At 64.2% G+C, this 57671-nt stretch carries 46 protein-coding genes and 4 tRNA genes (1 of these 50 running past the window's edge); 28 read left to right on the top strand and 22 right to left on the bottom strand.

What is annotated here, in order from left to right; translation table 11 throughout:
- Positions 1–723, top strand: partial view of an acyl-CoA thioesterase II gene (locus ASU23_RS24490; RefSeq protein ID WP_007733332.1) — the 3' portion only. The gene continues 99 nt to the left of window position 1, outside the view; 723 of the gene's 822 nt are visible here — the last part of the coding sequence; its start codon lies beyond the left edge, outside the window; it ends in the stop codon at positions 721–723.
- Here ASU23_RS24490 and ASU23_RS24485 read toward each other — a convergent pair.
- The gene (locus ASU23_RS24485) at positions 713–2074 is read right to left on the bottom strand and encodes an MFS transporter (RefSeq protein ID WP_058038879.1); all 1362 of its coding nucleotides are present in this window, start codon (positions 2072–2074) and stop codon (positions 713–715) included. The genes ASU23_RS24490 and ASU23_RS24485 overlap by 11 nt on opposite strands.
- 128 nt (positions 2075–2202) lie before the next feature.
- Between ASU23_RS24485 and ASU23_RS24480 the strand changes: the two genes are divergently transcribed.
- From ASU23_RS24480 to lysA, 5 genes are all read left to right on the top strand, one after another.
- Positions 2203–2817, top strand: coding sequence for a PadR family transcriptional regulator (locus tag ASU23_RS24480; RefSeq protein ID WP_042923881.1), 615 nt, complete (start codon positions 2203–2205; stop codon positions 2815–2817).
- On the top strand, positions 2814–4844 hold the full coding sequence (locus ASU23_RS24475) for an NADPH-dependent 2,4-dienoyl-CoA reductase (RefSeq protein WP_007733329.1): 2031 nt from the start codon (positions 2814–2816) through the stop codon (positions 4842–4844). Before ASU23_RS24480 ends, ASU23_RS24475 begins: the two co-directional genes overlap by 4 nt.
- Positions 4845–4863: 19 nt before the next feature.
- The gene (gene cmrA / locus ASU23_RS24470; protein WP_019749133.1) at positions 4864–5667 is read left to right on the top strand and encodes a mycolate reductase; all 804 of its coding nucleotides are present in this window, start codon (positions 4864–4866) and stop codon (positions 5665–5667) included.
- A gap of 172 nt (positions 5668–5839) precedes the next feature.
- On the top strand, positions 5840–6379 hold the full coding sequence (locus tag ASU23_RS24465; protein WP_253741462.1) for a hypothetical protein: 540 nt from the start codon (positions 5840–5842) through the stop codon (positions 6377–6379).
- Between the two features lie 47 nt (positions 6380–6426).
- Positions 6427–7770 (top strand): diaminopimelate decarboxylase, encoded by a 1344-nt coding sequence (lysA, locus tag ASU23_RS24460; RefSeq protein WP_058038878.1) that lies wholly within the window; start codon positions 6427–6429, stop codon positions 7768–7770.
- Positions 7771–7789: 19 nt separating this feature from the next.
- On the opposite strand, the gene ASU23_RS24455 is transcribed toward lysA, so the two are convergent.
- On the bottom strand, positions 7790–9529 hold the full coding sequence (locus tag ASU23_RS24455) for a helicase HerA-like domain-containing protein (protein ID WP_058038877.1): 1740 nt from the start codon (positions 9527–9529) through the stop codon (positions 7790–7792).
- A 120-nt stretch (positions 9530–9649) separates the two neighbouring features.
- On the opposite strand from ASU23_RS24455, the gene orn reads away from it, so the two are divergent.
- Positions 9650–10249, top strand: a complete 600-nt coding sequence (gene orn, locus ASU23_RS24450; RefSeq protein ID WP_024487359.1) for an oligoribonuclease — start codon at positions 9650–9652, stop codon at positions 10247–10249.
- 84 nt (positions 10250–10333) lie between these two features.
- Positions 10334–10406 (top strand) — tRNA-His (locus ASU23_RS24445).
- 292 nt (positions 10407–10698) lie between these two features.
- Here the strand turns inward: ASU23_RS24445 and ASU23_RS24440 are convergent.
- The gene (locus ASU23_RS24440) at positions 10699–11109 is read right to left on the bottom strand and encodes a MerR family transcriptional regulator (protein WP_042923889.1); all 411 of its coding nucleotides are present in this window, start codon (positions 11107–11109) and stop codon (positions 10699–10701) included.
- Positions 11110–11164: 55 nt separating this feature from the next.
- On the opposite strand from ASU23_RS24440, the gene ASU23_RS24435 reads away from it, so the two are divergent.
- A complete protein-coding gene (locus ASU23_RS24435; protein ID WP_058038876.1) occupies positions 11165–12127 on the top strand; it encodes an oxidoreductase in 963 nt (320 codons plus the stop codon).
- Positions 12128–12261: 134 nt separating this feature from the next.
- Here ASU23_RS24435 and ASU23_RS24430 read toward each other — a convergent pair whose 3' ends face one another.
- Positions 12262–13497, bottom strand: coding sequence for an Ig-like domain-containing protein (locus ASU23_RS24430; RefSeq protein WP_058038875.1), 1236 nt, complete (start codon positions 13495–13497; stop codon positions 12262–12264).
- Positions 13498–13799: 302 nt separating this feature from the next.
- Here ASU23_RS24430 and ASU23_RS24425 point away from each other — a divergent pair.
- The 3 genes from ASU23_RS24425 to ASU23_RS24415 all read left to right on the top strand — a co-directional run bounded on the left by ASU23_RS24425 (position 13800) and on the right by ASU23_RS24415 (position 15580).
- Positions 13800–13872 (top strand) — tRNA-Lys (locus tag ASU23_RS24425).
- Positions 13873–13983: 111 nt separating this feature from the next.
- A complete protein-coding gene (locus ASU23_RS24420; RefSeq protein WP_058038874.1) occupies positions 13984–15414 on the top strand; it encodes an amidase in 1431 nt (476 codons plus the stop codon).
- Positions 15415–15507: 93 nt separating this feature from the next.
- Positions 15508–15580: transfer RNA gene (locus tag ASU23_RS24415), tRNA-Lys, on the top strand.
- A gap of 66 nt (positions 15581–15646) precedes the next feature.
- On the opposite strand, the gene ASU23_RS24410 is transcribed toward ASU23_RS24415, so the two are convergent.
- Complete coding sequence (locus ASU23_RS24410) at positions 15647–15868, bottom strand: DUF3618 domain-containing protein (RefSeq protein ID WP_007733292.1); 222 nt, start codon at positions 15866–15868, stop codon at positions 15647–15649.
- 145 nt (positions 15869–16013) lie between these two features.
- Here ASU23_RS24410 and bcp point away from each other — a divergent pair, with 145 nt between their 5' ends.
- Positions 16014–16487 carry a thioredoxin-dependent thiol peroxidase gene (gene bcp / locus ASU23_RS24405; RefSeq protein ID WP_007733290.1) on the top strand — a complete coding sequence of 158 codons (474 nt, stop codon included), beginning with the start codon at positions 16014–16016 and terminating at the stop codon, positions 16485–16487.
- Here the strand turns inward: bcp and ASU23_RS24400 are convergent.
- The gene (locus tag ASU23_RS24400; RefSeq protein WP_058038873.1) at positions 16484–17833 is read right to left on the bottom strand and encodes a dipeptidase; all 1350 of its coding nucleotides are present in this window, start codon (positions 17831–17833) and stop codon (positions 16484–16486) included. The genes bcp and ASU23_RS24400 overlap by 4 nt on opposite strands.
- Positions 17834–18123: 290 nt before the next feature.
- Here ASU23_RS24400 and ASU23_RS24395 point away from each other — a divergent pair, with 290 nt between their 5' ends.
- Positions 18124–18825 carry a TetR family transcriptional regulator gene (locus ASU23_RS24395; protein ID WP_003945379.1) on the top strand — a complete coding sequence of 234 codons (702 nt, stop codon included), beginning with the start codon at positions 18124–18126 and terminating at the stop codon, positions 18823–18825.
- Positions 18826–18883: 58 nt separating this feature from the next.
- On the opposite strand, the gene ASU23_RS24390 is transcribed toward ASU23_RS24395, so the two are convergent.
- A complete protein-coding gene (locus ASU23_RS24390) occupies positions 18884–19282 on the bottom strand; it encodes a holo-ACP synthase (protein ID WP_003945362.1) in 399 nt (132 codons plus the stop codon).
- A 10-nt stretch (positions 19283–19292) separates the two neighbouring features.
- Positions 19293–28604: a type I polyketide synthase gene (locus tag ASU23_RS24385; protein WP_058038872.1), complete on the bottom strand. Its 9312-nt coding sequence runs from the start codon at positions 28602–28604 to the stop codon at positions 19293–19295.
- Positions 28605–29023: 419 nt separating this feature from the next.
- On the opposite strand from ASU23_RS24385, the gene ASU23_RS24380 reads away from it, so the two are divergent.
- Both ASU23_RS24380 and ASU23_RS24375 read left to right on the top strand, forming a co-directional pair.
- Positions 29024–29740, top strand: a complete 717-nt coding sequence (locus tag ASU23_RS24380) for a hypothetical protein (protein ID WP_030537909.1) — start codon at positions 29024–29026, stop codon at positions 29738–29740.
- Between the two features lie 73 nt (positions 29741–29813).
- Positions 29814–29895 (top strand) — tRNA-Leu (locus ASU23_RS24375).
- A gap of 59 nt (positions 29896–29954) precedes the next feature.
- On the opposite strand, the gene ASU23_RS24370 is transcribed toward ASU23_RS24375, so the two are convergent.
- Entirely contained in the window at positions 29955–30674 is a 720-nt protein-coding gene (locus ASU23_RS24370) for an aspartate/glutamate racemase family protein (protein WP_030537908.1), read from the bottom strand.
- Between the two features lie 234 nt (positions 30675–30908).
- Here ASU23_RS24370 and ASU23_RS24365 point away from each other — a divergent pair, with 234 nt between their 5' ends.
- Together ASU23_RS24365 and ASU23_RS24360 are read left to right on the top strand one after the other, a co-directional pair.
- The gene (locus ASU23_RS24365) at positions 30909–31316 is read left to right on the top strand and encodes a hypothetical protein (protein WP_058038886.1); all 408 of its coding nucleotides are present in this window, start codon (positions 30909–30911) and stop codon (positions 31314–31316) included.
- Positions 31313–31693 carry a DUF3817 domain-containing protein gene (locus ASU23_RS24360; RefSeq protein ID WP_003945334.1) on the top strand — a complete coding sequence of 127 codons (381 nt, stop codon included), beginning with the start codon at positions 31313–31315 and terminating at the stop codon, positions 31691–31693. The genes ASU23_RS24365 and ASU23_RS24360 overlap by 4 nt, the downstream gene beginning before the upstream one ends.
- 62 nt (positions 31694–31755) lie before the next feature.
- Here the strand turns inward: ASU23_RS24360 and rdgB are convergent, their stop codons facing one another.
- From rdgB to clpS, 7 genes are all read right to left on the bottom strand, one after another.
- Positions 31756–32364, bottom strand: coding sequence for an RdgB/HAM1 family non-canonical purine NTP pyrophosphatase (gene rdgB / locus ASU23_RS24355; RefSeq protein WP_019749148.1), 609 nt, complete (start codon positions 32362–32364; stop codon positions 31756–31758).
- Positions 32365–32367: 3 nt separating this feature from the next.
- Positions 32368–33153, bottom strand: a complete 786-nt coding sequence (gene rph / locus ASU23_RS24350) for a ribonuclease PH (protein WP_003945332.1) — start codon at positions 33151–33153, stop codon at positions 32368–32370.
- A 52-nt stretch (positions 33154–33205) separates the two neighbouring features.
- Positions 33206–33964: a cyclic nucleotide-degrading phosphodiesterase gene (locus tag ASU23_RS24345; RefSeq protein WP_007733274.1), complete on the bottom strand. Its 759-nt coding sequence runs from the start codon at positions 33962–33964 to the stop codon at positions 33206–33208.
- Positions 33965–34061: 97 nt separating this feature from the next.
- The gene (locus ASU23_RS24340; RefSeq protein ID WP_007733273.1) at positions 34062–34721 is read right to left on the bottom strand and encodes a rhomboid family intramembrane serine protease; all 660 of its coding nucleotides are present in this window, start codon (positions 34719–34721) and stop codon (positions 34062–34064) included.
- A 92-nt stretch (positions 34722–34813) separates the two neighbouring features.
- Positions 34814–35881 carry a P1 family peptidase gene (locus ASU23_RS24335; protein ID WP_058038871.1) on the bottom strand — a complete coding sequence of 356 codons (1068 nt, stop codon included), beginning with the start codon at positions 35879–35881 and terminating at the stop codon, positions 34814–34816.
- On the bottom strand, positions 35878–36468 hold the full coding sequence (locus ASU23_RS24330; RefSeq protein WP_042925785.1) for a DUF2017 domain-containing protein: 591 nt from the start codon (positions 36466–36468) through the stop codon (positions 35878–35880). Before ASU23_RS24330 ends, ASU23_RS24335 begins: the two co-directional genes overlap by 4 nt.
- A gap of 56 nt (positions 36469–36524) precedes the next feature.
- Positions 36525–36836 (bottom strand): ATP-dependent Clp protease adapter ClpS, encoded by a 312-nt coding sequence (clpS, locus tag ASU23_RS24325; protein ID WP_029255695.1) that lies wholly within the window; start codon positions 36834–36836, stop codon positions 36525–36527.
- Positions 36837–36957: 121 nt separating this feature from the next.
- Between clpS and ASU23_RS24320 the strand changes: the two genes are divergently transcribed.
- Genes ASU23_RS24320 through ASU23_RS24310 form a run of 3 tightly spaced genes read left to right on the top strand, consistent with a single transcriptional unit; the run spans position 36958 to position 41000 of the window.
- Complete coding sequence (locus ASU23_RS24320) at positions 36958–38298, top strand: nicotinate phosphoribosyltransferase (protein WP_030537905.1); 1341 nt, start codon at positions 36958–36960, stop codon at positions 38296–38298.
- Positions 38295–38942 (top strand): nicotinamidase, encoded by a 648-nt coding sequence (locus ASU23_RS24315; RefSeq protein ID WP_042446164.1) that lies wholly within the window; start codon positions 38295–38297, stop codon positions 38940–38942. The genes ASU23_RS24320 and ASU23_RS24315 overlap by 4 nt, the downstream gene beginning before the upstream one ends.
- 9 nt (positions 38943–38951) lie before the next feature.
- Complete coding sequence (locus ASU23_RS24310; RefSeq protein WP_058038870.1) at positions 38952–41000, top strand: ATP-dependent DNA helicase; 2049 nt, start codon at positions 38952–38954, stop codon at positions 40998–41000.
- A 67-nt stretch (positions 41001–41067) separates the two neighbouring features.
- Here the strand turns inward: ASU23_RS24310 and glgP are convergent, their stop codons facing one another.
- Complete coding sequence (gene glgP, locus ASU23_RS24305) at positions 41068–43668, bottom strand: alpha-glucan family phosphorylase (protein WP_058038869.1); 2601 nt, start codon at positions 43666–43668, stop codon at positions 41068–41070.
- Between the two features lie 177 nt (positions 43669–43845).
- On the opposite strand from glgP, the gene ASU23_RS24300 reads away from it, so the two are divergent.
- Genes ASU23_RS24300 through ASU23_RS24290 form a run of 3 tightly spaced genes read left to right on the top strand, consistent with a single transcriptional unit; the run spans position 43846 to position 49519 of the window.
- Positions 43846–45870 carry an alpha-1,4-glucan--maltose-1-phosphate maltosyltransferase gene (locus ASU23_RS24300; RefSeq protein ID WP_058038885.1) on the top strand — a complete coding sequence of 675 codons (2025 nt, stop codon included), beginning with the start codon at positions 43846–43848 and terminating at the stop codon, positions 45868–45870.
- A complete protein-coding gene (gene glgB / locus ASU23_RS24295) occupies positions 45870–48071 on the top strand; it encodes a 1,4-alpha-glucan branching protein GlgB (protein ID WP_058038868.1) in 2202 nt (733 codons plus the stop codon). The genes ASU23_RS24300 and glgB overlap by 1 nt, the downstream gene beginning before the upstream one ends.
- Positions 48071–49519, top strand: coding sequence for a neutral zinc metallopeptidase (locus ASU23_RS24290; RefSeq protein WP_058038867.1), 1449 nt, complete (start codon positions 48071–48073; stop codon positions 49517–49519). Before glgB ends, ASU23_RS24290 begins: the two co-directional genes overlap by 1 nt.
- A gap of 18 nt (positions 49520–49537) precedes the next feature.
- Here ASU23_RS24290 and ASU23_RS24285 read toward each other — a convergent pair whose 3' ends face one another.
- The 3 genes from ASU23_RS24285 to ASU23_RS24275 form a co-directional block, all read right to left on the bottom strand.
- On the bottom strand, positions 49538–50434 hold the full coding sequence (locus ASU23_RS24285) for a co-chaperone YbbN (protein ID WP_058038866.1): 897 nt from the start codon (positions 50432–50434) through the stop codon (positions 49538–49540).
- Positions 50435–50539: 105 nt separating this feature from the next.
- Positions 50540–50902: a DUF3817 domain-containing protein gene (locus ASU23_RS24280; RefSeq protein ID WP_003945330.1), complete on the bottom strand. Its 363-nt coding sequence runs from the start codon at positions 50900–50902 to the stop codon at positions 50540–50542.
- Between the two features lie 100 nt (positions 50903–51002).
- Positions 51003–52196 carry an acetyl-CoA C-acetyltransferase gene (locus ASU23_RS24275; RefSeq protein ID WP_007733254.1) on the bottom strand — a complete coding sequence of 398 codons (1194 nt, stop codon included), beginning with the start codon at positions 52194–52196 and terminating at the stop codon, positions 51003–51005.
- 107 nt (positions 52197–52303) lie between these two features.
- On the opposite strand from ASU23_RS24275, the gene mce reads away from it, so the two are divergent.
- Both mce and ASU23_RS24265 read left to right on the top strand, forming a co-directional pair.
- Complete coding sequence (gene mce / locus ASU23_RS24270) at positions 52304–52777, top strand: methylmalonyl-CoA epimerase (RefSeq protein ID WP_007733251.1); 474 nt, start codon at positions 52304–52306, stop codon at positions 52775–52777.
- A gap of 40 nt (positions 52778–52817) precedes the next feature.
- Positions 52818–53876, top strand: a complete 1059-nt coding sequence (locus tag ASU23_RS24265; RefSeq protein WP_058038865.1) for a hypothetical protein — start codon at positions 52818–52820, stop codon at positions 53874–53876.
- 7 nt (positions 53877–53883) lie between these two features.
- Here ASU23_RS24265 and ASU23_RS34945 read toward each other — a convergent pair whose 3' ends face one another.
- Both ASU23_RS34945 and nucS read right to left on the bottom strand, forming a co-directional pair.
- Complete coding sequence (locus ASU23_RS34945; RefSeq protein WP_082661461.1) at positions 53884–54228, bottom strand: ATP/GTP-binding protein; 345 nt, start codon at positions 54226–54228, stop codon at positions 53884–53886.
- A 19-nt stretch (positions 54229–54247) separates the two neighbouring features.
- Positions 54248–54922 (bottom strand): endonuclease NucS, encoded by a 675-nt coding sequence (nucS, locus tag ASU23_RS24260; RefSeq protein WP_007733244.1) that lies wholly within the window; start codon positions 54920–54922, stop codon positions 54248–54250.
- Positions 54923–54964: 42 nt separating this feature from the next.
- Here nucS and ASU23_RS24255 point away from each other — a divergent pair, with 42 nt between their 5' ends.
- Both ASU23_RS24255 and ASU23_RS24250 read left to right on the top strand, forming a co-directional pair.
- Complete coding sequence (locus tag ASU23_RS24255) at positions 54965–56557, top strand: adenylate/guanylate cyclase domain-containing protein (protein ID WP_058038864.1); 1593 nt, start codon at positions 54965–54967, stop codon at positions 56555–56557.
- Between the two features lie 141 nt (positions 56558–56698).
- A complete protein-coding gene (locus ASU23_RS24250; RefSeq protein WP_058038884.1) occupies positions 56699–57325 on the top strand; it encodes a dihydrofolate reductase family protein in 627 nt (208 codons plus the stop codon).
- The last annotated feature ends 346 nt before the right edge of the window (positions 57326–57671 follow it).

Below are 57671 nucleotides of genomic sequence, written 5' to 3'. Positions count from 1 at the left end.
AACAACATGGTCGGGCCGTTCGGCGGCGTCACCGCTGCCACGTTGCTCGAATCTGTACTGAAGCACCCCGAACGCCTCGGCGATCCGCTGTCGTTGACCGTCAACTTTGCCGGTCCGATCACCGAGGGCGCCTTCGAGATCTCCGCCCGGCCGGTGCGCACCAACCGCTCGACGCAACACTGGTCCATCGAACTTTCTCAGGACGGAACCGTCGCCACTACCGCGACGGCAGTGTTCGGTACCAGGCGTGAAACCTGGTCGTCTACCGAGATCACGATGCCGGAAGTTCCGTCGGCCGAAGACGTTACGCTGCTGCCGTTCCCCGAGTTCATCGCCTGGGCACAGAACTACGAGATGCGCTTTGTCGAGGGTGCGATCCCCGACCTGGAGTCGGGCGAGCATCCCGACTCGACAACGACGCTCTGGGTGCGCGATCAACCGGCACGCGCTCTCGACTTCACGTCGCTGACCGCACTGTGCGATGTCTTCTTCCCACGAGTTTTCTTGCGCCGAGGCAAGATGGCTCCGGCTGGGACGGTCTCGATGACCATCTACTTCCACGCCGACGCTCAGACGCTGACCGAACAGGCAGACAATTCCGTGCTGGGAACCGCGCGGACCCAACGGTTCGGCAACGGGTACTTCGATCAGTCGGCCGAAATTTGGGGCAGTGACGGCGCATTGCTCGCTACGACACACCAGTTGGTCTACTTCAAGGATTGACGGGAAGCGCACTGTCCCCTTCCGGCGCCTTCACCATCGACAATGCGGCAAGGCCGACGCCGAGAACCACCAGCAGTCCGATGATGCCGGCACGGTCTGCACCGAAGAGCCATGCGAACAGGCCGAACAGTGTCGGTGCCAAAAACGACACTGCTCGGCCTGTGGTCGCATACAGGTCGAACATCTGACCTTCACGACCAGGCGGGGTGATGCGCGCCAGGAAGGTTCGTGCCGAAGACTGAGCGGGCCCGACGAAGAGGCAGAGCGCGAGACCGAAGATCCAGAACATCACCGGCCCTGACACCGCGATCAGGATCGCGCCGACCACGATCATCGACGCCAGCGAGACGGTGATGACCTGTTTCGGTCCGATCCGATCGTCGAAACGTCCGGCCACCAATGCACCGATTGCGGAAATCACGTTGGCCGCAACACCGAACAACAGCACGTCGGCCGCACTGATTCCGTAGACGTTGACAGCCAGCACGGCTCCGAAGGTGAACACGCCCGCGAGACCGTCACGAAAGAGCGCGCTCGCGATCAGGTACCAGATCGTGCGCCTGTCGACGTTCCAGAGTTCGCGCAGATCGCGCCACAACACCCGATAGGAGTCGAGGAACCCGGCCTTGGACGCTCCCGGATCGACCGCGGGGCTGGGCAACTCGGGAACCTTGAAGAACACCGGAATCGCGAAGACCGCGAACCACACTGCAGCCAGCAGTGCCACCATCCGGATGTTCATGCCGCCGTCGGTGGTCAATCCGAGGAATCCCCGAGTGTCGCCGTCGCCGACGATGAACCCGAAGTAGCACAGCAACAGCAGCACGATTCCGCCGAAATATCCCATGGCCCAGCCGAAGCCGGAGACTCTACCCAGATTCTCCGGTGTCGACACCTGCCGCATCATGGCGTTGTAGGGAACGCCGGCCAGTTCGAAGATCACCGAACCGATTGCGAGCAGAACCAATCCGAGCCACAGATAGCGGTAGTTGTCTTCGACGAAGTAGAGGCCCGCCATCGAGAGCACGGTGATGCCGGTCAGTATCGCGAGCGAGAGTTTACGTTTACCCGACGCATCGAAACGTTGTCCGGTGATCGGAGCGAGAATCGCGATGAAGAAGCCGGCGATTCCGAGTGCCCAGCTGAGCCACGTAGTTGCCGAAATCGTGCCGGGAAGGTCGTCACCGACCGCGTCGGTGAGATAAACCGAGAAGACGAACGTGAGGATCACTGCGTTGAATGCGGCCGATCCCCAATCCCACAGCCCCCATGCGAACACTTGACTCTTCGTGGCCGCACCGCCGATGCCTGCGGGTGGCTCTGCCTGCGTGCTCGTGGACTCGGCGCTCATACGGCGAAGCCTAACTGCGCGCGGGCGACTCGGCGCCTCTCTCCGAAGTCGACATACAAGACGCTCTATGCACCCGAGTTAGTACGCACTTAGTTGCATACGCACCTGAGTGCATAGATACTTTTTCCATGGCACTCGAACATGCGTTGCTCGTCTCCCTGTCCGAACAGGATGCGTCGGGATACGACCTCACACGCCGGTTCGACAAGTCGATCGGCTTCTTCCACAGCGCGACGCACCAGCAGATCTACCGAGTCCTCAAGCGAATGGACGAGGCAGGCTGGGTGGAGGTGGAGGCCATCGCGCAGGACGGCCGACCGGACAAGAAAATGTACCGCGTCAGCGATGCCGGCCGCGCCGAACTGACCCGATGGATCGCAGAGCCGTCCGAACCGAACCACCTGCGCAACGAGTTGGCCATCAAGATCAGGGCCGCTGCGCACGCCGATCTCCCCGCTCTACGACGCGAAGTCGCTCGCCACCGCGACGGCCACGCCGCCCGCCTCGACGTCTACCGACTCATCGAAAAGCGTGACTTCCCCAATCCAGCAGCGCTTTCCGGCTCTTCACTGCACCAGTACCTCGTACTTCGCGGCGGCATCCGCGTCGAGGAAGGATTCACCGACTGGTGCCAGGAAGTTCTGGACGCACTGCCCACTGGCGAGTACGCCACCGAAGACACTGGCGAGTACGCCACCGAAGACACTGGCGAGTACGCCACGGAAGGACATCTTCAGTCATGACGGATACACAGTTCCCCCGCCTGCTCGAACCGCTCGACCTCGGATTCACGACGCTGAAGAACCGCGTCGTCATGGGATCGATCCACACCGGCCTCGAAGATCGCGCGAAGGACACCGACCGCTTGGCCGAGTACTTCGCCGAACGTGCCCGTGGCGGAGTCGGCTTGATCATCACCGGCGGCTACGCGCCCAACCGCACCGGTTGGCTCTTACCCTTCGGTGCCAAGCTGACCAACCGCATCGAAGCGCGCCGTCACCGCCGGATCACCAAGGCGGTTCACGACGCGGGTGGAAAGATCGCCATGCAGATCCTGCACGCCGGCCGCTACAGCTACCAGCCGTTCAGTGTCTCCGCGTCGTCGATCAAGGCGCCCATCAATCCGTTCCGTCCGCGCAAGCTGACCGGCCGTGGGGTGCGTTGGCAGATCCGGAACTACGTTCGCTGCGCGCGTCTGGCCAAGTCCGCGGGTTACGACGGCGTCGAAATCATGGGCGGTGAGGGCTACTTCATCAACCAGTTCCTCTGCGAGCGCACGAACAAGCGCACCGACCAGTGGGGCGGCAGTTCCGAGAACCGTCGACGCATGGCAGTCGAAATCGTGCGACGCACACGCAAGGCCGTCGGCCCGAACTTCATCATCGTGTTCCGGTTGTCGATGGCAGACCTGGTCGAGGGCGGTCAGACCTGGGATGAAATCGTCTCGTTGGCAAAGGAAGTCGAAGCTGCCGGCGCCACGATCATCAACACCGACATCGGATGGCACGAGTCACGGGTGCCCACCATCGTCACCTCGGTTCCCCGAGCAGCCTTCGTGGACATCACGAGCAAGCTCGAGAAGCACGTCGACATTCCGGTAGCCGCCTCGAATCGGATCAACATGCCCGAGACTGCCGAAGAGATCCTCAACCGCGGTGACGCGCAGTTGATTTCGATGGCCAGGCCGATGCTCGCCGATCCCGACTGGGTGAACAAGGCCGAGCGCGGAGCGTCCGACGAGATCAACACGTGCATCGCCTGCAACCAAGCCTGCCTCGACCACGCCTTCGTTCACAAGCAGGTCTCCTGCCTGCTCAATCCGCGCGCGGGCCGTGAGACCACGCTGATCCTCTCCCCCACTCGGCGGACCAAGAATCTCGCCGTCGTCGGCGCCGGTCCTGCCGGACTTTCCGCAGCACTCAATCTTGCTCAGCGTGGTCATTCGGTCACGTTGTTCGAGGCCTCGGACAAGATCGGCGGACAGTTCGGGATCGCACAGCTCATTCCGGGTAAGGAAGAGTTCGCCGAAACCATTCGCTACTACACCCGCATGCTGGACGTGGCCGGAGTGACAGTCAAGCTCGAAACCCGCGTCGCACCAGCAGATCTCATCGGATCCTTCGACGAAGTGGTGGTTGCCACCGGCGTGACGCCGCGGGTTCCCAAGATCCCCGGCATCGAGAACCCGAAGGTGCTGACCTACGCCGAGGTCGTCCGAGAGGGCAAGCCCGTCGGCAAGTCCGTCGCCGTCATCGGTGCCGGCGGCATCGGCGTCGACGTGAGCGAATTCCTCACGCACCCCACTTCCCCCACTCTTCATCTCAAGGAGTGGAAGCAGGAATGGGGCGTCACCGAACCCGAAATGGCCCCGGGCGCTCTCACCACTCCGGTACCAGAGCTCTCCGAGCGGGAGGTCTACCTCCTCCAACGCAAGCCAGGACGCATCGGCGCCGGCCTCGCGAAGACCACCGGCTGGGTCCACCGGGCGGCCCTCAAGAACAAGGGCGTCCACGAGCTCTCGGGCGTCAACTACGAGCGCATCGACGACGCCGGCCTGCACATCACCTTCGGTGAGAAGCACGAGAAGCCCCGACTTCTCGAGGTCGACACCATCGTCATCTGCGCCGGGCAGGAGTCGGTTCGCGATCTAGTGGACGAACTGACCGTCGCGGGTGTGGTGACCCACATCATCGGCGGCGCGGATGTCGCTGGAGAACTCGACGCCAAGCGTGCCATCGAACAGGGCACACGACTGGCCGCGAAGATCTGACCGGCTACGCTGACTGATCGTGAGCCTGCCGACACCCACAACCACAGCCCGCGCCGTAGTGACCGGCGCCTCCTCCGGCATCGGAGAGGCACTGGCCGCTGATCTGGCATCACGCGGACACTCCCTGATCCTCGTTGCCCGTCGTGGCGAGGTCATGGAGGTCCTCGCCGAGAAGCTTCGCGCCGCGCACGGCGTTGAGGTGGAGGTCCGTGCATCGGACCTCTCCGACAGCGCGGCGCGTGCCGTTCTGGTCGAGGAACTCGGTGGCCGCGACATCAGCATCCTGTGCAACAACGCCGGTATCGCCACCTTCGGGCCGATCGCCGAGCTGGACCCGGCATACGAGCGCGACCAGGTCGAGCTCAACGCCGTTGCAGTGCACGATCTCACGCTGGCCGTGCTGCCGGGCATGCTCGCGCGCAAGTCCGGAGCCATCCTGATGGTCGGGTCCGCGGCCGGAAACATGCCGATCCCCAACAACGCGACGTACGCCGCCACCAAGGCGTTCGTGAACACCTTCGCGGAATCGTTGCGAGGTGAACTCAAGGGCACCGGAGTGAACGTCACCCTGCTCGCCCCAGGCCCCGTACGCACCGAAACCCCGGACCCGGCCGAAGCGTCGATCGTCGACAAGCTCGTCCCGGACTTCTTCTGGATCTCGAGCGAGTACACCGCCAAGGTCTCGCTCGACGGCCTGGCCGAGAACAAGATGCGCGTCGTACCGGGCATCTTGAGCAAGGCGATGTCCGTCGCGGGCGGTTACAGCCCGCGTGCCGTCGTTGCGCCGATCGTGGGCACGTTCTACAAGAAGCTCGGCGGCTGATTCACTCAAACTTCTCAGAGCAGGCCATAGCAGACCATATAGTCGGTTAATGGCGATACGAAGAACACTGTCAGTCGGGGCAATCCTTCTTTTGACCGGAGGGTTGCCCCTACTGCTGCCCACGGCAGCGAATGCATGTTCGTGCGCATCATCGGCTACCCCGGAAGAAGCCGTGAGCGTCTCCAGCACCGTTTTCCTCGGGACTCCGACGGAGAAAACTTCGGACGGGTTCGAGGACACCTACCTGTTCGACGTCAGCCGGGTCTACAAAGGCGATCTGGCATCGGTGACGTCGGTGGGGACACTCGCGAACGGGAACGGTTGTGGCACAAGCAACGTGCTCGGCACCGAGCAGCTGATGTTCGTTTCTGCGCCGTACGACGTCGACGCCGAGCACGAGGGGCACAGCTGCGGCCGGCTACCGAAACCGGGTTCGACATCCAAGCGGCGGTCGAGTCCGTGTACGGCGCCGGTTACGCCCCGAGTGCCGGCGGAACTCCGTCCGTTGGTGTGTCCGCCGACCGATCGACGGTCATCGGCGGAGGCGCCGCGGTGGCATTGCTCGCGGTGCTCGGTTGGTTCGGATGGAGGCGGCGGCGGGCACAGTGAGTCCACGGGCACAGTGCCGAGGCCGTCAGAGCCGCGTCAACCTCGTTCGGCGGCGCGTCAAGTAAGCGTCAAGATCCGCCCCACCGGTGATCTTCGGGAGTAGATCTGAAAGTAGCCCGCAACACGGCGGGTCACCTTCAGGAGATCGACGTGACGCTACTCGAAATCTTCCCCTCCCTACGCGGCGCAATGACACCGCGTATGGATCCTGCGTTGTGGCCCATCAGTACTCGCCACGACCACAGCGGGCGTGTCTGCATCGGCGACGTCTCCCTCGAAGAGATCGCGGACCAGTACGGCACACCGACGTACGTCGTCGACGAGGCGGACGTGCGGCACCGCTGCCGCACGTATCGAGAGATCTTCCCCGACTCGGAGATCGTGTACGCCGGCAAGGCACTGATGATTCGAGCGATGGCTACCTGGGTCTCCGACGAGGGACTCGGGGTGGATGTCTGTTCCGCCGGTGAACTCGCCGTCGCGCTTGCCGCGGGCGTGGACCCCCATCGAATCATCCTGCACGGCAATGCCAAATCGGTTTCCGAACTGAGGGCGGCGGTCAACGCGGGTGTCGGCCGGATCGTCCTCGACTCCCCCAGCGAAGCGGTACGGCTCGCGTCGGTGTGCACCCACCGACAGAAGGTGTTGGTCAGAGTCACACCCGGCATCGACATACACGGACACAAGGCAGTATCCACGGGCATCGTGGACCAAAAGTTCGGCCTACCAGCGTTTTCCGAAGAACTGGAACGTACGGTATCCGTCGTCGCCAACGCGACGCACCTGCAGCTCATCGGCCTGCATTGCCATCTCGGCTCCCAGATCACCGATCCCGAACTCTTCCGCCCCGCGATCGAGACGATGATCGCACAGATGGACGACATACGACGCACGCATCGAATCATCCTCACCGAACTCGATCTCGGCGGTGGCCATGGGATCGCCTACGTGCCGGGAGATGCCCAATTGGATCTGACCCGCCTCGCTCACGTCATCGACGAAACTCTCGACGACGCGTGCACCCGAAACCGCTTCCCTCGCCCCGAAATCGTGCTCGAGCCTGGCCGAGCGATCGCTGCGCGGGCCGGAGTCACGCTCTATCGCGTACAGAACATCAAGTCGATCAGCGGGGGACGAACCTTCGTCTCCGTCGACGGCGGGATGAGCGACAACCCTCGGGTGTCGTTGTACGACAGCCACTACGACGTCGAACTGGTGAACCGACATTCGCGCGCACCGCTCCAGGAAGTCACCGTCGCCGGGCGCCACTGCGAATCGGGCGACGAAATTGCCGTCGGAGCAAGGCTTCCCGCCGACCTACATGAAGGTGACCTGTTGGCAGTGCCGTGTACGGGCGCATACCACCACAGCATGGCCTCCACCTACAACAGCGTCGGCCGGCCGCCGGTCGTCGCCGTGCTGGGCGGGATTGCGCGGCCGTTGATCAGGCGCGAATCGATCAACGACCTGCTGGCCCGCGAGGTCGGCATCTGACCTCGCGGGCGCCTGAGCCTCAGCGCCTGCGGCGACTACCGGTGCCGAAGATGTTTCGCGAAATCTCGCGTCCCGCAGCCGAAGCCGCCGAGCGCAGGAAACTCTTGACAGCCGAGTTGCCCAAGATCTGCTCGGCGATGTTGGGGCCCTCCGGCTCGGCCGGCGGCGGTGGCGGCAGATCGGGCAGCGACGGAAGATCCAGGGACTGATCCGCTGTCGGAGCACCGGCCACCTTGGCCGTCAGCTTCTCGTACGCCGACTCGCGGTCGATGGTCTGGCCGTACTTCTGATTCAGCGGACTCGACGACGCGGCCGCCTTGATCGCGTCGTTGCCGATGGTGTCCATCAGCGACCTCGGCGGACGAATCTTGGTCCAGGCCACCGGCGTCGGCGCACCCTTTTCCGAGAGTACGGTCACGATGGCTTCACCGATGCCGAGTGAAGTCAGTGCCTTTTCCAGGTCGTAGTGCTCGGTTTTCGGGTACGTGCGGACGGTCTTGTTGAGGGCTTTCTGATCGTCGGGCGTGAAGGCACGCAGGGCGTGCTGAACCCGCGCACCCAACTGTGACAGCACCGAATTCGGAATGTCGGTCGGAAGTTGCGTGCAGAAGAACACACCGACGCCCTTGGAACGAATGAGCTTGACCGTCTGTTCCACCTGCTGAAGGAAGGCCTTCGACGCGTCCGCGAACAGAAGGTGCGCCTCGTCGAAGATGAACACGAGCTTCGGCTTGTCCAGATCTCCCTCTTCGGGCAGCGTCTGGAACAGGTCCGCGAGCACCCACATCAGGAAGGTGGAGAACATTGCCGGGCGCGCCGCCTGGGCACCGAGTTCGAACAGCGTGATCACACCGGCACCGCCGACGACACGCAGCAGATCCTCGGTTTCGAGTTCCGGTTCACCGAAGAAGGTGTCACCACCATCTGCTTCGAGGTTGACCAACGCGCGCAGAATCACTCCCGCCGTCGCCGAGGAAACTCCGCCGATACCCTTCAGATCGGCCTTGCCCTCAGCGCTCGTCAGGTGCGCGATGACCGAACGCAGATCCTTGAGGTCCAGCAGGGCCAGGCCCTGAGTGTCGGCCCAGTGGAAGATCAGCCCTAGAGTCGACTCCTGGGTCTCGTTGAGGCCCAACACTTTACTGAGCAGGATCGGCCCGAAACTGGTGATGGTCGCGCGCACCGGGATACCGATTCCGTCCGTTCCCAACGACAAGAACTCGACTGGCATCCCAGCGGGAGTCCACGAATCGTCGCCCGTCTCGACTGCGCGAGCCTTCATCTTCTCGCTCGGATCCCCCGCCTTCGACAGACCCGAGAGATCGCCCTTGACGTCGGCCATCACAACCGGCACACCCGCGGCGGACAGCTGCTCGGCGATGCCCTGCAACGTCTTGGTCTTGCCGGTACCCGTCGCACCGGCGATCAGACCGTGACGGTTGATCGTCGCCAACGGAATCCGCACCCGTGCGGTGGGATCTGCCACACCGTCGATCACCACCGAGCCGAGCTCGAGTGCCCGCCCCTCGGATGAATAGCCCGCCGCGATTTCAGCGGCAGCACCCGAGGGCACCTGAGCAGCGGGGGTGGCTCCGGCCGATGCTTCGGCCTCGGCGGCAGCCGCTTCCTTCTCTGCTTCCTCAGCTGCTGCAGCGGCTTCAGCTGCAATCCGAGCGGCTTCGGCAGCGGCAGCCTTGGCAGCTTTCGCCTTCTCCGCCGGCGTCGGCGGCGCTGCTCCGTCCTTCGGATCCACGGTCATCGAAAAGCCCTCCTCGTTGCAATGCGGCGAAGTTCTTGTCATCACCCGAACGCCGTCTCACACACGTCGAGTTTCCACCGCAGACCTTATCCCGCGCCCGCGCACACTACTGTGTTCCTGGTGCAGGACAAATTGGTATGGATCGATTGTGAAATGACCGGGCTGCGACTCGAGTCGGACAAACTCATCGAGATTGCGGCTCTGGTGACCGACAGCGACTTGAACATCTTGGGCGAAGGTGTGGACATCGTCATCCACGCCGACGACGACGCGTTGGCTGCAATGCCCGACGTCGTGAAGAAGATGCACGCAAAGTCGGGACTGACCGAAGAGGTTCGTAAGTCGACGGTCACCCTCGCCGAGGCGGAGAAAGAGGTGCTCGCGTACATCCGCAAGCACGTTCCCGTCGCCGGTACGGCTCCCTTGGCGGGTAATTCAATCGCCACCGACCGCGGATTCATCTCACGGGACATGACGGCACTGGACACATACCTGCACTACCGGATGATCGACGTCAGCTCCATCAAAGAACTCTCCCGCCGCTGGTACCCGCGAATCTACTTCGGCCAGCCCGAAAAAGGTCTCGCCCACCGGGCACTCGCCGACATCAAGGAATCCATCCGCGAACTCAAGTACTACCGCGGCACTGCATTCGTCGCGGCGCCCGGACCGTCGAGCGCGGAGATTGCAGCCGTCGTAGAGGGCTTGGGTCCCGCCTGACCTGCCGATTGGCTTCCTGACCGACTTTCGCGCTAGTATCTCTTTCGTCAAAGCAGCCGGGTCAAACCGGTGGCCGAGGCAATGGTGGGCGTAGTTCAGTTGGTAGAGCACCAGGTTGTGATCCTGGCTGTCGCGGGTTCGAGTCCCGTCGCTCACCCAAGCGGAACCCCCGAAGGTGTCGAAAGACATTTTCGGGGGTTCTTTTGGTTTGTGCGCCAGCCCCAATCTCCCCTTCCACAGCCGGGTGAACGTATCGCTCCCCTTCTCTGACGGGGGCAGCGATACGTTCACCCGAAGTGGGTGGGGTGGCGACCGCGACAAATCGCGCGCTCCCGAGCAACCCGTGCCCGAGCTGAGCGAACGTATCTCTGGTCGCTTCAGATAGACCGAAAGCCACTTTCGCTCACATCGGGGTAGCTGGAATTCGCCGCAATTGGCCCAGCCGTCGATCACTCGGGCGACGGTTCCGGCTCCCAGACACCTACGACGGTCCCCTCGCGAACATGTCGCTCGTACGCCGAAACCTTGTCGTGGATGACGTTCAGGTTTTCCTGCATCGCAGCGATCCTGGATCGAATCAACTCCTCATGCGACTGTAAAAGTGAAAGCCGCTCTTTCTCGTTTCCCGGCCCTGACCTGACGAGAGCGGCGAATTCGCGGATCGTGGCGATCGGCATACCCGAGTCTCGGAAGCGATTGCACAGCTTCAACCAAGAGACATCGCTTTCGGAGTAGACCCGACGCCCACCTGCCGAGCGCGCCACCTCGTGAACGAGCAATTCCTCACGTTCGAAGTATCGAAGGGAATCGATACTGATTCCGGTCTGGACAGCGACGTCACCGATTGACAGTTCGCGCATTGCCTGGCGACCTTTCCTTGACCTGGAGTGCACTCCAGATTTTACGGTCGCAGTCATGAATTCCATCCAGCGCAAAATCAACACCGGATTCTCCCGAGTCTCCACTGCCGACGACGTACTTGCCGGACAAGATTTAACGGGCACTACGGTTTTGGTCACTGGCGGGTACTCCGGACTGGGATATGAGGTTTCGCAGTCACTTTCTTCGGTCGGGGCGCGAGTTGTAGTTCTTGCCCGCCGACCAGAACAGGCACGGAGCGCGGTGGCCGACCTTCCGGGTATCGAAGTGCGAGCGTGCGACCTGTCGGACCCGAGCAGTGTCAGATCGTGTGCGCGAGAAATTCTCGAATCCCGGATCACTCCGGACATCATCATCTGCAATGCGGGGGTCATGGCCTGCCCGGAACTCCGTGTCGGCTCCGGCTGGGAATCACAATTCGCGATCAATCACCTCGGGCACTTTGTACTGGTGAACCTGCTTGTGCCAGCCATGCCCGCAAACGGCTCTCGCGTCGTAGCGGTCTCGTCGGCGGGACATTTTCTGTCGGGAGTGCGTTGGAATGACATACATTTCCGCAACGGTTACGACCGCTGGCTTGCGTACGGTCAAGCCAAGACTGCCAATGCTCTATTCGCTGTACAGCTGGCGAGCTCCGGTGCTTCACGCGGTATCAGTGCGTTCTCCGTCCATCCCGGGAGCATCCTCACTCCCCTTCAACGTCACTTCTCTGCATCGGAGAAACACGATCTCGGATGGACGACGCCGAATGGCGACGCCGTGCCGGGGTTCAAGACTCCCTCCCAGGGCGCCGCTACAACGGTGTGGGCAGCGACGGCACCGATACTCGCCGATCACTCCGGCGCGTATCTCCAGGACTGCAACATCGCGGACGTCGCGCAGACTGATGACATGAGCGTCGGCGGAGTGAAACCTTGGGCTACCGATCCCGCCGACGCACGCAGATTGTGGGCACTGTCCGCTGAGATGACCGGAGTGGACGCGTTCGGTCGACGCTGACACCGAGCGAACGTACCTCCCGTCGCCTCAGATAGACCGAGAGGCACTTTCGCTCACAAAAGGTGTGCAGATGCAGAAATGCCCCCAACCGGACGGTCGGGGGCATTCTGGCGTTCAGCGCTTCAGGAACGCACTCAGACGTCCGCGTTGCCGGTCTTCCAGACGCTCCAGGGGATGTTCCAGTCACCGAGGCCGTCGGTGCCGGAGAGAGTGCCGCCGACGGTGTTCTTGACGACGACGATGTCCCCACGCTTGGTGTTGTCGTAGACCCACTTGGCGTTGGACGGGCTCAGGTTGAGGCAGCCGTGACTGGTGTTGGAGTAGCCCTGCTGCCCGACCGACCACGGCGCCGAGTGGAAGAAGATACCGCTGTAGGACATTCGGGTCGCCCAGTCGACGGGGGTCTTGTAACCCTGCGCCGAGGTGACCGGGACGCCGTACGTGGACGAGTCCATGATCATGTTCGCGAAGCGGTCACCGATGATGTAGACGCCGTTGTCGGTAGGAGTGCTGTCCTTGCCCATGGAGGTGGGCATGGTCATGACAGTCTCACCGTTGACCTGGAAAGTGACCTGCTTGGTGTTGTCGTCCGCCGTGGCGATGACGGCATCACCGATGGTGAAGGAACTCTTCGCGTCTTCCTGCCCGAAGACTCCCTTGCCGAGATTGCGCCCGTACACGTTGACGCTCACGTCGACCTTGGTGCCCGGTGCCCAGTAGTTCTCCGGACGCCAACGGACCTCACGATTGTTGACCCAGTAGAACGCACCTTCGACGGCCGGAGTCGTGGTGACGGTGATCGCAGCTTCGGCAGCCTTGCGATCGGGGATGTTCTCGTCGAACTGCACCGCGATGGGCTGACCGATGCCGACCACGTCACCCTCGTTGGGCAAGACATACGGCTTGGTGACGTTGCCGGGCGCGCTGGTGGTGAAGGACGTGACCGTCGTACTGGCGCCACCCAATCCGAATGCGCGGGCCTCGATTTTGTACTTGCGGTTGTAGCCGAGTGGCTCGGTGGTGGTCCACGACGCACCGTCGGCAGCAATCGCGCCGGCAACTGCCTTGCCGTCCTGATTGACCATCGTCACGTCGGACAGAGCGCCGTCAGCGACGTTGATCTTGACCGGGTCGCCCGGCGAGAAGCCGACAGCGCCGTCGGCAGCGGTCGAGCTGAGTTTCGGCTTGATGAGTTCGGTGAGCGGATTGGAATCGATCGGCGCCGACCCTTCGGTACTGACGTCCTTGCCGCCCGACGTGCACGCGGTCATCAGAACGAGAGCACCGAGAGACGCCGCGATCATCGCCGCGCCCTTCGACGCTCGACCGTTCCCCCCGCGCACGGACAGACCCCACCTTTGACGACTCATCGTTCGACTCCGCTTCACAATTTCTCCGACTAACTTCCGCGTCACATGCGAATCCCACTTACCGGAAGGCAAGTGGGACTTGCGGTATGACTGCGCTGCACCAATGATGCCAGGCGCGCTCGTTACCAACGGTCATGAAAGGCCACGCCGTCAGTAACGTTCAAGTATCAATCGCTCCGAACCGTCCGTTTTGTTACCGCTTTCAGCGGATTTCCTCCGATCGGACTACAGCGGTGACGCCTTCACCTGGCGATTTGCTCCCGAACCGGCGATTCGGCTAATGTTCTGTCTCGCAAGAGCGAGCGCCTATAGCTCAGTTGGTAGAGCAAGTGACTCTTAATCACTGGGTCCGGGGTTCGAGTCCCTGTGGGCGCACTTGCAAAGGTCCCCACCTTCTTCGGAAGGTGGGGATTTTTCTTTGTGTCGTGGTGGACAGGTTGTGGTGAATAGACTTCACAGTTATCGGAACCACGGCCTGGAGGATTGATGACCGAGCGCGAAACCACACCGGGCAGCGAGCTGGCATTTGCCGGGGTTGCGGGTCAGGCCGCTCTGATCCGGTCCGGAGAATTATCGGCCCGCGAGCTCACCGAGAACACACTTCGCCGTATCGAACGCCTCGATTCGACGCTCAATGCTTTTGTGCGAGTTCTCGCAGACGAAGCGCTCGACGAAGCGACACGTCTCGATCAGCGCCAGGCCGACGGCCACAGCCTGGGCCCACTGCACGGAGTTCCGATCGCGATCAAAGACGAGAACGACGTCGCCGGAACGCCGACGACGTACGGCGGTGCGGCAGCAACTCGCATCGCATCGGCCGATTCAGAGGTCGTCCGGCGGTTGCGCGAGGCCGGCGCGGTGATCGTCGGCAAGACGACGATGCCCGAGTTCGGCATCTGGCCCTTCACGGAGACTGCTGCAAACGGCTACACCAGAAACCCTTGGGACACCGGCGTATCCACGGGCGGATCGAGCGGAGGATCTGCGTCGGCCGTCGCGTCAGGCATGGTCGCAGCGGCAATCGGTGGCGACGGCGGCGGTTCCATCCGACTGCCTTCGGCGTTCTGCGGGTTGTTCGGACTCAAACCGCAGCGCGGTCGGGTGAGCACCGCGCCGAACCGCAACCTCTGGCGCGGACTCGGCACGCTAGGCCCTCTCACTCGTTCCGTCGAGGACAGCGCGCTCGTGTACGACGCGATCACCGGTACCACCGGGACCGACGACTACACAGCCGAAACGCTCCGCACCAGCTTTGCCGAGTCAGCCGCGTCGGCGCCCGGGCCGCTTCGCATTGCAGTGTCCACCCGGAGTCCGGTCCGGCGCGTCCGCCCGTCCCCGGAGGTCGTTGCCGCGGTGCATTCGATCGCAGAGATGTTGAGCGCGTTGGGACATCACGTCGAAGAACACGACCCCGAGTACCCGGACGCAACTGCAGCATTTCTCCCGCAGGTACTCGGCGGCGTCCGCGACGAAGCACTGCGCGTCGATCATCCGGCGCTCCTCGAAAAGCGCACGCGCGCACTCGCGTCCATCGGCCGGATAGCCGCTCCCGCGCGCGTCGGGAAATTCGCTTACCGCAAAGGTGAGCGAATCGCAGCGACGGTCAACCAGGTCTTCGACACCTTCGACCTGGTCCTGATGCCGACCACGCCCGCGCTGCCACGCCCGATCGGACAACTCGAAGGAACCGGCCTTCTGTCAGCAGTCCGCAAGGCGTTGCCGATCGCCGCCTACTGTTCGATCTGGAATGTCTGCGGCAACCCGGCGGCCGCTGTGCCCGCCGGGTTCTCCGAACGCGGACTCCCCCTGAGCGTCCAACTGGTCGGGCGCAGCGGTGGTGAACCGACGATTCTCGCCGTCGCACAGCAGTTGGAAAGCACCGTCCGCTGGCCGGATTCGCACCCTCCACACTCGTGAATTCCGGAAGCGATGTAACCATCGTCACCACGATGAACACGCGTTTTGCAAACTCCTGAGCCTGTCGGCTAATGTTCTGTCTCGCAAGAGCGAGCGCCTATAGCTCAGTTGGTAGAGCAAGTGACTCTTAATCACTGGGTCCGGGGTTCGAGTCCCTGTGGGCGCACTTGCAAGAAGGCCCCCACCTCACCAGGTGGGGGCCTTCTTCATGTTCTGTCTTCGACAACTCGGGTCAGCGAATGATCTTCCGGACCACGAGTATTCCCACCACTGAACCGACTGCGATCAGCGCGTACTTCACTGCCGGCTCGTTGAGCTTGGCGAGCACCGTCTTCTTGGTGTTCTCGACCAGCCGCTTCGGGTTGGTGCGGACCGTCAGTTCGTCGAGTGTGCTCGCGAGCTGGTTACGCGCCTTCTCGATCTCGCGTTCGATGCTCTCGGTGTCCCTGGGCACGTGTCCTCCAACTTGTCTGTGTTCTGCTGCTCTGTGTGCGGGTCTGCTGTGCGGACGCAGCGCGCCGACACTTCGCTCTACCGTAGAGGAGCAGAATGCCCTCGCGCCCACCTGCCGCGCAATTTCTCGACTAACCTCGATTCCCGTGACCGAGAACAGTAGATTGTCCGCCGGCGACGTCGCGCCGGATTTCACGCTCCCAGACGCCGATGGCAACGAGGTTTCCCTTCACGATTACCGCGGCCGCAAGGTCATCGTGTACTTCTACCCGGCGGCCAGCACCCCGGGGTGCACCAAGCAGGCCTGCGACTTCCGTGACAGCCTCGCCGAGCTGAACGGCGCCGGCCTCGAAGTCATCGGAATCTCGCCGGACAAGCCCGCAAAACTCGCGAAGTTCCGCGATACCGAAGAGTTGACCTTCCCGCTGCTCTCCGATCCCGAGAAGGCGACGCTCGAAGCCTGGGGCGCGTTCGGTGAGAAGAAGATGTACGGCAAGACCGTCCAGGGCGTCATCCGCTCGACGTTCCTCGTCGACGAGGAAGGCAAGATCGAGGTGGCCCAGTACAACGTCCGGGCCACCGGTCACGTCGCCAAGCTACGACGCGATCTGTCGGTCTAACTCCCGTACCGGCTCAAGAACAGAGCCTCCGCGAAAGCGAGATTCTCGATCTCCGACGGGTCGACGCTTTCGTCGGGCGCATGAATGCGGCATTGCGGTTCCTCGACGCCGATCAACGCGATCTCCGCGTCGGGGAACTGCTCGGCCAGTGCACTGCACAGCGGTATCGATCCCCCTTGGCCGGCAAATCCGACTTCGCGGCCGTAGGCATCGGTGAGCGCGGACTTCAGCTGCGCGAAACCTGCACCCTCCGTCGAGGACGAGAACGGCGATCCCGTCGATTCCGGAACGACCTCGATGTGGACGCCCCACGGCGCCGCCGCGCGGAGGTGGTCCGTCAACAACTTCTGTGCCTGCGCCGGATCCGTGCCAGGCGGGACACGAAGATTCAGGCGCGCCGACGCGCGGGGCGTGATCGCCGCCGCCGAACCCACGACAGGCGGGCAGTCGATACCCAGGATGGTCAGCGCCGGACGAGCCCACACCTGCTCGGCGACCGAACCGGAACCAGTCAGCTGCACCCCTTCGAGCACCCCGGCGTCGGAGCGGAACTGATCGCCGTCATAACTGACACCCGCCCATTCCTGGTCGTTGGTCAAGCCTTCGACAGTGGTGTTTCCGGCGCTGTCGTGCAGCGTCGAGAGTATGTGCACCAGCGCGGTGATCGCATCGGGCGCCGGTCCACCGAAGACACCGGAGTGAATCTCACCCTCGAGCGTCGACACGTGGACCACAACGTTCGCGATCCCGCGCAATGACGTCGTGATCGTCGGCTCCCCGACTTCGGTGTTGCCGGTATCGGCGATCAGGATCATGTCGGCTGCAAAAAGTTCGGGCCGCTCTCGCACCAGATCCTCGAGACCGCCAGTGCCCATCTCCTCGGATCCTTCGGCGACGAGCGTCAGGTGGACGCTCGGGTCCACACCGGCTGCGGCGAGCGCTCGCAGAGCTGTCAGATGCATGACGACGTTGCCCTTGCAGTCGGAAGCGCCCCGTCCGTACCACCGTCCGTCGCGCTCGGTGAGCGTGAAAGGCGGGGAGCCCCAGAGCTCTTCGTTTCCGGGCGGCTGAACGTCGTAGTGGCAGTACAGCAGAACGGTCGGAGCACCGCCCGGGCCTGGTCGACGCCCGACAACCGCGGCCGAACCGTCGGAGGTCTCGATCGCCTCGATATCGGCGAAACCCTGAGTCCGGAATGCCTCCAGGACCCAATGCGCAGCGGCCGCGCATTCTTCCGGCGGGTACTGCCGTGCATCGGCAACGGACTTCATCGCCACAAGTGCACTCAGATCCTCACGGGCACGCGGCATGAGTTCACCTACCGCGGTTCGCAGTTCTTCCGTCATCGTCTCCCTCTCCTCGGCATCGAATCTCGGTGTGCCCGAAGAATCTCAGTCTGCCCGAATCGGACGTAGGCAGGCGCCAGGATCGCCGTTGCGCCACACCGCGCAGCAACCTCTTCGGCTACTGGACAGTTGGTCACCTAGTATCGAGGTGTGGCAACAGCATCGGGACTCGTGTGCGCGCACCTGCGCGGTGCGTTTCGACCGATCACGACCGCCGAAGTAGGTGGCCGATGACACCGGATAATGCACAAGTCCCAAATTCGACAGAAAACACCGATAGCCTGGAAGACGTGCAGCCCACGACTCGTCACCGCGCGCGGCGACGAGTCGACCCAGCACTGGAGAATCCCCAGAGCCTCGAAGAACCGCAGGAACTGCTGCCGCGCAAGCGTCCGACGCAAGAGCGCAGCCAGCGTAAATTCGACGCACTCCTGGCTGCGTCACGGGAACTCCTCACCGATGTCGGTTTCGAATCGTTCACCTGTGAAGAAGTCGCGGCACGTGCTGACGTCCCGATTGGGACGCTTTACCAGTTCTTCGCGAACAAGTACGTCATCGTGTGCGAATTGAACCGCCAGGACCTCGTCGGGGTCCAGCACGAGCTTGCTCAGTTCGGCGGCGAAGTACCCTCGCTCGACTGGTTGCGGTTCCTGAACAGTTTCGTCGATCACATGGCCGGGCTGTGGACGTCAGATCCGTCGCGCCGCGAGGTCTGGCTGGCGATGCAGTCGACGCCGTCCACGCGGGCAACCGGAGTCATTCACGAAAAGCAGTTCGCCGAGACCGTAGCGAAAATGCTCGGCCCGTTGACGCCTCGTACGCGGCGAGATCGTCGCCTGATGATGGCGGAAGTTCTTGTCCACGTGGTGTATTCGATGCTCAATTTCTCGGTTCAGGACGGTCAGTCGCATGCCGACGCCGTCGCCGAACTGAAAAGGTTGATGATCGCGTATCTCCTCGTCGCCGAGAAGGAATCCCGCACGAAGGACTAGTCGAACGACAAAGAGCCGGTCTCCCCTTGGGAGACCGGCTCTTTCGTGTCCGGCAGTGCTACTCCGGGTCGGATTCGATGACCGCGAAAGCGCCCGCCATGTCCCCGTCGTGCGTGAGCGAAATATGAATCTTCACTCCGGTCAGGTGTTTGGCCACGTCACCGCGAAGCCGGATGCCGGGGCGCCCCCAGGCGTCCGAGACGACCTCGATCTGATTGTGGATCATTTCCCCCAGCACCGGTGGGCCGGCGAAGAGAGCAGTTGACCATGCCTTGATCACTGCTTCCTTCGCAGCCCACCGGGCGGCGAAATGTCGCGCCGGTTCGGAGCTCCGGGTAGCGGCGTCTCGACGCTCGCCCGGTGTGAAGTTGTCGAGCATTGCCGTTCCCGGCCTGTTCAATTGCTCGGCGAACTCCGACACCGTCACGAGGTCGAAGCCGATACCCAGAACTCCCATACCGTGACTACTACTTGCAGCCGGGCAGATTCGAGCGGTACACCTGGTCTGCGCCGAGTCGTGCGTCCTCGCTCAGCAGCATGTCCGCTTCGAGCTGACGCGACGCCTTGGCCGGCGTTCCGTCGGCACCGAGGCGACGATCCGCCGGGCGCTCGTAGAGGCTGTCGCCACCGCACATCGCCTTCGCGAGGCGACGCTGACCGTCGATCGTCCGCTGCTGGGCCGCAGCAACATAGGCGTCACGCTTGTCGGCCGGAACCGACTCGACGAATGCCTGCGGGTGCACGACTGCGATCAGGCCGGAGACGTGACCGAAGCCGAGGCTGGTCAGCAGGCCGGCACGCAGCGGAAGCTGATCACCGAACTTGAGCGGCTGACGTGCCCACACGAGGTGCTCGAACTCGGCCATCTTGTCGTCGACGCAGTCGAGGCTGCGGTTCGGCGGGACGATGCCCTGGCTCAGTACCTGGCAGAGCCCGATCAGCTGGAAGGCTGCGGCACCACCCTTGGCGTGACCGGTCAGGCTCTTCTGCGAGACCACGAACATGGGCGCACCTTCACTGCGTCCCAATGCCCCGGCGAGGCGCTCGTGCAGCTCTGCCTCGTTGGGATCGTTGGCGGCAGTGGAGGTGTCGTGCTTGGAGATCACGGCGATGTCGTCGGCGCTCACGCCGAGTGCGTTGAGCGAGAGTGCGAGCTGCGAATCCGCTCCCCCACGTCCGGCGCCCAGTGCTCCGAGTCCCGGTGCCGGGATCGAGGTGTGGACACCGTCGGCGAACGATCCGGCCCAGGCGACCACACCGAGGACGGGAAGGCCCATCTCGAGTGCCAGGTCACCGCGAGCGAGGAGAATCGTTCCGCCACCGGCCGACTCGACGAATCCGCCGCGGCGACGATCGTTGGCCCGCGAGAAGCGGCGATCCTCGATGCCCTTGGCATGCATGTCCTCGGTCTTGGCAGTGGCCGACATGTCGCCGAAGCCGATGATGCCTTCCGTGCTCAGATCGTCGAACCCGCCGGCAACAACCAACTGCGCCTTGCCGAGTCGGATCTTGTCGACGCCTTCTTCGACGGATACCGCTGCTGTGGCGCAGGCGGCGACGGGGTGAACCATCGCGCCGTAACCGCCGACGTACGACTGAACGACGTGCGCTGCAATGACGTTTGGCAGCGCTTCCTGCAGGATGTCGTTCGGACGGTTCTCGCCGAGCAGCGTGTCGATGTACAGGCTCCTCATGGAGGTCATGCCGCCCATGCCGGTGCCCTGCGTGTTGGCGACCAGGCTCGGGTGTACCCAGCGGAGCAGTTCGCTCGGAGTGAAGCCGCCGGTGAGGAAGGCGTCCACCGTTGCGACGATGTTCCAGAGGCCGACGCGGTCGACCGAATCTGCCATGTCGGCGGGGATGCCCCACTTGGTGACGTCGAAGTTGGTCGGAATCTGACCGCCCACACTACGAGTCAGCTTCATCTTGCGCGGAACGCGGATCTCGGTGCCTGCGCGGCGGGTGACCGTCCAGTCTCCGGACTCGGCGGAAACCGTCGCCGTCGTGTTCTCCGGATCGGATTCGACGAAGGCCTGAGCCTCTGCCTCACTGCCGACCACGAAGCTCAGATCCTTGTCCAGGAACACGGAGGTGAGCAGCGGAGCGGTGTTGTCGATCATCGCGCCCTCGTCGACGTAGCGACGGATGCCGCAACGCTCGACGACTGCGTCGTGGTACTTGTCGGCGATTTCCGCCTCGGGTACCAGGTCACCGGATTCGACGTCGTACCAGCCCGGCTTGGGGTCGTTCTCCCAGACGATGAGTCCGGTGTTCCACGCCAATTCGAGAACGCCTGCGGCAGAGAGCTGCTCGTCGACCTCCATCTCGAAGCGGGTACGCGAGGAACCGTAGGGTCCGAGCTCTCCGGCACCCACGATGACCACGAGGTCCGCGGGGGTGACGTCCAGTTCGGGCCAGCTCGGAGCCTTGACCGAGTCGTCGATGCGAGCCGGCGCGGGCAGCGCCAGGATGCTGGACTCGTCCACTGCTTCGTCGACGGCCTCGGCGATCTCGGCCACCTCGGCAGCTTCCTTGGCCAGTGCGGCGAGGTCGAGGTTCGCCTCGGCGAGCCCACCGGTCAGGTCGACCTCGAGCGGAGCCTCTGCAGCAGCGCGACGCGACTCACGCGTTGCCGTCTTCAGTAGCTGGGTCGCCATCTCCTGGGTGGACCAGGTGCGGACGCCCGCAGCTTCGACTGCGTCGACGATCGGATCGTTGTGACCCATGAGTCCGGTTCCGCGAACCCAACCGATGACGGCGTGTGCCAACGTGACCCGCTCGGCCCAGTTGCGCTCGGCCTTCCAACGGTTCACCACGGCGATCAACGAAGCCTTGGCCTCACCGTAAGCACCGTCACCACCAAATGTTCCGCGGTTCGGCGAACCGGGCAGCACCACGTGCAGGTGCGTGTCGACGTCGCTGTCGTAACCGATCTTCGAGAGACCGCCGATGAGGCGCTCCACCGACCAGAGCAACACGCGCATTTCCATTTCGGCGCGAGCGCCGGCGTCGGAAAGTTCACCGCCGACACGGGGAGCTGCGAACGGGAAGAGCATCGTCGGCGTCATGGCCGGCTTGATGAGCTTCTTTGCGCCGCCCGCGTTTTCGGTGGCCTCGTTGCCGATCCAGTCGATCAGCGCGTCGACGTCGGTGTACGACGCCATGTTCGCGGGAACCACCCAGAGGGCGGCACCGGCGCGAGCATTCTCGCGGTACAGGTCGCGGTAGAAGCCGAGACGCTGACCGTCGAGTCGCGAGGTGGTCACGAATACCGTTGCGCCACCGGCAAGGAGCTTGCCCGTGACCGCTGCCGCGATGGAACCCTTGCTGGCGCCCGTCACTACTGCGACCTCGCCTGCCCACTCGGGTGCGTCGGATTCTGCCGCAGCAGCCGCATCAGCGATGCGGGTGTAGACCTCGGCGAGTGCGGTGCGGCCTTCGTCGGTCGCACGGGTGGCCCACCACTTCGCCTGTGCGGCGACGGTGGAGCCGGCACCGATGAAGTTCTCGACCGACAACGCGGTGTCACCGAGCCAAATGCGAGCGAGATCCTCACGCGCACTTGCCCAGCGGTCGTCGAGCAGAACGGCCTTCTGCGCGTCGAATGCCGGAGCAACCAGACGCGGCCAGTCGGAGCCGAGTTCAGCCGAGACCAGGTCGACCAGTTCGGTGTCCTCGACCGTCGCGACTGCCGTTTCTTCGTTCAGTCCGAGCTGCTCAAGTACCAGGCGTGCGGCCGAGGCCAGAACGCCGTTGCGACCGGTGATGTTCTCGGTGAACTCACCCAGAGCAGCTGCGTCGACAGTTCCGCCGCTTCCGCCGCCGGTAGCGGGCAACGAGACGCTGACTCCACGAGCAGACCCGACCGAGGCAACTGCGCTGTCGATGACTGCGTCCACTGCTGCCGCGTCGGCCAGTGCGCCGGAGCTCAGGCCACCGAGGTCGCCGCCGCGGATGCTGGCGCCGTCACGGGTACCGAGAGCCACTGCTGCGGTGACGTGGTGTGCCCAGCCGTCGCCCAGTTCCCAGACCTTCTTGACGCGGTCGGCGATGTAGCCGGGACGCTTGCCCGAGGGGCCGAAGACCTTACGCAGGTGATCGTTGATCGAATCGGAGAGCACCGGTCCGAACGGCTTGTACGTACGGGCGAGCTTGTCGACGGTTGCCCCCAGGGAGCCCATGTCGGCGTCTGCGGCCCCGTCGATGGCACCGAGGGAGAGCTCGGAGCCGAGGTCGACCAGAAGCTGGTTGCGACGCGAGGAAACGCCGTCGCACAGTGCCTCGATCGTGTCCGCGGGGCCGACCTGATCGGGACGGAGCTTGGTCCACAGGCTGATCAGGACCTTCGTGGCGTCGGGCGCCTTGAAGGTGAGGTCGTCCGGACGCGGTCCACCCGAAGGTGCAGCCGGCGCGGCAGCGGCAACCGGAGCAGCGGCCGCGGCGGCCGGAGCAGCCTGCGCGGCAGGCGCTTCGATCTCGTCGTCGTCATCGACAGCGGGGTCGACGTCGGTGCCGTAGACGATCGCGGCTTCGCGCTCGACGTTGAGAACCTCGACCGGGTAGCCGAAGCGGCCCGGCAGCTTGAGGGTCTGCGACGCGAGGTTTGCAACGGTCGGGGCAGCGCCGAGACCGATCTCGACGAAGCGTTCGACCCCGAGTCCACCTTCGGACTCGTCACCGAAGAGCAGGTCCTGCGTCTCGATCCAACGGACCGGGCTGGCGAACTGCCAAGCCAGCAGCTCGATCAGGATGATGCGGGACAACTCGTGAGTGCGCGTTGCGTAGCTGTCGAAGTCTGCGAGGACTTCCTGCAGCGGCTCGGACGGCACCAGGTCGGCGATTTCCTGAACGAAGTCACGACGCAGCGAGAACGGCTTCGGAACCAGGTTCGGGATGTAGCGGCCGATCAGGATGTCCGGATCGATGTCGTGCGGGAGCAAGTCCTGCAGGCACACGCGGAAGTCCGCCACGCCACCGCGAAGGACGGTGGAGTGGAACGGCACGTCGATGCCGGGAACCTGGATGTATGCCCGCTTGCCACCGAATTCTGCTCGGCGACGATCGATTTCGACCTCGAGTGCGTCGAGACCGGCTACCGAACCGGCAATGGCGTACTGGCTGCCGCGCAGGTTCAGGTTGACGATTTCGAGGAACTCACCGGAGGTCTCGGCGACACCGGCGACGAAGCCCTGCACGTCGTCGTCGGAAACACCGATCTGCGACGGGCGGATAGCGGCCATGCGGTAGTCGGAGCGTCCGGCTTCGTCACGGGGAACGAGCTGGTGCATGGCGGAGCCACGCTGGAAGACGACCTCGAGAAGTGCTTCGAGCGGGAAAACCTCGGCGACAGCGGCGAGTGCGTTGTACTCACCGACCGAGTGACCGGCCAGAAGGGAATCCTCGATGAAGGTTCCGGATTCGCGCAGCTCGGCAACCTGGGCAACACCGAGAACGGCCATGGCCACCTGGGTGAACTGAGTCAGGTGCAAGACACCGTCGGGATGCCTGTGCTCGACACCACGGGCCTTGACGGTCACCGGGTTGTCGCGCACGACAGCGAGAATCGAGAATCCGAGTGCCTTACGAGTGTGCTTGTCCGCGCGCTCCCAGACGTCGCGGGCGGCCTTGGAGCGTGCGCGAGCGTCGAGGCCCATGCCCGGGCGCTGAATGCCCTGGCCGGGGAAGGCGTAGACGGTCTTCGGCGCGGCGGTGCGGCCGGTGGCGACCATGACCAGTTCACCGTCGATGCGGCAGCCGACCTCGACGATTTCCGCGCCCTGGTCGATACCGACACGATCGACACGGACGTCGATCTCGGCGCCGGGTCGAACCATCCCGAGGAAGCGAGCTGTCCAGGCGGTCAGGCGGCGCGGCGGGACGCGGGTCTCGGCCGGGTCGACTGCGGTGACTACCTGCTGCGCTGCGGCGGAGAGCCACATGCCGTGCACGATCGGCGTTCCGAGGCCGGCCAGCAGAGCGGCGTTGTCGGAGGTGTGAATCGGGTTGTGGTCACCGGAAACCTGAGCGAACGCGCCCATGCTGACCGGAGCGAGGATCTTCGCGTCACGGCGACGACGACGCGAGGTGTCGACAGCCGCATCGCTGATCGATCCACCGGCGCGAGCCGGGTCGGCGAGTTCGCCTGCACCGGTGCGTCCGCGGATCGCGAAACGCTCGGTCATGGTGACGACTGCGGGGGCGTCGAGGCCCTCGCCGAGCATGGCACCGACCTCGACCTTGACCTCGACGACACGACCGAGGTCGGTGTCGAGAACCGAGGCGACCTCGGCATTGACCACGAGAATGCTTGTCTCGGAGGGAAGTTCACCGACGAAGTCGACGGTGTGGTCGAGGTGGACCAGGTCGAGCATGCCTTCGATAACGGAAAGACTGTCGAGCTTGGCTGCGCCGAGGACTGCGAACACTGCAGGCCAGCATGCTCCGACGACGACGTCCGGAACAGCCTTGCCGCTGACACTGAGCGTGGCGGGCAGACCCGAACCGGTGACACCGGCGTGATCGGCGATGCGATCGGGAACCCACGCGACGTTGAGGCGAGCCTTGCCGTTCTTGACTGTCGGAAGTTCCTGTCCGGCAGCAACTGCCAGGAGCGCGGACATCGCACCTTCGGCATCGGCTTCGGTGACAACCGGAGCGCCGCCGTCGACGACGGACTCGGGGATCGTGATCGTGATGTCGACCGACTTGCCTGCCACCAACGGAACCGAAAGCAGCACGTGCGAGGAATCGACGACGGTCAGACTGGAACCGGTGGTGCCGTGAACTGCCTTGTCGGCAGACTCTGCACTCCACTCGTCGAGGTCGCCGAGACGACGGACGGGGTTCTGGGTCAGGCGGCCGGCCCACTGGAGGTCAGGAGCCGAGAGAACGGCGTCGAGAAGTCCGGGTGCGGAATCCTGGTGGCGACGGCTCGCGAGTGCAACCGGAGTGGTTCCGGCAGCAACCAATTCGTCGTAGGTCGCCTTCTCGAAGCGATCGAGCAGGTCACCGACCGGCTCGTCGACACGGGTGATGCCGGCGACGGCAACGGTGCCGGGGATGACGCAAACCTGATCGGCGGTGTAGCGGGGGTCGTGTGCCTGCCACAGGGAGTCGCTGCGCCACCAACGACGCACGTCACCGTCGACGACGGGAACGAAGTTGACCGGCTTGCCCGGCGTCTTGCACAACGAGATGAAGAACGAGACGTCTGCGGGATGCAGAACGGTGGTCGAGTAGTCCGGGTACGACGCCTGCAGTGCGCAGATTGCAGCCTCGGGGCGCTCGAGGGTCTCGGCGTCAGCGAACAGCGTGGGGATCGGGCCGCGGTCGACCGGGTGCAGACGCGCCTCGGTGCGCTGGAGCATCTCGCCGAAGCGAGCACGCCAGGTGATGTCGAGCCACGGGCTCGACGTCGCCTCGACGATGGCGTCCTGAAGATCGGCGCCGCAGTCGAATTCCTTCGCCGCGTCGATGCCGACGGTCAGCTCGAGGTAGCGGCGCAGCCACTGTGCGTACGTCATGGTCTCGACGTCGCCGAAGTACGGCTTGGCGGTGACGTCGAGGGCGGCGATGATCTCGTCGCGGCGCTCGGCCACTGCCTCGGAATCGCCGGCAACCTCGTCGAGGAGGCGCCCGGTACGCGAAGCCGCGTTGTCGATCTCGTGGATGTCGGCACCGAGCTGGCTACGGCCGGAGGCCATTCCGCCTTCAGCGGTACCTGCACCGACCCAGTCCGGCGTACCGGGTGTGTCGACGAGGAGCTGCTTGACCTCGGGAGAGGTGGTGGCCTCGAGAGTCGCCATGGCTGCGGTGCCGACCAGGATGCCGTCGACGGGCATGGCCGGGAAACCGGCTGCGGCGGACCAGCGACCGGTCAGGTAATCGGCTGCGCGCTCGGGTGTTCCGATGCCGCCACCGACGCAGATGACCAGGTTCGGGCGTGTACGCAGCTCGGCGTACGTGTCGAGGAGCAGGTCGTCGAGGTCTTCCCACGAGTGGTGTCCGCCGGCGCGGCCGCCTTCGATGTGGACGATGACCGGGAAGTTCGGAACCTCGTTGGCGATGCGGATCACGGAGCGGATCTGCGCCACGGTGCCGGGCTTGAATGCAATGTTGGTGATGCCGATCTCGGACAACTCGTCGATGAGAGCAACAGCCTCTTCGAGTTCCGGGATACCGGCGGTGACGATGACGCCGTCGATGGGAGCACCGGCGGTACGGGCACGCTGCACGAGGCGCTTGCCACCGAGTTGCAGCTTCCACAGGTACGGGTCGAGGAACAGGGAGTTGAACTGGACCGCGCGGCCCGGCTCGAGCAGCATCTTCAGCTCTGCGACACGGTCTTCGAAGATTTCTTCGGTGACCTGCCCGCCACCGGCAAGCTCGGCCCAGTGACCGGCATTGGCTGCCGCGGCAACGATCTTGGCGTCGACCGTCGTCGGCGTCATACCTGCTAGCAGGATGGGTGAACGACCGGTCAGCTTCGTGAACGCGGTCTCGACGCCGATACGGCCGCCGGGAAGCGCAACGGGCTTCGGCGCGAACTCGGACCACGAACGTGAGACCTCAGGTGCTGCACCGGGGGTGAGCAGATTGCGGTGTCCGCCGCGGGTGGCTGCGGCAATGATGCCGATGCCCTGTCCACGCAGCGAAGAGGACGTCATACGGGTCAGCTGATCGCTGGGTCCGAGATCGAGAATCCACTTGGCGCCGGCGGAGATTGCGCCGTCGACAGCCTCGACCCAGTCGACCGGATCGACGAGGACACCCTGCGCAAGTTCGCGCGCACGGTCCGCGTCGAGACCGCAACGGGTCGCCCAGCTGCCGACGAGTTCGACGGCCTCGGTCAATGCGGGGTGATGGAAGCCGATTTCGGTGTCGAGCGGATCGAAGGACGGCGCGAAGACGGAACCGCCACGCTTCTTACCCTCACGCTCGCGGGCTTCCTCGGCTTCGATCTGTTCACAACGCTCTTGCACGCGTGCCAGCTGAGCGGGCGGCCCGGCGAGAACGACGCGGCGACGGCCGTTGCGGATGGCGAGGACAGCCGCGCGCTCAGGCGCCACACCCTCGGCAAGCTCGGCGACGATGGCGGCGAGACGCTCGGGATCGACGCCCGAGACCGCAACCATCGGCTTCGCGGAGGCGCCGGCGATGACGCCGCGGCGACGGCCGACCAAGCTGGCAGCAGCACCGACGAGCTGTGCGACGGCGAGGAGTTCACCGTCGTCATTGCCCTGCGCGGCTACGGCAGCCGTGGCCAGAAGGCCCTGCGAGTGGCCGATGACGGCAGCCGGCGGGTTACCGGCTACATCCAGACCCTGAGCGGAGAGTGCACGCAACGCCGCAAGCTGCGTGAGGAAGACGCCGGGGAGTGACACCGGAGCTGCGGTGAGCGCGGCAGCGGAAGGCCCGGCCGACTTCTCACCTTCTTCTTCGTCGACGATCTCGGCTTCGAGCATCCACGCGATCGGATCGAATCCGACCGGGCGAACCACGAGGAGATCCTGTGCGACGGGCGCGAGGCGTGCGGCTGCGTCGTTGACCAGATCGGTCAGAACGGGCTCCAGGCCGTTGTCACGGCTGAGCTCCTCGAGCGAGGTGAGCCAGGGAGCGCCCTGTCCACCGAAAGCGATTGCGTAGGAAACGCCGTTGTTCAGCGAATCGACGAGGGCACCTTTGCTGGTCGTGCGGGACTGTCCCCCATCGACGCCGAAACGGCGTCCACCCTTCGAGTCGCGTCCGTTTCCTGTAGGTGTCGTGTCATCGATCGTCACGCGTACGTCCTCTCCTGGTCACCTCTGCGGCGAGGTGGGATTTGCGGTGTGCTGCCCGGCTGAAGTGCTCGCGAATTCGTCGAGAGAATCGACGGAGTCAGGGCGTTCGTGCAAGACAAGGTTTACACAGAATCATGAGGATTTCCTCACGTTTGTCGGCACCCTGGAAATCTGGACTTTCGGGGCCGTGATCTTCCTCACGAGACTTCGAGAAAGTGACTCGCGAGTAGGTCGCGAACGCCCTGCCTGGGACTGTTACCGGGATTTTCAGAAACCTGAGGAACCCCTCATATTTATTGTTACCAATTCGTGACCTCCTTGACGGACGGTCGATCCCGTGCGTTCCGGGCCACAATCTGTCGGACCCCCTCGCTACGTTCAGCGCGTCCACACCGGACAACTTCTCGGGGGGAGAAATCATGAAAGACACAGACGTAGTCAGAGCGGCCGAATTCATCGGCGCCGAGCTTCCGCGCGAGGCGTGGCCGCATTGGAATCAGGGATGGCCGCGCGAGTCCGAATCCGCCCTTCTCGACGCGATCTTCTCGTCGCGCGCCGCCTACGGAACACCGAAGACCGGAGTCCGCGCCGTCGTCGACCGTTGGCGCACACACCGCTCGGTAGCCGCCGACGATCGCCTCGACAGCTTGTCCGCTCTCGCCGCCTTCACCGACCGTGGCGACGAGCTCGCAACGATTCTCGGCAATCGCCAGCGCGTGCCGGGCAACTACTTCACCAAAGCCGAGGGTGCGGCTCGTGCGGCCAAGGCGCTCGTCGAATCCGGTTGCAGGTCCAGTGCCGACGTCGAGGACACCGAAAGCCTCCGTTCGGCAGTTGTCTCCGTTCCGGGGCTCGGCCCCAGGACCTTCGAGACGCTGGTGTTCCTGTCCGGGAAGTTGACGGTAACTTCGATAGATCTACTTGCACGGTTCGCCACCGAAGCAAGCAGTGGTGAGGAATTGTTGTCGAGCACCGACGCAGCCGAGTTGCTCGTTGCGGTTGCCGAACATCTCGATGTCGATGTTCAAACGCTCACCCACGCTGCGTGGCGGTATCAACGCACGGCCGAGCAACCTCGCCGGTCGAAGAAATCCACCATGCCGCCCGCAGCGGATCCACTCGCCGAAACGGCCTGAGAGCGGGCGGGCGCATCCCGACCAGGGTGGTGTGCCCGCGAGCGATTCCACTCGCGTATCCTTTGAATTCCGCGCGCGAGTGGCGGAATTGGCAGACGCGCTGGATTTAGGTTCCAGTGTCTCAGGACGTGGGGGTTCAAGTCCCCCCTCGCGCACAACGAAGAGCCCCGCCGGATCTGATCCGGCGGGGCTTTTTCGGTTCTCGTGAGCAAGGTCAGCGCTTTCGATCCTTGACCGGTGGAGTCATGTACGTCGTCCGACTCGGTGTCAGCCCCAGACGGACCGAGCTCTCCAACCAGGTGATCGCCGAGGCCGTCGGATCCACAACCGGAACGTGAATCCCTTTGCCATGCAGCCTGTCTCGGACCGCACTGGTCACACCGAGCATCCCGGTGCAACCGAGAACGACGGTGTCGGCCTCGCCGTTCTCCACTGCCGCAGACGCCTGAGCGGCCAGTCGATCGATCAGTTCCTCCCGATCGGTGAGGCCCAGCACCGGCATGTCCACGACTCGAATACTGCCCAGCCGATTGTCCAGCCCATACCGCCGAGTGAGCGATCGGAGCATCGGCACGACATTCGGCAGGATGGTCACGACACCGACGCGATCGCCCAGACTCATCGCTGTCAGAAATGACGGCTCGAAGCCGCCGACCACCGGAGCGTCGATGATCTCTCGGGCGGCATGCACTCCGGGATCGGCGAAACACGTGATGAACACACCGTCGACGCCGTCGGCTGCCGCCTCCTCGACCCGCTGCACGATCCCGGGGCCGGCAAGTGCCTCGTCGTACTCGGACTCGATGCTCGCCGTGCCAGAGAGCAGTGACACGACGTCGACCGTCGTACCGGGCGCCGCCCAGTGCTCCACCTCGGCTGTCACCGCCGGAGTCAGTGTGGTGTCGATGACCGGGCGAATCACTCTGATGTGCATGAAACACTCCCCTGCTTTCGGATACGCGCCGAGGTTATCGATGCAGCACAGCCGGGAGAATGTGTTCAGTGCCCTGGCGTTGCGGGTGAGGATGGGCATAGCGCACAGGTGCTGCGGGACGGCTTCTACGACACGCCGTGGCACGGCTCCTACGACACGCCGTGGCACGGCTCCTACGACACCGTGTCGGAGATCGCAGGGCGAGGCACTATAGCTCTCAGGTACCGTCTTAGTGTGTCCAAGAACGCTACTAAACGCCGACCTGCGCTGATTCTGCTGGTCATCGTGTCAGCTGCCGGCTGCCTCGCGCTCGGCTGGTGGCAGTGGGAGCGCTTCGAAGCCGTCGGAGGCTCGGGACAGAATCTCGGGTACGCGTTCCAGTGGCCGCTGTTCGCGGCGTTTGTCGTGTACGCGTATCGCAAGTTCGTTCAGCTCGAAGACGTGGACCCCGAAGAGGCCGAAGCCGAGGAAACCGCCGCGGAGCCGCGTGAGATTCCCGCCGACCTCTTGCCGCAACGCCCGCGGGCCGAGTTCGACGATGTGAACCTCGACGTCGACGACCCTGAAGCCCGCCAAATGCTGGAATACAACGACTACCTTGCGCAGCTCGCCGCTCGCGAGTCCGATAGGAGCACGACGTGAGTACCGGTTCGGAAGCGAGCATCGCTACCCCCGCAGTCAACGCAGAAAAGCAGAAGAAGGTTGCGTCGGCGCTGGTCCGATACCGCGTTCTCGCCTGGATCACCGGCCTCTGGCTGCTGTTCCTGACCGGTGAGATGGTCTACAAGTACCTGATTCTCGACAATTCGGCGGACGCACCGTCGTGGTTGTTCTACATCGGCCAGATCCACGGCCTGTTCTACATGCTCTATCTCGTGTTCACGATCGACTTGGCGATCAAGGCCCGGTGGAAGCCCGGTACGACGGTTGCCACCGCGCTCGCCGGCACGATCCCGTTCCTGTCGTTCGTGTTCGAGCACAAGCGAACTGCCCAGGTGAAGCAGGCTTACCAGCTCTGAGAGTTTCAAAAAGTGGAGCCCTGAACGCAGACGCGTTCAGGGCTCTACTTTTCGGATTCGGTTCAGCCGGCCAGTGCCGCCAGCGCGGGAACGAGCTGTACGAGCGCGCGCCCTCGATGTGACGCCGCATCCTTCTCGGCCGGGGTGAGTTCTGCGGCCGAGCGGGTGTCGCCGTCCGGACGGAAGATGGGGTCGTATCCGAAGCCGCCGTCGCCGGCTGGTTCGCGGCCGATCACCCCGCGCCATTCGCCGCGCACGACGGTCTCGTCGCCGCCGGGGATCACCAGTGCACAGGCGGAGACGAATGCCGCGCCTCGACGCTCGTCCGGCACGTCTCCCAGCTGAGCCAGGACCAGAGCCGTGTTGGCGCCGTCGTTTCCGTGAGTGCCCGACCATCGCGCGGACAGCACACCGGGCATACCGTTGAGTGCGTCGATCTCGACACCGGAATCGTCTGCGATGCAAGGCATTCCGGTTGCAGCTGCTCCGTCACGCGCTTTGGCGAGCGCATTCTCCTCGAACGTCGCTCCGGTCTCGGGGGCTTCGGGGAACGGCGGGACCTCGTCGAGCCCGACCAGTTCGATTCCGTTCACTCCAGCGGCGTCGAGCACCCGGTGAAGTTCCTTCAGCTTCTTGGCATTTCGGCTGGCAACCAGTACTCGTACGCTCACAGCTCAGGCACCGAACTTCTTCTTGGGTTCCGGATTCTTCGGTTCGGGTAGCACCCCGGGATACGGCTCGGCCAGCGCTTGACGCTGGATCTCGAAAAGTTGCTCACAACCAGCCAGAGCGGAGTCGAGCAGCTTGTCCAGCGTCGAGCGTGGGAACGTGGCGCCCTCACCGGTTCCCTGGATTTCCACCAGCGTGCCGGTATCGGTGGCCACGACATTCATGTCGACCTCGGCGCGCGAATCCTCTTCGTACGGAAGATCGAGGCGCACTCGTCCGTCCACGACGCCGACGCTGACGGCCGCTATGCCACACGAGATGGGCTGCGGGTCGGAGAGCAGGTCGGCTGCGCGCAGGTACGTCACGGCGTCGACCAGGGCTACGTATGCCCCCGTCACTGCCGCGGTGCGGGTGCCGCCGTCGGCTTGGAGGACATCACAGTCGAGGGCGATGGTGTTCTCACCGATTGCCGCGAGATCGATGCACGCTCGAAGTGATCGGCCGATGAGTCGACTGATCTCCTGCGTGCGGCCGCCGACCTTGCCCTTGACCGATTCGCGGCCACTGCGTGTGTGCGTGGCGGCGGGAAGCATCGCGTATTCGGCTGTCAGCCAACCCAAGCCGGAGCCCTTGCGCCAGCGGGGTACACCCTCTTCGACGCTGGCCGTGCACATGACGCGAGTGTTCCCGAACTCGACCAGAACGGATCCGGCCGGGTGACTGGTGAACCCGCGGGTGATCTTGACCGTGCGGAGCTCGTCGTCCGCCCTACCGTCTTCTCGTGTAGTCACCTTCGTGAGCCTAGCGGTCGCCCGGTGAGCGCTGCACCGAATGTGAGGGGAATCAGATGTCGTAGACACTTCCGGCGGAGACGGCATGGACCGGTCCGGAGAATTCGGATTTCGCTTCGGCGATCACGTCTTCACGCGATGTCCACGGCGGGATGTGCGTGAGGAGAAGTTCCTTGACGCCGGCGAGCGCAGCCACACGGCCGGCTTCCTTACCGGAGAGGTGAACTCCCTCGGGGCGATCCGGACTGTCGGTCCACGACGCTTCGGAGAGCAACACGTCTGCACCACGCGCGAGTTCGACGACGTTGTCGCACATTCCGGTGTCGCCTGTATAGACGAGGACGCGGCCGTCGGCGCCGGTGATCCGGAAACCGTAAGCCTCGGGTGGATGATTCATCCGGCGGGCGACGACGCTCAGTTCACCGAACGTCACCGGCTCGTTCTCGGCCCAGAGCCGGACGTCGATGGTGTCGGAGATGTCGTCCATCTCGCCGGCGCACTCGGCGGAGGACACTCCGATGCGGCACGCGGTGTCGGTGGGGCCGTAAACCAGAGCACGGCCGACCGGCGGGTTGGGGTGATAGCGACGCCAGACGAGCAGGCCGGGCATGTCGAGACAGTGGTCCGCATGAAGGTGCGAAAGCAGGATCGTCACCTCGCCCGGATCGGCGTATCGCTGCAACGCCCCAAGAACTCCCGGGCCGAAGTCGATCACGAGCGGCGGAGTTCCCGGTGCCGTGAGCAGGTATCCCGAAGCCGGTGAATCCGGACCCGTGACGCTGCCGGAACACCCCAGGACGGTCATGCGCATACCGGTCATGCTGCCACGTCTACCCGTCTGGGAAAAAGCTCTTGGTGGTTTTGGCGCGTCGAAGTCACACCGCAGTGAGGGTGTGACCCACGTCCGTTCAGAAACTCGGTGGTCGAACGGCCGGCGCCGACCCGGCGCGCTTGGCCCTCTCCCCCGACGTCAACGCCCAGGCGGCAACCACGCCGCCGATCGCTCCGAACAGATGCCCTTGCCAGGAAACCCGTGGATCGCTCGGCAGAACGCCCCACAGCACTCCGCCGTACACGACGAAGACGGCAACGCCGATCAGGATCTGTGTGAAACTCCGCGTGAAGAACCCGCGCACCAGCAGGTAGGTGACCCAGCCGAAGATCAGCACGGACGCACCGACGTGATTCGAGTTCGAGCCGGCGAACAACCAGGTCCCGACGCCGCCGATCACCCAGATGATGCCGGTCGCCGCGAGTCCCCGCGCAATTCCCGACACCAGCACGAGGTATCCGAGGATCAGCACCGGAATGGTGTTGGCGATCAGATGACCCCAGTCGTCGTGCAACACCGGGGCGAACAGGATTCCCCACAGGCCGTCGAGCGTGCGCGGGGTGACGCCGGCGTTCTGGACGTTCTGACCGGAGATGACATCCACGATCTCGATCACGTAGAGCAGGATCGCGAAGCCGCCCACCAACACGGCCGACTGCTTCCACACCGAGGGCGGACCGGATTTCGGTGCCGGCGTCCGGGTGCCGAAGTCCGGACTGTTGAAATCCATCGTCATCGTGTGCGTCCTCCACCGTCGATCCGGTTTTCTGATCCGGTCACTCGCGACCAGGCTCAATTCGAGATTACCGCCGATTCCAGGAGTGCTGCCTAGAGAAATGCGGACGGGAAGAGTTCGCGGTAACTCGGGATTCCGGCTACCGACGTGGCGTCGAGAATCGCTGTGACGATCGCACGTTCGACCACCTGGGCCGAAGCCGCGCACACCGCGTCGAGTATCGGCAGATCGTTCGGGAAAGCGTCCGGAACCGTGATCTCCGAATTCGGAGTGTGTTCACCGGTGGCGAGCGCAAAGATCGTGTCGCCGTCGAGCGGCGAATGTGCGGGCCGAATCGCTCGGGCCAGGCCGTCATGACCTGCGACGGCGACGCGTCGGCACCCGGCTTTCGTCAAGGCGGCGTCAGTGGCGACCACACCGATCGTGGTGTTGAGGACAGTTCCCTTGGCTGCAACGGCGTTGGCCGCCGCGAGTTCGGACGCGTCGGGGAGCCTGAGGCCGAACGACTCCGCGCCGTCCGAGCCGACGCCCCACGGCAGGCCTGTTCTGGGGTCGAAGACCGAACCCACCGGATTCGCCACGATCAAGGCGGAGACCGTAGTCCCCTCGGCGGGGCCGTCGGCGATCACGACGCTGGCCGTTCCCACCCCACCCTTGAGCGCTCCGGCTCTGGCACCTACCCCCGCGCCGACCGTGCCCGTGGCGAATTCGCGCGAAGCAGTGTCGGCAGCGAGGAATCCGAAATCGCCGGTCGGACGAACGGTCCAGTCCCCCACCGGCAGATCGAAGATCACGGCGCCGGGCACGATCGGTACCACCTGGCCGGGAGCGCCCATCGCGATCCCGTGATCGTGTTCCTCGAGCCAGCGCATCACTCCGTCGGCCGCGGCAAGTCCGTAGGCACTACCGCCGGTCAACAGCACGGCATTGACCTGCTGGACCGAATGGCTCGGGTCGAGCAGATCGGTCTCGCGGGTACCCGGACCGCCGCCCCGGACGTCGACTCCGGCGACCACACCGGCCGACGCGAGCACGACCGTGCAGCCGGTGGCTGCGCCGCTTCCGAGAGTGGCTCCCTCGTCGAGCTTGTGGTGATGACCGACGGCGAGGCCGGCGACATCTGTCAGTGAATCAGTGGGCCCGGTCCGAGTTGTGGTCATGGCATGAGCGCCTGGACGAGGGAGTCCTGCATCCACGTCAACCAGTGATAGACGTCGAGATGCGGGGCTCGCGGGTCGTCGGGTTCGAGGCTCTCCGGGGTGTCGGCGTCGATGCCGAGATTGGTTCCGAGCGCGAGACGGACGTCGTTGAGCGAGGACAGCCAGGCGTCGGCCTGTTCCTGCGTGAGAACGACCTTGCCGCCGGCCTCCGGAAGCGAAGCCAACAACATGCGAGCGGACTCACGCTTGGCGTCGATGATCTCGGGTTCGTGCAAACTGCGCAGCGCGCCGTTGACATTGGCGCCGGCGTCGTCGAGATCGTCGCTGTCCGGAGCGACCTTGTCCGGATCGGTGCGCTGGAAGTCGGGAAGCAAACGCGCCAACACCGGATTGTCGGGCGGCTCCGAATTTCCGGTACGAAGACCCGTCAGCGCGGCGAGCTCGTCTTGCGGCGCCGAAGACGCGCGCTCGTCGAGAAGCCCGGTCACCGACTCCACGAGCGAGCGCAGAACCGCCGCCTCGTGGCCGTCCATCTCGGATTTGAACTTCACTCCGCCGAGTGAACTCTTCCTACTCCACGTCCGCACGCGTCGGACTCCCGTCTACGAGTTAGGCGAACAAATCGGTCGAAAAAGTGCTTTTCTCAGGTGTCGTCGCGTTGCATCGTGGCCCAGAGACCGGCAGCGTGGAGGCGACGAACATCGGCCTCCATCTTGTCGCGCGAACCGCTCGAGACCACGGCCTTGCCCTCCGAATGGACCTGCATCATCAGGTCGGTGGCCTTGGCTTTGCTGTAGCCGAACAACTTCTGGAACACGTAAGTCACGTAATGCATGAGATTGACCGGGTCGTCCCAGACGATGGTCACCCAGGGCCGATCTGCGGCTTCGATGGTCGCAACAGCCTCCGACTGCTCGGGCGTGGCTTGAGGAGAAGAAGCCGTAGCGCCTCTCATCGTTACGTTCGCCGAGTAAGTGCCGGACACGGTCGCGCCGCCGAAAACCATGTATCCAGGGTACGGCGCGACGAGAGGCGACAACACCCACCCACGTCGTCTCGCGCATAGAGTTGTGTGCGTGCCTACGCAAATTTCCGACATCCGCGACGCCGGTGCCAGCACCGCACTGCTCACCGATCAGTACGAACTGACCATGCTCTCGGCGGCTCTCGCCGACGGATCTGCCTTCCGCAACTGCAGTTTCGAGGTATTTGCACGGCGGCTGCCAGACGGTCGTCGCTACGGCGTCGTCGCCGGTACCGAGCGCCTTCTCGACGCACTCGAGCAGTTCCGGTTCGGTGAACCGGAACTGGCGATCGTTGCAAAATTTCTCGACGACACGACCGTCGAGTGGCTGCGCAACTATCGATTCTCCGGTGACATCGACGGCTACCGCGAGGGCGATTTCTACTTCCCCGGATCACCGATCCTTTCGGTCCGCGGAACTTTCGCCGAGTGCGTCATCCTCGAAACCTTGATTCTCTCGATCCTCAACCACGACAGCGCGATCGCTTCGGCCGCAGCCCGCATGGTGAGCGCAGCGGGCGGTCGACGGATGATCGAGATGGGCTCGCGTCGTACACACGAACAGGCCGCCGTCGCCGCTTCACGTGCCGCGTATCTCGCCGGCTTCGACGCCACCTCCAACCTCGAAGCCGCGCGGCGTCACGACGTACCCAGTGCAGGTACCAGCGCGCACGCCTTCACTCTCCTGCACACCACCGAAGACGGTCCGGACGAGGCAGCGGCATTCCGCGGTCAGGTCGCGGCACTCGGCGTATCCACCACGTTGCTCGTCGATACCTATGACATCACCGAGGGTGTGAAAACGGCTGTCGCCGTTGCCGGTCCCGAGCTGGGCGGGGTTCGCATCGACTCCGGCGATCTCGGCGTTCTTGCTCGTCAGGTACGCCAACAACTCGACGATCTCGGTGCTACCAAAACACGCATCGTCGTCTCCGGCGACCTGGACGAGTACGCGATCGCGGCTCTGCGCGCCGAACCCGTCGACTCGTACGGCGTCGGCACTTCCCTGGTCACCGGATCAGGCGCCCCCACCGCCGGCATGGTCTACAAACTTGTCGAGGTCGACGGAATCGCGGTCGAGAAGAGAAGCACCAACAAGGCATCTCGCGGCGGCGCAAAGAAGGCACTGCGCGTAGTGCGTCCGACCGGCACGATCGTCGAAGAAGTCATCTACCCCGCCGGATCACCGTCACCTGTCTCCGAGGCGGACGGAGCGACCGAACTGCTGATCCCGCTGGTTCGCGAAGGCAAGGTCGTCGACAGCGCGCCGACGCTCGAAGAGAGCAGAGCGGTTCTGAAGGCAGGGCTCGTGAGCCTGCCGTGGGAAGGCCTCAAACTCTCGCGCGGAGACTCGGCTGTGCCCGTTCGATTCACCGGAGGTGAGCACCAGTGAGCGCAAAAGCACTGATAATCGTCGACGTTCAGAACGATTTCTGCGAAGGTGGCGCTCTTGCAGTCGACGGCGGTGCTGCGGTTGCGGGAGCCGTCAACGATTTCGTCAACTCCCACGAGTACGACGCCGTAGTCGCGACTCGCGATTTCCACATCGACCCTGGGGCGCACTTCTCCGAGAATCCCGACTTCATCGACAGCTGGCCGGTTCACTGCGTCGTCGGGACAGCCGGCGCCGAGTTCCATCCGGCGTTCGACGCTTCCGTCGCCGGGTCGGCGATCTTCTCCAAGGGCGCCTACAGCGCGGCCTACTCCGGTTTCGAAGGAGCAGCCGAGGACGGCACGACGCTCGAGGACTGGCTCCGCGCCCACGAGATCACCGACGTCGACGTGATCGGAATTGCCACGGATCACTGTGTCAAGGCCACGGCCGTCGATGCCGCGCGCGCGGGGTTCGCCACGACAGTCCTTCTACCCTTCACCGCTGGTGTGTCGACCGCCACGATCGAGTCGGCATTGGTGCAGATGCGGGAGGCGGGAGTGCAGCTGATCGGGCGAGACGAGGCCTCGTCGCAAGAAGACTCGAATGCCGGGGAACCACCCCGGGAATCATCCGTGGACGTTTCTGACGTAGGGATCCATTAACCTTCGTGGGTGGCCGATCAACTCCCGAACGTTCCCGAACTGCTCCAGACAGCGGTGCGGTCGCTCGGCGGTGCCGAACGAACCAGTCAGCTGACGATGGCGTCCGCCGTGGCGCACTCGATCGACACCGGCGAGCATCTGGCCGTCCAGGCCGGCACCGGTACCGGTAAGTCGCTCGCCTACCTCGTTCCGAGCCTGCGCCACGCGGTCGAATCGGGACGCACCGTGGTCGTGTCCACCGCCACCATCGCGCTGCAGCGTCAGCTCGTCGACCGAGATCTGCCTCGACTCGCCGATGCCCTGAAGAAGCCACTCGGCCGACGCGCAGAGTTCGCAATCCTCAAGGGCCGCAACAACTACCTGTGCATGAACAAGATCCATACCGGCGCGTCCGAGCAGCCACCCGAGGACGAGTTGTTCGATCCGTTCACGGTCTCGCGTCTCGGCCGGGAGGTCGTCCGCCTCACCGAATGGTCCTCCGACACCGAAACCGGTGATCGGGACGAATTGGTGCCGGGCGTATCCGATCAGGCGTGGCGGCAGGTCAGTGTCACCTCCCGCGAATGCATCGGTAAGAACCAGTGCCCGGTCGGTGAGGACTGCTTCGCCGAGCGCGCCCGAGTCGAGGCGTCGAAGGCCGACGTAGTGGTCACCAACCACGCACTGCTCGCGATCGACGCCATCACCGGCATCCAGATCCTGCCTGACCACGACGTCGTGGTGATCGACGAGGCCCACGAGTTGGTCGACCGCGTCACCGGCGTCGCCACGGCCGATCTCACTGCCGCCTCGATCAGTGCCGCGGCCCGGCGTTGCGGCAAGATCGCCGAAGAACAGGATGCCGATCGCCTCGAAGCCGCCGGCGAGGGGTGGGCAGGGCTCCTCGAAGAATTACGGCCAGGTCGCTGGGAAGGCCTCCCGGACGGGGCGGCACCCGCACTGGCTGCGATCCGCGACGCGGCCTGGTCGCTGCGCACCGCTATCGGTCCGGCCAAACCGGGTATGGCTGCTGCAGATCCCGAAGCCGCTGCGGCCCGCAACGCCGCACTCTCGTCCGTCGACGACGTCCACGACAGTGCCGTGCGTATTCTCACCGCTTTCGACGAACCAGACCCGGCAAAGCGCAAGGACGTCGTCTGGCTGTCCTCGGACGAGTTCCGCGGATCGGTGCGGCGCTCCGTCCGGATGGCTCCGCTCTCGGTCGGCGGATTGCTGCGCTCGCGACTGTTCGCCGAATCCACCGTCGTTCTCACTTCCGCGACACTGACCGTCGGCGGATCGTTCGACGGTCTCGCCGTCAACTGGGGTCTTCCTGCGGAATCGTCCGCGCGCCCCGACTCGGGTACCGCCATCGGCACCGAAGCACCTTCTGACGCTTCGGCTTTCCGCTGGAACTCACTCGACGTCGGGTCGCCCTTCGACCATGCAAAGGCCGGCATCATCTACATTGCCCGCCACCTGCCCACGCCCGGCCGCGACGGCCTCTCCCCGGTCTATCTCGACGAGATCGCCGAACTCGTCGAGGCTGCGGGCGGACGCACCCTCGGCCTGTTCTCGTCGATGCGCGCCGCCAAAGCCGCCTCGGAGGCGATGCGTGAACGCCTCGACACCCCCATCCTGTGCCAGGGCGACGACGCCACCGGCACCCTCGTCAAGGCCTTCGCCAAGGACGAACCCACGTCACTGTTCGGCACGTTGTCCCTGTGGCAGGGCGTCGATGTTCCGGGTCCGTCACTGAGCCTCGTCATATTGGACCGGATTCCGTTCCCGCGCCCGGACGATCCACTGTTGATGGCTCGCCAGCAGGCTATCGAATCCCATGGCGGTAACGGCTTTCTCAGCGTCTCGGCCAATCACGCGGCGCTGCTCCTGGCACAGGGCGTGGGTCGCCTGCTTCGTAGCACCGACGACAAAGGTGTGGTGGCCGTGCTCGATCCGCGTCTGGCCACGGCGAGATACGCGGGTTACCTTCGCGCATCGCTGCCTCCGTTCTGGGAGACGACCAACCCCGAAGTCGTCCGCAAGGCACTCACCCGCATCCGCGACTCACGTCCCTGACCCAGTTCTCACGCGGGCACAATTCTGCCCCGGTACCGACCGAACGGACCGGGGCAGATGTATTACGTCAGACGCTCGGAGTGGTCACCAACCCGAGTTCGGACGCATCGACCAACAACCGGTGATGCGGCAGCACCCGCACGGTGTATCCCACGGAGCCGGAGACCGGAAGCGCAACCTCGGCTTCGAAGATCTCGGTTCCGTCCTCGGCGCCGAAGTGCGTCATCGGGAACGTCACCACGTCGGTGAGTTCCTCGCCTGGGCTGACGCGTCCCAGGACTGCCTGAACCTCCACATCCGAGACCGACAAGCCGCCGAGGCGGACCTTGGCCTTCAAAGAGATGGTCGCACCGATCTCCGGAGTGTCCGGCAAGCCGGAACCGTCCACCTGCTCGACGACGACCGACGGCCACTGCGATTCGATGCGACGACGGAACTCGGCCACCTCACGCGCGCCGGCAAAATCGTCCGCCACTACCGCTCGAGCTGATTCTGCCGAAGGGGCGTAGTAGTCGACGGCGTAGTCACGAACCATGCGTGATGCCAACACCTTCGGGCCCAGATTCTCGAGGGTGTGGCGAACCCTCTCGACCCAGCGCGTCGGCAGATCGGCTGCATCACGGTCGTAGAACGTCGGCAGTACCGCGTGCTCGAGAAGTTCGTAGAGGGCGCTGGCTTCCAGATCGTCACGCCGCACGTCGTCGAGAACACCGTCGGCCGTCGGAATGGCCCACCCGTTCTCGCCGTCGTACATCTCGTCCCACCATCCGTCGCGAATGGAGAGGTTGAGGCCGCCGTTGAGCGCGGATTTCATGCCGGAAGTACCGCACGCCTCGAGTGGGCGAAGCGGGTTGTTGAGCCACACGTCGCAGCCCCAGTACAAGTAGCGGGCCATCGACATGTCGTAATCAGGCAGGAAGACGATGCGGTGACGCACATCCGCTTCGTCGGCGAACCGCACGACCTGCTGGATGAGTGCCTTACCGCCGTCGTCGGCGGGGTGCGACTTGCCGGCCACAACCAACTGCACCGGACGTTTCTCGTCGAGCAACATCGCACGCAGACGCTCGGGATCACGCAGCATCAGCGTCAACCGCTTGTACGTCGGAACGCGCCTCGCGAACCCGACTGTCAAGACGTTGGGATCGAATACTCCAGTGGTCCAGCCGAGTTCGGCCTCGGTCGCGCCGCGTTCGAGCCAGGACGCTCGGACGCGACGACGAACTTCGTCGACCAACTTGCCGCGCAACGCATTACGTGTTTCCCACAGTTCGGTTGCCGACAACTCGTGCAGGCGCTCCCACCCGCGTGCTTCTTCGAGTTGCTCCTGACCGACGATCCGCCTGGCCACGTCCATCCACTCCGGCGCCGCCCACGTCGGCGCGTGAACACCGTTGGTGACCGAACCGATCGGCACCTCGTCGGCGTCGAAGCCCGGCCAGAGACCGTTGAACATGTCGCGGCTGACGATGCCGTGCAACTTCGAGACGCCGTTGGCTCGCTGGCCCAGGCGAAGACCCATGTGCGCCATGTTGAAGATCGACGGATCGGCTTCACGCCCCATCCCGACGATGCGGTCGACGGTCAGGCCGGGAAGCAAACTCGATTCGTTCTCGCCGTTCGCTCCGCCGAAGTAGTGACGGACCAGATCCGCCGGGAAGCGGTCGATTCCGGCGGGAACCGGAGTGTGCGTCGTGAAGACCGTTCCGGCACGGACCGCGGCCAGAGCCGAATCGAAGTCCAGACCGCTGGTGGTGACAAGTTCCCGAATCCGTTCGATGCCGAGGAATCCGGCATGCCCCTCGTTCATGTGGAACACCTCGGGATCGGGCAATCCGTACGCCGCGGTGTAGGCGCGCACCGCGCGGACGCCGCCGATACCCGCGAGGATCTCCTGCTTGATGCGGTGATCCTGGTCCCCGCCGTAGAGACGGTCCGTGACGCCGCGCAGATCCGCGTCGTTCTCGGCGATGTCGGAATCGAGCAGCAGCAACGGCACTCGTCCGACCTGAGCGATCCACACTCGCGCACGCAGCACCCGGCCACCGGGCATGGCGACGTGAATGACGACCGGCGATCCGTCTTCGGAAGCCGGGCCTGCGTCCGTCAGCAAACGAAGAGGCAACCCTTGAGGGTCGTGCGGCGGGTAGTGCTCGGCCTGCCAACCGTCGGCGGTCAGCGACTGGCGGAAGTAGCCGGATCGGTAGAGCAGTCCGACGCCGATGAGCGGCAGCCCGAGGTCGGACGCGGCCTTGAGGTGATCGCCCGCCAGGATGCCCAATCCACCGGAGTAGTTGGGCAGAACTTCGCTGACTCCGAACTCCATGGAGAAGTACGCAATTCCGCTGGCTGACGATGCGCCCTTGGCCTGCTGGGACTGATACCAACGCGGGGTGCTCAGATAAGCATCGAGATCGGCTGCTGCAGTGTCGAGGTCACCGAGAAATGCCTCGTCACTGCTGAGTTCGTCGAGACGGGTGGGGTCGACTTCCCCGAGCATGCGGACCGGATCGAACTGGACTGCTTGCCAGAGTTCGGGGTCGAGTCGCGAGAACAGATCCTGTGTCTCGGGATGCCACGACCACCGAAGGTTGGTGGACAGGGGGCCGAGCGCGGCGAGGCGCTCCGGAAGGTGGGCTCGGACAGTGAACCGACGCAAGGCTTTCACCCCGCGAACCCTAGTCGAGTTCCTTGCACTCTGTCCGGTGGAACCGAACGCCCGAGCCGACCTGACCACCGACAGACCCGAATTCGTCGTTATCAGCACTCCAGCGCCGCACCCACTACGGTTGAACCCGGCGAAAGAAAGTTTTACCGCGATCCATCACCAGAAATGGAGCTTCCCGTGTCAGGACGCCTCGGTATCGACGACGTGGTACCCGAGATCTCGGGTAACTATCCGGCAAAGGCCGTGGTCGGTGAAGTCTTCCCAGTGCACGCCACCGTGTGGCGAGAAGGCCACGACGCCATTTCCGCCACTCTTGTCGTGCGTGGTCCGCGCGGTACCAAGCCGCTGCGCATTCCGATGGACCCCGGGACCGAACCGGACACCGTCGACGCGGTGTTCACGCCGTCCGCCGAAGGTATGTGGTCGTTCCGGATCGAGGCGTGGAGCGATCCCATCGCCACCTGGAAGCACGCCGTGGAAGCAAAGCTCGCCGTCGGGCAAGGGGCGGCCGAGTTGGCCAACGACCTGGAAATCGGTGCGCGCCTGTTCGAACAGGCCGCGCACGAGGTACCGCGGGGCAACAGGTCCACGCTCGAGGCCGTCACGGCGTCGCTGCGCAGCGATCAGGCGCTGACTGCTCGCGTCGCGCCGGCCTTCGCCTCCGACGTCGCCGAACTGCTCCGCGCCACTCCGCTCCGTGAACTGGTCACCAAGGGCGAGTCCCACCCCGTCGTCGTCGATCGCAACCGTGCACTGTTCGGATCGTGGTACGAGTTCTTCCCCCGCTCGACGGGCGGTTGGGACGAGAACGGGGTGCCGCAACACGGTACTTTCCGAACCTCGGCCGAAGACCTACCCCGCATCGCCGCAATGGGTTTCGACGTCGTCTACCTTCCGCCGATCCATCCCATCGGCGAGATCAACCGCAAGGGACGCAACAACACTCTCACTCCCGAACCCGGTGACGTCGGCTCGCCGTGGGCCATCGGCTCGGTCGACGGCGGGCACGACGCTGTTCACCCGCAACTCGGCACGCTCAAGGACTTCAAGGCCTTCGTCGCGGCGGCCCGCAAGCTCGATCTCGAAGTGGCACTGGATCTCGCGCTGCAGTGCGCCCCGGATCATCCATGGGCCAAGAAGCATCCGGAGTGGTTCAACGTCCTTCCCGACGGCACCATCGCCTACGCCGAGAACCCGCCCAAGAAGTATCAGGACATCTACCCGATCAACTTCGACACCGATCCTCGCGGTCTGGACAAGGAAATCCTGCGAGTCGTCCGACACTGGATCAGTGCCGGCGTCAAGATCTTCCGGGTCGACAACCCGCACACCAAGCCGCCGAACTTCTGGGAGACGCTCATCTCGGAGGTCAAGAAGACCGACCCCGACGTCTTGTTCCTCGCCGAGGCTTTCACTCGTCCGGCGCGCATGTACGGCCTTGCCCGGCGCGGGTTCACGCAGTCGTACACGTACTTCACCTGGCGAGTTGCGAAGTGGGAACTCACTGAATTCGGTAACGAGCTGGCGGCGAAGGCCGACGAAGCCCGACCGAACCTCTTCGTGAACACGCCGGACATCCTGCACGAGTCCCTCCAGCACGGTGGGCCCGGAATGTTTGCACTGCGAGCAGCTCTCGCCGCCACCCTGGCGCCGACGTGGGGCGTCTACTCCGGTTACGAACTCTACGAACACCAAGCCGTTCGCCCCGGCAGCGAGGAATACCTCGACTCCGAGAAATACGAACTTCGGCCGCGCCGTTTCGCCGAAGCAGCAGCGCGAGGCGAGTCTCTCGAGCCGTGGATCACCGCGCTCAACCGCATCCGGCGTGCACATCCGGCCCTGCAACAGTTGCGGAACCTGCACTTTCACCACATCGACAACGACGCGTTGATCGCCTACTCGAAGTTCGACGCCTCGACCGGTGACGCCGTCCTGACGGTGATCAACCTCAACCCGTTCGCTGCAGAAGAGGGCACCGTCTGGTTGGACATGCCGGCGCTCGGACGCGAATGGCACGACCACATGACCGTGCTCGACGAGGTAACCGGTGAGCAGTTCAATTGGGGCCAAGCCAATTTCGTCCGCCTCGAGCCCTGGCGTTCGGTGGCGCACATCCTCGCGCTCCCACCGGTTCCGTATCCGGCCCGGATCTCTCTGGCCTACCAAGCACGCAATGCGCACCGCGCAGGTGGAGGCAAGTGATGTCAACCGAGAAGTTCCCTTCGGGTATCGCACCGGACAATCACGATCTGGAGCTGTTGGCGCGCGGTGAACATCACGATCCGCACAGTGTCCTCGGCGCCCATCCCCACGCCGACGGCACCGTTCTGCGAGCGTTGCGTCCCAACGCCGAGTCCGTCAGCGCCGTCATCGGCGGCAAAGACTTTCCTCTCGAACATGTTTCGAACGGAATCTTCGCGGCTCTGGTCCCCTACCCCGACCTGATCGACTATCGCTATTCCGTGACGTACCCGGGTGGACACACGGTTCTCGCAGCCGACCCTTACCGATTCCTGCCGACTCTCGGTGAACTCGACCTTCACCTGTTCGGCGAAGGTCGGCACGAACGACTGTGGGACATCCTCGGCGCACATCCGCGTTCGTACGAGACACCGGACGGACCCGTCGACGGCACCTCGTTCGCCGTCTGGGCTCCGGCCGCCCGCGGCGTGACCGTCGTCGGCGACTTCGACGGGTGGAGTGGGCAATTCGCCCCCATGCGAGTCCTCGGATCCACTGGGGTCTGGGAACTCTTCCTGCCCGACATCGCAGTCGGTTCGCTGTACAAGTTCCGGGTCCACGGCCACGACGGCTCCGTTCGCGACAAGGCCGATCCCATGGCATTCGGTACCGAGGTCCCGCCGGCGACGGCGTCGCGAGTGACCACCAGTTCGCATGAGTGGAACGACGCGGCCTGGCTCGAAACCCGCGCCGGTGTCGATCCTTCGCAGTCCCCGATGAGCGTGTACGAGGTGCACCTCGGATCGTGGCGTCCCGGACTCGACTACCGGCAGATGGCCGAGCAACTCGCCGTCTACGTCACCGAAACCGGATTCACCCACGTCGAACTGCTGCCCGTCTCCGAGCATCCGTTCGGTGGATCGTGGGGATACCAGGTCACCTCGTACTACGCACCGACCTCCCGCTTCGGCACCCCGGACGACTTCCGCTGGTTCGTCGACCACCTGCACGCCGCAGGGATAGGTGTCATTGTCGACTGGGTGCCTGCACACTTCCCCAAAGACGAGTGGGCCCTGGCTCGTTTCGACGGAACTCCCCTGTACGAGCACGCCGATCCGCGTCGCGGCGAGCAGTTGGACTGGGGCACATACGTATTCGACTTCGGTCGCCGCGAGGTGCGGAACTTCCTCGTCGCCAATGCACTCTTCTGGCTCGAGGAGTTCCACATCGACGGACTTCGCGTCGACGCTGTCGCATCGATGCTGTACCTGGACTACTCACGCCCGGAAGGTGGATGGACTCCCAACATTCACGGCGGCCGCGAGAATCTCGAAGCCGTTGCGTTCCTGCAGGAGATGAACGCCACCGTCCACAAGAACCATCGAGGAGTCGTCACCGTCGCCGAGGAGTCGACGGCGTGGCCCGGAGTCACTCGGGCGACCAATGTCGGCGGCCTCGGATTCAACATGAAGTGGAACATGGGGTGGATGCACGACACCCTCGGGTTCCTCGGTCACGACCCGGTACACCGGACCTACCACCATCACGAGATCACGTTCTCACTGATGTACGCGTGGAGTGAGAACTACCTGCTACCGATCAGCCATGACGAAGTGGTGCACGGCAAAGGAACTCTGTGGACCCGGATGCCCGGCAACGACTTCGCCAAGGCGTCCGGCCTGCGCTCACTGCTTGCATACATGTGGGCGCATCCAGGCAAGCAACTGCTGTTCATGGGACAGGAATTCGGTCAGAGTGCGGAATGGTCCGAAGAACGCGGCCTCGACTGGTGGCAGCTCGACGATCAGTACACCGGCACTCTCCATCGCGGCGTCCAGCGACTGGTCGGCGATCTCAACTCCGCGTACCGACGTCATCCGGCCATGTGGACCCTCGACACCTCGCCCGGTGGATACTCCTGGATCGACGCCAACGACACCGAGAACAACGTCCTCAGTTTTCTGCGTTACGGTACTGACGGTTCGATTGTCGCCTGCCTGTTCAACTTCTCGGGCAGTGAGCACTCGAGCTACCGCGTCGGGCTACCAGAGCCCGGCCGATGGGTGGAAATTCTCAACACCGATGCCGAGGTGTACGGCGGCTCCGGAGTCGGGAACCTCGGAGCGGTCACAGCAACGTCGCATTCGTGGCACGGTCGGCCAGCCTCCGCACAGGTGGCGCTGCCAGCTGCTGGAGCGATTTGGATAAGTCTGGAGCGTTGATGGTCGGCCGGCGAGTAGTCATTGTCACGTCGTCACTGTTGGCAGTGGCCGCACTGCTCGCCGGTTGTGCCCAGGGAACGAGTGGCCACGCCGTCTCGATTTATCACGATCCCTTCCGCGTCGCCGGACTCGACGCAACGGCAGGACCAAGTGGATTGCGTCCGGGAGCCCCCAACGCCGACCGAGCAATCACCGGCACCGACGGCGGGGACATCGACGCGCTGGCAGCCAACGCCATCACAGACATCGAAACCTACTGGGCCGCCGAGTACCCGGCTCTGTTCGACAAGCCCTTCGAACCGGTCGACGAGCTGATCTCGTGGGACCCCACCGAATCGAACGGCCCGGACTTCTGTGAGGAGACCACCGAAGAACTCATCAACGCCGGGTACTGCAGCATCGATCACACCATCGGTTGGGATCGTGAATTGCTGCTGCCCGAGGTGCGGGAGAAGTTCGGTGACGTGGCCGTCGCGTTCATCTTTGCGCACGAGTACGGCCATGCCGTTCAACGCAAGGCCGGGATCGTCGGCGGTAAACGAGACGCAGCCCTGGTGCGCGAACAGCAAGCCGACTGTTTCGGTGGCGCCTTCTTGCGGCACGTCGCCGAGGACAAGGCCGCGCACTTCACGATGAACACCTCCGACGGACTCAACAAGGTGTTGGCGTCGGCGGTCGCCATCCGCGACGAAGACCCTAATGATCCTGAGAGCCACCATGGTTCGGCGTTCGAGCGCGTCACCGCCACTCAGATCGGCTTCACCGACGGCGCCGGTGCGTGCGCGAAGATGGACGCCGACGAAATCGAGTCACGACGTGCAGACCTCCCGCAGCAGTTCGCCGAGGGCAACGATTCCGGAGAACTGCCCGTCACCGAGGCAACTCTCGACGAGTTCGTGAAGACCTTCCAAGCGATCTTCGATCTACCCGAGCCGCCGAAGGTCGTGTTCACCGGCGCAGACACCGGGTGCAGCGATGCCGTTGCGACCGAACCCGTCTCGTACTGCCCGTCGACGAACACCATCGGAATCAGCGTCGACGACCTTGCCGAGCGCGGCACGCCGGGTCGCGTCGGGCGACGCGAGTTGATCCAGACCAACATCACCGGTGACTACAACGCCTATGTCCTGCTCGCGTCGAGGTACACCCTCGCGATGCAGAAGGAGAACGGCCAATCGCTCGACACTCCGCAGACTGCCCTGCGCGCGGCCTGCCTGTCCGGCGTCATCACCGCAGCACTCAGTCCCACCAACGCCGCGGCGTCCGGAGCACAGGTCACACTCTCCCCCGGCGACCTCGACGAAGCCGTATCGGGGCTGCTGACCGACGGCCTGGCTGCCAGTGACGTCAACGGTGAGACGGTTCCGAGCGGGTTCGCACGTGTCGACGCGTTCCGGACCGGCGTTCTCGGTGGTCGGGAAGTGTGCGACAGCCGCTACACGGAGTAGCGACTGCCGGTCCACACGTCAGTAGAGAGCGGAAGCCAACTTACGACGGGCCGCGATGACGATCGGTTCTGCCGGGTCGAACAGTTCGAACAGTTCGAGCAAGCGCGTCCGAGCGGCAGCCTTGTCGTCGCCGGCAGTTCGCGAGACCACCGAGATCAAGCGGGCGAACGACGCCTCGGGTTGCTGGGCGAACATTTCCAGGTCGGCCGCAGCGAACTGCAGTTCGAGATCGGACGGATCAGCATCCGCGGCCGCAATCGACTCGGGATCGACACCCTGAACCCGAGCCATGAACTTCACCTGGCGGACAGCGCTCTTGGCCTCCGCATTGTTGGGTTCGGCGTCGAGAATTTCCTGGTACGCAGCGATGGCGGCGTCGAGATCGCCCTCGTCCAGCGCGGTTTCAGCGGCCACGAAGCGAGGATCCTCGACCTCCTCCACCGGTTCGTCCGCGTCGGAGACCGGCCCACTCAACTTGCCCTCGACAGCTTGGAGGACTGCGTCGAACCACTGGCTGAGCTGCGCCTCTGGCTGAGCGCCCTGAAAATCGGCCAACGGCTGACCAGCCGCGACAGCAACAACCGTCGGAACCGACTGGACACCGAATGCCTGCGCGATACGAGGGCTCACGTCGACGTCGACGTTGGCAAGAATCCACTTGCCGCCGGCTCGCGCTGCAAATGATTCGAGAACTTCGGTGAATACGACCGAGGGCTCGTATGCGCGGCCACCGATGTTGACGATCACCGGCACCTGGCTCGACTTCAGCAGGACTTCGCTTTCGAAGTTCTCCTCGGTCACCTCGATCACTGCCCCGGAGACAGCAGAAACGGCCCCGTCGCCGCTGGTGTCACGCCGCGGTGGTGGGGCCGTGGCCCGCTCTTTGAAGGCGGACAAGTCGACTGCGCCGCTCATGGCGGCAGCAACTGCGGACGAACGCGCGGGGGGCCTGGAACCTGGTCGAGTCACGGCTCCCAGTTTGTCACGAGTTGCGAGAAGCTACGTAGAGGGATGCAGCACTCAGACGAGCGCCGCGTTGCCCTTGGACGCCTCGAACTCCGTGGACAGCTCACCGAGCTTGCCGTTTCGCACTGCCCAGCGTTCGAAGATGACGGTGCCGAAGGGCGGAACGCTCGAGATCAGCGCAAGGATCGTGGTCTTGACGTCCCACTTGAGCGACCACGCGGTCAGGAGTGCAACAACGATGAACACCAGGAAGCCGGCGGTTCCGTGGACCATTCCGGGGATGCGAATCGCTTCTTCGTGTCCGAGGACCCACTTGAAGAACATGGCAACCAGCAAGGCCGCCCAGGTCACAGCTTCCCACCACGCCACCAGACGGAAGCGTTTCGCGGGAGTGGATACGTCAAAGATGTTCGCCATGAGGCCATTGTGCCCGAACAACTACGACGCCCCGTAGTTGTGTGAGGAAAACCACGGGGCGTCGCAGAGCGAGAGCGCTCGTTCAGGTGTATTTAGACACTCAGGCCTTGGGGACGCGGACGATGAGTGCGTCGCCTTGTCCGCCGCCGCCGCAGAGTGCGGCTGCGCCGATGCCGCCGCCGCGGCGTTGCAGTTCGAGGGCGAGGTGCAGGGCGATGCGGGCGCCGGACATGCCGAGGGGGTGGCCGACGGCGATGGCGCCGCCGTTGACGTTGACCTTGGCGGGGTCGAGGCCGAGTTCGCGGGTGGAGGCGATCCCGACGGCGGCGAATGCTTCGTTGATTTCGACGAGGTCGAGGTCGGTGGGGTCGATGCCTTCCTTCGCGCAGGCTTTGGCGATGGCCCGGGCGGGTTGGGACTGGAGGGTGGAGTCGGGTCCGGCGACGACGCCGTGGGCGCCGATTTCCGCGATCCAGGTCAGGCCGAGTTCTTCGGCTTTGGTTTTGCTCATCACGATCACGGCGGCGGCGCCGTCGGAGATCGGGGAGGCGGAGCCGGCGGTGATGGTGCCGTCCTTGCTGAACGCGGGACGCAGTTTGCCGAGGGATTCGGTGGTGGTGTCGGCGCGGATGCCTTCGTCCTGGGCGAAGACGATGGGCTCGCCCTTGCGTTGGGGGATGGAGACGGGGACGACTTCGTTGTCGAAGAGGCCGTCTTTCCAGGCGCGGGCCGCGTTCTGGTGTGAGGCGGCGGCGAAGGCGTCCTGCTCGGCGCGGGTGATGTGGGCGGTTTCTTGTTGGTTGACCTGTTCGGTGAGCAGGCCCATGGCCTGGTCGGTGAAGATGTCGTGGAGGCCGTCGTAGGCCATGTGGTCGCGGAGGGTGACGTCGCCGTATTTGAAGCCTTCGCGGCTTTTTTCGAGCATGTGGGGTGCGCGGGACATCGATTCCTGCCCGCCGGCGACGACGATGTCGAATTCGCCGGCGCGGATGAGTTGGTCGGCGAGGGCGATGGCGTCGATGCCGGAGAGGCACACTTTGTTGATGCTCAGGGCGGGGACGTTCATGGGGATGCCGGCGGCGACGGCGGCTTGGCGGGCGGGCATCTGGCCGGCGCCGGCGGTGAGGACCTGTCCCATGATGACGTAGTCGACCTGTTCGGGGGCGACTGAGGACTTGTCGAGGGCGCCTTTGATGGCGATGCCGCCGAGGTCGGACCCGGAGAGGTCTTTCAACGATCCGAGGAGTCGACCCATCGGGGTACGAGCTCCCGCAACAATCACAGAACTGGTCACGATTTCCTCCGGCTGCAAAAGAGAGATAGTCGTCGGTTCCGTGCGGCCTAAGAGCCAAGTCACATCCCGACGTGTACTCCTCAAACGGTAGCGCTACCGTGAAAGGTATGACACAGACCTCCCCCAGTTCTGCACTCGCACCTTTGTCGTCCGACCTCGTCGTCGCGATCGATCACGTCGGAATCGCGGTGCCCGATCTCGACGTGGCAATCGAGTGGTACACGCAGCACCTGGGCATGGTGTCGACCCACGAGGAAATCAACGAATCGCAGGGCGTGCGTGAGGCCATGCTCTCCGTCGTCGGCTCCCCCGCCGGATCCACTGCCGTTCAGCTGCTCGCGCCTCTGGACGAGAACTCGACCATCGCCAAGTTCATCGACCGAAGCGGCCCCGGACTCCAGCAGCTCGCCTACCGGGTCACCGACATCGACGCCATCTCCGCCGAGCTTCGCGACCGCGGGGTTCGGTTGCTGTACGACGCTCCCCGACGCGGTACGGCCAACTCGCGCATCAACTTCATTCACCCGAAGGACGCCGGCGGCGTCCTGGTGGAACTGGTCGAACCCGACGCGAGCCACTAGCAGACCCGACTCCTGCTCGTATGCCAGGTAGATTGTCGCCATGGCATACGAGCAGGACCGCGGTTCGATCCAACTTCCGTTCCAGATCGCACGGAAGGGATACGACCGCGACGAGGTACGCAACTACTTCGAGCGATTCGACGCGGAGCTGCGAGTTACCGCGGCTGATCGTGATGCTGCCGCTGCGCAGGCCCGTGACCTCGCCAAGCAGCTCGACGATGCACGCGACGACATCGACGACCTCCGCAAGGACGTCGACCGCCTCTCGGTACCGCCCACCACTGCGGAGGGCATGAGCGATCGCATCAGCCGCATGCTGCGCCTTGCCTCCGACGAGGCCTCGGAGGTGCGCGCGAAGGCCGAGGCCGACGCAGCCGAGATGACCTCCATCGCCGAACAGGACGGCGCCCGCCTTCGTGGTCACTACGAGTCGCTGATCGCCGAACTCGAGGACCGTCGCAACGCGATGGAAACCATGCACGAGCAGACCATGGCGCAGGCCCGTACCGAAGCCGCCCGGATCGTCGAAGCCGCGCAGGCCGAGCGGGATCGACTGGCTGCCGAGTCCGAGGCCAAGCGCACTCAGATCCGCGAAGACTTCGACATCTCGATGTCGGAGCGCCGCGCCAAGGTCGTCGCCGCCGTCAACGAGCTGGAGTCGTCGAGCAAAGCAGAGGCCGAGCGTCGACTCGCCGATGCGTCGCACGAGGCTCAGCGCAGGCTGCAGGCCGCCACTGATCAGTCCGAGCGCAAGATCGCTCACGCGAAGGAACTCACCGAAGAACTGCGCGTTCTCCGAGGCCGAATCCTGGCTCAGCTCTTGGGTATTCGCGGACAACTCGATTCGGTTCCGGCTATGCTCGCATCGGTCAACCGGGAGAGCGAACTCCTCGATGCACCGCCCGCTCCGGTCATCGTCGAAGCCGATGAAGATCTCGAGATCGAAGACAAGAAGGCCGACGCAGATAAGGTCGACGCAGATCCGGTCAAATCAGAACCGAGTATCGACGAAGACGACGTTCTCGAGGACTCGGACGAGACGAACACCGCCGAGATCGACACCCGCGCCGTCGAGCAGCGAGCCCAGTCCAGGAACTGATCGACGCTCAGGACCACCGTCTGGTCAGGCTGCGCGTACCGCGGCCTGACCAGCATCCGGTATGCCAGTGTCGACGCTCGTTCGCGCCGCCCGGTTCCGAAGGCCACGTCACCACGTGAGCGACGCCGGGTCTGATGTCGTGATCACAACCGGGGCATCGATAGAACTTCGTCGCGTTGGAGCCGGGTATCGGCCTCACCATGTACATTTCACCGCCCGGCCCGGATTCCTCCCGGACCAGCGCCCCGCCGAACAACACACCGCTTGGTGACGCCGACTCCGCGCTCGAATCCCGAGCACGCCGAGTATCCGTTCGACGGGTTTGCTTCGGCGAAGGTTTGCGGCGCGGCATGGTTCGAGTCTAAACAGCGTCAGAAGAGACGGAACTCGGTGCTTTCGGTGCCCCGCAAGGCCTCGTAGTCAAGGACCAGGCAGCGGATCCCACGGTCGTTGGCCAAAGTCTTTGCCTGCGGCTTGATCTGTTGCGCTGCAAAAACTCCCGTGACCGGCGCGAGCAGCGGATCGCGGTTGAGCAATTCGAGGTAGCGCGTCAACTGCTCGACGCCGTCGATCTCGCCGCGACGCTTGATCTCCACCGCCACCGATGCACCGTCCGCGTCTCGGACCAGAAGATCGACCGGCCCGATCGCCGTCATGTACTCACGTCGCACCAACGTGTAGCCGGGGCCGAGTGTCTCGACATGCTCCGCCAGAAGTTCTTGAAGGTGTGCCTCGACACCGTCCTTGATCAATCCCGGATCGAGACCGAGTTCATACGACGAATCGTGCTCGACCTCTTCGAGAGTGATCCGCAGTTCCTCGCCCGCCTTGTTGGTGACGACCCACAGGATGTCGTCGCCGTCCCCGGTGGTCTCGACCAACCAGCACGGCGGACTCATCCAGTTGAGCGGCTTGTACGCCCGATCGTCGGCATGGATACTGACCGAGCCGTCGGCTTTGACCAACAGCAGTCGTCTTGCGGTAGGGAGGTGGGAGGTCAGGCGTCCCACATAGTCGACACGGCAACGAGCAATAACTAGGCGCACCGGACCACCCTAAGCGATCTTTACGACTACTCTCGACACACTATGCAGCGAAGCCGTGTCCCGAGTGCGCCCCTGGGGTCGTGGCTGCTCGGATCCACCGACGAAAGCCCCAGGCGCCGCCGAATCCGCGTCCAGGCACTACTCACCGCGCCCCTCCTGGTCACAAACCTGATCGGAGCGGTACTGGCGATCGTGCTCATCGGATTCGTGGTTCCCGGACCCGAGATCATCCACCCCGAATTCGCATGGATCAACTTCATTGCCGTGCCCGTCTTCATCGGGTGTGTCTTTCTCATCGGACTTCTGTGGGGCACCAAACGGCTGATGCGGGATCTTCGATGGGCCACCGAGGATCACCCACCGACAGAGCAGAATCAACGCGCGGCGCTGCGCGGGCCGTGGCGACTGACCCGAGTGCAAGCCGCCCTGTGGACGGCCGCGCTCATCACCTTCACGACAATGTACGGAATCGTCGACCCCGATACCATTCCGAAAGTTCTGTTCACCGTGGCTTTCAGCGGTATCACCACGTGCGCCTTCTGCTACCTGCTCAGCGAGTTCGCACTCCGCCCGATTGCTGCGCGTGCACTCGAATCCGGAGCACCCCGCAAGGCTGCCGTTCTCGGACTGACCGGCCGGACAATCCTCGTCTGGCTGCTCGGAAGCGGAGTCCCCGTCACCGGCTTGATGCTCGTAGCGGTCTTCAGCTTCATCCGGCCTGCTTCGTGGCAAGCCCTCGCGACCGCGATACTCGTCATCGGCGGGATCACTCTGTGCGTCGGACTCGGGCTGACATACATCAACATCCGGTCCGCCGCGGCCCCCATTCGGTCCGTGCGACGAGGAATGGAACAAGTCACCCGTGGCGACCTCACCGCGTCCGTCGTCGTGTACGACGGAACGGAACTGGGACTACTGCAGGCCGGCTTCAATCGCATGGCCGAGGGTCTGCGCGAGCGAGAGCGAATACGCGACCTCTTCGGGCGCCACGTCGGACACGAGGTTGCCGCAAACGCGGTTCGCCGAAACCCGGAACTCGGTGGTGAAGAACGTGACGTTGCCGTACTCTTCGTCGACGTCATCGGATCGACCACCATCGCGGCCACCAACTCCCCTACGGCGGTGGTCGCTCTACTCAACCGTTTCTTCGACGTCATAGTCGACGAGGTCGACGCACACGGCGGATTCGTCAACAAGTTCGAGGGCGACGCAGCGCTGGCGATCTTCGGAGCGCCGACGACACTCGACGATCACGCCGGCAGCGCACTCGCCGCTGCCCGCAAGATTCAGCAGCGCCTGCGTGCCGAGGTTCCGGAAGTGAGCGCGGGAATCGGCGTCGCCGCAGGTGTTGCCGTAGCCGGGAACGTCGGTGCGCGAGAAAGATTCGAATACACCGTCATCGGTGATCCCGTCAACGAAGCGGCGCGACTGTCCGAAGTTGCCAAGACGGTTCCGGGTAACGTCGCCGCATCCGGTCGGGCTGTGGCTGCCGCTGACAGCGCCGAGGCTGCACAGTGGTCGATCACCGAGAACATCACCCTTCGCGGCCGCCTCGAACAGACCGAGCTCGCGATTCCGTGCGACGCCCTGGAGTCCGAGACCAGCCCGTCAGACTCCGTGCCCGTTCAGCCCTGACCCCACCTCCCCCCTGAGCGAACGGCACGTTCAGTCGATCCAAGGCGATCAACGCCACGTTCGCTCGATGACTTTCCCGCTTCCCAACGGTCTATATCGAAACAGCGGAGATCCGACGACACCTGGGAGATGGGTACGACTATGAAACTGACGACCTTTACCATCGTCACTCTCGACGGTGTGATGCAAGGACTCGGTGGTCCGGACGAAGATCGCCGTGGCGGATTCGAGCGGGGCGGCTGGTCCGCGCCATTAGTGGACACCGAAGCCATGGATTACCTCGTCCAGGTCTACCAGCGAGCTGACGCGTTCCTGTTCGGGCGACACACGTACGAGATCTTCGCCGGCTATTGGGGCGCGTTCGAGAATCCCGACGTCAACCCCATTGCAAGCGCACTGAATTCGCGGCCCAAGTACCTTGCGTCGACGACGCTCACCGATCCGCAATGGAAGAACACGACAGCCCTTTCAGGTGACACCGCCATCGCTCTCGGCGAACTGAAAGCCAGACCCGGCGGTGAGCTTCAGGTGCACGGCAGTGGCAACCTGTGCCGCTGGCTTTTCGCGAACGATCTTGTCGACGAGATGATCCTGCTGATCGTTCCGGTGGTGGTAGGCCAGGGCACGCGACTGTTTCCCGACACCGGACCGGACATCGCACTCGAGCTGGCCGAATCGCGAGCCACATCAAAGGGCGTGACGATTCAGAGGTATCTGCCGGCTGGCCGGCCGAAGTATGCGACTGCCACCGCCGACGGCATCGACTGATCCGGGCAAAGCGCCTGTCGTCCTCAGTCGTGTTCCCGCCCCTGATGGTGTGAACGTACCGTTCCCCTCGTTGAGGAGGGTGAGAGTGCCGTTCACTCCATGCCGGGGTGTCGGCGGCGTGCCCGCCCTTGATGGTGCGAACGGTACGTTGGGTCGATCTGAGGCGACGAAAGTGCCGTTCGCTCGAAGTCGGGGGTGCCGGCGAAGGTATTTTCGGGTGATGGTGGGGGTGTTTTGGGTATGAGAAAGCCCCCCAACCAGTACTGGTTGGGGGGCTTCTCTAATGTGTGTTCGGCGGTGTCCTACTCTCCCACACCCTGTCGAGTGCAGTACCATCGGCGCTGAA

The organism is Rhodococcus sp. KB6 (genome assembly GCF_001445685.1).
Lineage (GTDB): Bacteria > Actinomycetota > Actinomycetes > Mycobacteriales > Mycobacteriaceae > Rhodococcus_F > Rhodococcus_F qingshengii.
Note: the sequence above shows the minus strand (reverse complement) of the source record. Positions and strands in the feature narration are given on the sequence as shown.

Excerpts from the sequence above, each read along its gene's own strand:
- ASU23_RS24340 (WP_007733273.1), bottom strand. The coding sequence starts at position 34,721 with ATGACGATGGATTTCAACAGTCCGGACTTCGGCACCCGGACGCCGGCA.
- ASU23_RS24430 (WP_058038875.1), bottom strand. The coding sequence starts at position 13,497 with ATGAGTCGTCAAAGGTGGGGTCTGTCCGTGCGCGGGGGGAACGGTCGA.
- ASU23_RS34945 (WP_082661461.1), bottom strand. The coding sequence starts at position 54,228 with ATGCCGCGCCGCAAACCTTCGCCGAAGCAAACCCGTCGAACGGATACT.
- ASU23_RS24280 (WP_003945330.1), bottom strand. The coding sequence starts at position 50,902 with ATGGCGAACATCTTTGACGTATCCACTCCCGCGAAACGCTTCCGTCTG.
- ASU23_RS24440 (WP_042923889.1), bottom strand. The coding sequence starts at position 11,109 with ATGCGCGAACTGTCAATCGGTGACGTCGCTGTCCAGACCGGAATCAGT.
- ASU23_RS24400 (WP_058038873.1), bottom strand. The coding sequence starts at position 17,833 with ATGACGGAAGAACTGCGAACCGCGGTAGGTGAACTCATGCCGCGTGCC.
- ASU23_RS24475 (WP_007733329.1), top strand. The coding sequence starts at position 2,814 with ATGACGGATACACAGTTCCCCCGCCTGCTCGAACCGCTCGACCTCGGA.
- ASU23_RS24285 (WP_058038866.1), bottom strand. The coding sequence starts at position 50,434 with ATGAGCGGCGCAGTCGACTTGTCCGCCTTCAAAGAGCGGGCCACGGCC.
- ASU23_RS24480 (WP_042923881.1), top strand. The coding sequence starts at position 2,203 with ATGGCACTCGAACATGCGTTGCTCGTCTCCCTGTCCGAACAGGATGCG.
- mce (WP_007733251.1), top strand. The coding sequence starts at position 52,304 with ATGACACAGACCTCCCCCAGTTCTGCACTCGCACCTTTGTCGTCCGAC.
- glgB (WP_058038868.1), top strand. The coding sequence starts at position 45,870 with ATGTCAACCGAGAAGTTCCCTTCGGGTATCGCACCGGACAATCACGAT.
- ASU23_RS24290 (WP_058038867.1), top strand. The coding sequence starts at position 48,071 with ATGGTCGGCCGGCGAGTAGTCATTGTCACGTCGTCACTGTTGGCAGTG.
- ASU23_RS24485 (WP_058038879.1), bottom strand. The coding sequence starts at position 2,074 with ATGAGCGCCGAGTCCACGAGCACGCAGGCAGAGCCACCCGCAGGCATC.
- ASU23_RS24435 (WP_058038876.1), top strand. The coding sequence starts at position 11,165 with ATGAATTCCATCCAGCGCAAAATCAACACCGGATTCTCCCGAGTCTCC.
- ASU23_RS24370 (WP_030537908.1), bottom strand. The coding sequence starts at position 30,674 with ATGCACATCAGAGTGATTCGCCCGGTCATCGACACCACACTGACTCCG.
- ASU23_RS24380 (WP_030537909.1), top strand. The coding sequence starts at position 29,024 with ATGAAAGACACAGACGTAGTCAGAGCGGCCGAATTCATCGGCGCCGAG.
- ASU23_RS24255 (WP_058038864.1), top strand. The coding sequence starts at position 54,965 with ATGCAGCGAAGCCGTGTCCCGAGTGCGCCCCTGGGGTCGTGGCTGCTC.
- ASU23_RS24265 (WP_058038865.1), top strand. The coding sequence starts at position 52,818 with ATGGCATACGAGCAGGACCGCGGTTCGATCCAACTTCCGTTCCAGATC.
- clpS (WP_029255695.1), bottom strand. The coding sequence starts at position 36,836 with ATGAGAGGCGCTACGGCTTCTTCTCCTCAAGCCACGCCCGAGCAGTCG.
- ASU23_RS24250 (WP_058038884.1), top strand. The coding sequence starts at position 56,699 with ATGAAACTGACGACCTTTACCATCGTCACTCTCGACGGTGTGATGCAA.
- ASU23_RS24390 (WP_003945362.1), bottom strand. The coding sequence starts at position 19,282 with ATGGGAGTTCTGGGTATCGGCTTCGACCTCGTGACGGTGTCGGAGTTC.
- ASU23_RS24420 (WP_058038874.1), top strand. The coding sequence starts at position 13,984 with ATGACCGAGCGCGAAACCACACCGGGCAGCGAGCTGGCATTTGCCGGG.
- ASU23_RS24455 (WP_058038877.1), bottom strand. The coding sequence starts at position 9,529 with ATGACCGTGGATCCGAAGGACGGAGCAGCGCCGCCGACGCCGGCGGAG.
- ASU23_RS24335 (WP_058038871.1), bottom strand. The coding sequence starts at position 35,881 with ATGACCACAACTCGGACCGGGCCCACTGATTCACTGACAGATGTCGCC.
- ASU23_RS24345 (WP_007733274.1), bottom strand. The coding sequence starts at position 33,964 with ATGCGCATGACCGTCCTGGGGTGTTCCGGCAGCGTCACGGGTCCGGAT.